The organism is Mesorhizobium sp. M7A.F.Ca.US.011.01.1.1 (assembly GCF_003998295.1).
Classification (GTDB): domain Bacteria; phylum Pseudomonadota; class Alphaproteobacteria; order Rhizobiales; family Rhizobiaceae; genus Mesorhizobium.
In genome coordinates this window covers 218,834-276,504 of record NZ_RZRT01000002.1, presented here as the reverse complement: position 1 = coordinate 276,504, position 57,671 = coordinate 218,834, and the positions used below count along the sequence as shown (strand labels likewise).

General features: G+C 63.7%; 49 protein-coding genes, 1 tRNA gene and 1 pseudogene (2 of these 51 running past the window's edge). 23 read left to right on the top strand and 28 right to left on the bottom strand.

The annotated features are described in order from the left end of the window. On the top strand, window positions 1-2,160 hold the 3' portion of the coding sequence (locus EOA13_RS03880) for a sarcosine oxidase subunit alpha family protein (protein ID WP_127289835.1). 726 nt of this gene lie to the left of the window's left edge; the window shows 2,160 of its 2,886 coding nt (coding positions 727-2,886); its start codon lies off the left edge, out of view; its stop codon occupies window positions 2,158-2,160. Further along, on the top strand, window positions 2,153-2,692 hold the full coding sequence (locus EOA13_RS03875; RefSeq protein WP_127289834.1) for a hypothetical protein: 540 nt from the start codon (window positions 2,153-2,155) through the stop codon (window positions 2,690-2,692). Before EOA13_RS03880 ends, EOA13_RS03875 begins: the two co-directional genes overlap by 8 nt. Window positions 2,693-2,707: 15 nt before the next feature. On the opposite strand, the gene EOA13_RS03870 is transcribed toward EOA13_RS03875, so the two are convergent. The 15 genes and pseudogenes from EOA13_RS03870 to EOA13_RS03800 all read right to left on the bottom strand — a co-directional run bounded on the left by EOA13_RS03870 (window position 2,708) and on the right by EOA13_RS03800 (window position 19,092). Then, the gene (locus EOA13_RS03870; protein ID WP_127289833.1) at window positions 2,708-3,193 is read right to left on the bottom strand and encodes a hypothetical protein; all 486 of its coding nucleotides are present in this window, start codon (window positions 3,191-3,193) and stop codon (window positions 2,708-2,710) included. A 116-nt stretch (window positions 3,194-3,309) separates the two neighbouring features. Continuing rightward, a complete protein-coding gene (msuE, locus tag EOA13_RS03865) occupies window positions 3,310-3,870 on the bottom strand; it encodes an FMN reductase (protein ID WP_023811544.1) in 561 nt (186 codons plus the stop codon). Between the two features lie 72 nt (window positions 3,871-3,942). Next, window positions 3,943-5,190, bottom strand: coding sequence for an SfnB family sulfur acquisition oxidoreductase (locus EOA13_RS03860; RefSeq protein WP_127289832.1), 1,248 nt, complete (start codon window positions 5,188-5,190; stop codon window positions 3,943-3,945). Between the two features lie 24 nt (window positions 5,191-5,214). Next, window positions 5,215-6,021, bottom strand: a complete 807-nt coding sequence (locus tag EOA13_RS03855; protein WP_127289831.1) for an ABC transporter ATP-binding protein — start codon at window positions 6,019-6,021, stop codon at window positions 5,215-5,217. A gap of 78 nt (window positions 6,022-6,099) precedes the next feature. Next, window positions 6,100-7,437: an ABC transporter substrate-binding protein gene (locus EOA13_RS03850; RefSeq protein WP_127289830.1), complete on the bottom strand. Its 1,338-nt coding sequence runs from the start codon at window positions 7,435-7,437 to the stop codon at window positions 6,100-6,102. Between the two features lie 66 nt (window positions 7,438-7,503). Beyond that, on the bottom strand, window positions 7,504-8,544 hold the full coding sequence (locus tag EOA13_RS03845; protein ID WP_127289829.1) for a branched-chain amino acid ABC transporter permease: 1,041 nt from the start codon (window positions 8,542-8,544) through the stop codon (window positions 7,504-7,506). A gap of 3 nt (window positions 8,545-8,547) precedes the next feature. After that, entirely contained in the window at window positions 8,548-9,447 is a 900-nt protein-coding gene (locus EOA13_RS03840; protein ID WP_127289828.1) for a branched-chain amino acid ABC transporter permease, read from the bottom strand. Beyond that, window positions 9,444-10,396: pseudogene (locus EOA13_RS03835) on the bottom strand (ABC transporter ATP-binding protein). Before EOA13_RS03835 ends, EOA13_RS03840 begins: the two are co-directional and overlap by 4 nt. A 114-nt stretch (window positions 10,397-10,510) precedes the next feature. Next, window positions 10,511-11,614, bottom strand: coding sequence for a dimethylsulfone monooxygenase SfnG (gene sfnG, locus EOA13_RS03830; RefSeq protein WP_127289827.1), 1,104 nt, complete (start codon window positions 11,612-11,614; stop codon window positions 10,511-10,513). A gap of 164 nt (window positions 11,615-11,778) precedes the next feature. Further along, window positions 11,779-13,239 (bottom strand): FAD/NAD(P)-binding protein, encoded by a 1,461-nt coding sequence (locus EOA13_RS03825; protein WP_127289826.1) that lies wholly within the window; start codon window positions 13,237-13,239, stop codon window positions 11,779-11,781. Continuing rightward, window positions 13,236-14,408, bottom strand: a complete 1,173-nt coding sequence (ssuD, locus tag EOA13_RS03820) for an FMNH2-dependent alkanesulfonate monooxygenase (protein ID WP_127289825.1) — start codon at window positions 14,406-14,408, stop codon at window positions 13,236-13,238. Before ssuD ends, EOA13_RS03825 begins: the two co-directional genes overlap by 4 nt. Window positions 14,409-14,646: 238 nt before the next feature. Then, entirely contained in the window at window positions 14,647-15,585 is a 939-nt protein-coding gene (locus EOA13_RS03815) for a sugar ABC transporter substrate-binding protein (RefSeq protein WP_023811535.1), read from the bottom strand. Window positions 15,586-15,599: 14 nt separating this feature from the next. Further along, entirely contained in the window at window positions 15,600-16,595 is a 996-nt protein-coding gene (locus EOA13_RS03810; RefSeq protein ID WP_127289824.1) for an ABC transporter permease, read from the bottom strand. Beyond that, a complete protein-coding gene (locus EOA13_RS03805; RefSeq protein ID WP_127289823.1) occupies window positions 16,595-17,593 on the bottom strand; it encodes an ABC transporter permease in 999 nt (332 codons plus the stop codon). The genes EOA13_RS03810 and EOA13_RS03805 overlap by 1 nt, the downstream gene beginning before the upstream one ends. After that, window positions 17,590-19,092, bottom strand: coding sequence for a sugar ABC transporter ATP-binding protein (locus EOA13_RS03800; protein ID WP_127289822.1), 1,503 nt, complete (start codon window positions 19,090-19,092; stop codon window positions 17,590-17,592). Before EOA13_RS03800 ends, EOA13_RS03805 begins: the two co-directional genes overlap by 4 nt. A gap of 334 nt (window positions 19,093-19,426) precedes the next feature. Here EOA13_RS03800 and EOA13_RS03795 point away from each other — a divergent pair, with 334 nt between their 5' ends. From EOA13_RS03795 to EOA13_RS03780, 4 genes are all read left to right on the top strand, one after another. Further along, the gene (locus EOA13_RS03795; RefSeq protein WP_127289821.1) at window positions 19,427-20,101 is read left to right on the top strand and encodes a GntR family transcriptional regulator; all 675 of its coding nucleotides are present in this window, start codon (window positions 19,427-19,429) and stop codon (window positions 20,099-20,101) included. 19 nt (window positions 20,102-20,120) lie between these two features. Beyond that, window positions 20,121-20,450 carry an L-rhamnose mutarotase gene (locus EOA13_RS03790; RefSeq protein WP_127289820.1) on the top strand — a complete coding sequence of 110 codons (330 nt, stop codon included), beginning with the start codon at window positions 20,121-20,123 and terminating at the stop codon, window positions 20,448-20,450. Window positions 20,451-20,683: 233 nt separating this feature from the next. Next, window positions 20,684-22,195, top strand: coding sequence for an altronate dehydratase family protein (locus tag EOA13_RS03785; protein WP_127289819.1), 1,512 nt, complete (start codon window positions 20,684-20,686; stop codon window positions 22,193-22,195). Window positions 22,196-22,263: 68 nt separating this feature from the next. Continuing rightward, window positions 22,264-23,010, top strand: coding sequence for an SDR family NAD(P)-dependent oxidoreductase (locus EOA13_RS03780; RefSeq protein ID WP_127289818.1), 747 nt, complete (start codon window positions 22,264-22,266; stop codon window positions 23,008-23,010). A 14-nt stretch (window positions 23,011-23,024) separates the two neighbouring features. On the opposite strand, the gene EOA13_RS03775 is transcribed toward EOA13_RS03780, so the two are convergent. The 6 genes from EOA13_RS03775 to EOA13_RS03750 form a co-directional block, all read right to left on the bottom strand. Beyond that, on the bottom strand, window positions 23,025-23,930 hold the full coding sequence (locus EOA13_RS03775) for a dihydrodipicolinate synthase family protein (RefSeq protein WP_127289817.1): 906 nt from the start codon (window positions 23,928-23,930) through the stop codon (window positions 23,025-23,027). Between the two features lie 11 nt (window positions 23,931-23,941). Next, a complete protein-coding gene (gene araD, locus EOA13_RS03770; protein WP_127289816.1) occupies window positions 23,942-25,654 on the bottom strand; it encodes an L-arabinonate dehydratase in 1,713 nt (570 codons plus the stop codon). 14 nt (window positions 25,655-25,668) lie between these two features. Continuing rightward, window positions 25,669-26,448, bottom strand: coding sequence for an SDR family oxidoreductase (locus EOA13_RS03765; protein ID WP_127289815.1), 780 nt, complete (start codon window positions 26,446-26,448; stop codon window positions 25,669-25,671). Between the two features lie 15 nt (window positions 26,449-26,463). Beyond that, window positions 26,464-27,414, bottom strand: a complete 951-nt coding sequence (gene araH, locus EOA13_RS03760) for an L-arabinose ABC transporter permease AraH (RefSeq protein ID WP_127289814.1) — start codon at window positions 27,412-27,414, stop codon at window positions 26,464-26,466. A gap of 11 nt (window positions 27,415-27,425) precedes the next feature. Further along, window positions 27,426-28,937: an L-arabinose ABC transporter ATP-binding protein AraG gene (gene araG / locus EOA13_RS03755; protein WP_127289813.1), complete on the bottom strand. Its 1,512-nt coding sequence runs from the start codon at window positions 28,935-28,937 to the stop codon at window positions 27,426-27,428. A gap of 70 nt (window positions 28,938-29,007) precedes the next feature. Then, window positions 29,008-29,997 (bottom strand): arabinose ABC transporter substrate-binding protein, encoded by a 990-nt coding sequence (locus tag EOA13_RS03750; RefSeq protein ID WP_127289812.1) that lies wholly within the window; start codon window positions 29,995-29,997, stop codon window positions 29,008-29,010. Between the two features lie 200 nt (window positions 29,998-30,197). On the opposite strand from EOA13_RS03750, the gene EOA13_RS03745 reads away from it, so the two are divergent. Both EOA13_RS03745 and dgoD read left to right on the top strand, forming a co-directional pair. Next, a complete protein-coding gene (locus EOA13_RS03745; RefSeq protein ID WP_127289810.1) occupies window positions 30,198-30,944 on the top strand; it encodes a FadR/GntR family transcriptional regulator in 747 nt (248 codons plus the stop codon). Between the two features lie 8 nt (window positions 30,945-30,952). Continuing rightward, window positions 30,953-32,101: a galactonate dehydratase gene (gene dgoD / locus EOA13_RS03740; protein WP_127289808.1), complete on the top strand. Its 1,149-nt coding sequence runs from the start codon at window positions 30,953-30,955 to the stop codon at window positions 32,099-32,101. Between the two features lie 185 nt (window positions 32,102-32,286). On the opposite strand, the gene EOA13_RS03735 is transcribed toward dgoD, so the two are convergent. Together EOA13_RS03735 and EOA13_RS03730 are read right to left on the bottom strand one after the other, a co-directional pair. Further along, window positions 32,287-32,362: transfer RNA gene (locus tag EOA13_RS03735), tRNA-Ala, on the bottom strand. 173 nt (window positions 32,363-32,535) lie between these two features. After that, window positions 32,536-32,925, bottom strand: coding sequence for a TIGR02300 family protein (locus tag EOA13_RS03730; protein WP_023811519.1), 390 nt, complete (start codon window positions 32,923-32,925; stop codon window positions 32,536-32,538). A gap of 206 nt (window positions 32,926-33,131) precedes the next feature. On the opposite strand from EOA13_RS03730, the gene aroA reads away from it, so the two are divergent. The 3 genes from aroA (at window position 33,132) to rpsA (ending at window position 37,303) form a co-directional block, all read left to right on the top strand. Further along, window positions 33,132-34,490, top strand: a complete 1,359-nt coding sequence (gene aroA / locus EOA13_RS03725) for a 3-phosphoshikimate 1-carboxyvinyltransferase (RefSeq protein WP_127289806.1) — start codon at window positions 33,132-33,134, stop codon at window positions 34,488-34,490. A 256-nt stretch (window positions 34,491-34,746) separates the two neighbouring features. Further along, the gene (gene cmk, locus EOA13_RS03715; protein WP_127289804.1) at window positions 34,747-35,397 is read left to right on the top strand and encodes a (d)CMP kinase; all 651 of its coding nucleotides are present in this window, start codon (window positions 34,747-34,749) and stop codon (window positions 35,395-35,397) included. A gap of 208 nt (window positions 35,398-35,605) precedes the next feature. Then, window positions 35,606-37,303, top strand: a complete 1,698-nt coding sequence (rpsA, locus tag EOA13_RS03710) for a 30S ribosomal protein S1 (RefSeq protein ID WP_127289802.1) — start codon at window positions 35,606-35,608, stop codon at window positions 37,301-37,303. A gap of 114 nt (window positions 37,304-37,417) precedes the next feature. On the opposite strand, the gene EOA13_RS03705 is transcribed toward rpsA, so the two are convergent. The 3 genes from EOA13_RS03705 to EOA13_RS03695 form a co-directional block, all read right to left on the bottom strand. Beyond that, entirely contained in the window at window positions 37,418-38,125 is a 708-nt protein-coding gene (locus EOA13_RS03705; RefSeq protein WP_127289800.1) for an SDR family NAD(P)-dependent oxidoreductase, read from the bottom strand. Between the two features lie 186 nt (window positions 38,126-38,311). Then, window positions 38,312-39,913 carry a 5-guanidino-2-oxopentanoate decarboxylase gene (locus EOA13_RS03700; protein WP_127289798.1) on the bottom strand — a complete coding sequence of 534 codons (1,602 nt, stop codon included), beginning with the start codon at window positions 39,911-39,913 and terminating at the stop codon, window positions 38,312-38,314. Then, on the bottom strand, window positions 39,910-40,758 hold the full coding sequence (locus tag EOA13_RS03695; protein ID WP_127289796.1) for an arginine deiminase family protein: 849 nt from the start codon (window positions 40,756-40,758) through the stop codon (window positions 39,910-39,912). Before EOA13_RS03695 ends, EOA13_RS03700 begins: the two co-directional genes overlap by 4 nt. Before the next feature lie 244 nt (window positions 40,759-41,002). Here EOA13_RS03695 and EOA13_RS03690 point away from each other — a divergent pair, with 244 nt between their 5' ends. The 8 genes from EOA13_RS03690 (at window position 41,003) to EOA13_RS03655 (ending at window position 47,720) form a co-directional block, all read left to right on the top strand. Next, complete coding sequence (locus EOA13_RS03690) at window positions 41,003-41,818, top strand: ABC transporter ATP-binding protein (RefSeq protein WP_127290112.1); 816 nt, start codon at window positions 41,003-41,005, stop codon at window positions 41,816-41,818. A 54-nt stretch (window positions 41,819-41,872) separates the two neighbouring features. Further along, a complete protein-coding gene (locus EOA13_RS03685) occupies window positions 41,873-42,673 on the top strand; it encodes a transporter substrate-binding domain-containing protein (protein ID WP_023811511.1) in 801 nt (266 codons plus the stop codon). 153 nt (window positions 42,674-42,826) lie between these two features. After that, window positions 42,827-43,540 (top strand): ABC transporter permease subunit, encoded by a 714-nt coding sequence (locus EOA13_RS03680; protein ID WP_206535260.1) that lies wholly within the window; start codon window positions 42,827-42,829, stop codon window positions 43,538-43,540. Next, complete coding sequence (locus EOA13_RS03675; RefSeq protein WP_027039831.1) at window positions 43,540-44,349, top strand: ABC transporter permease; 810 nt, start codon at window positions 43,540-43,542, stop codon at window positions 44,347-44,349. Before EOA13_RS03680 ends, EOA13_RS03675 begins: the two co-directional genes overlap by 1 nt. 123 nt (window positions 44,350-44,472) lie before the next feature. After that, on the top strand, window positions 44,473-45,474 hold the full coding sequence (locus tag EOA13_RS03670; RefSeq protein ID WP_164779966.1) for an Ldh family oxidoreductase: 1,002 nt from the start codon (window positions 44,473-44,475) through the stop codon (window positions 45,472-45,474). Window positions 45,475-45,718: 244 nt separating this feature from the next. After that, window positions 45,719-46,000: a hypothetical protein gene (locus tag EOA13_RS03665; protein ID WP_023811506.1), complete on the top strand. Its 282-nt coding sequence runs from the start codon at window positions 45,719-45,721 to the stop codon at window positions 45,998-46,000. A gap of 196 nt (window positions 46,001-46,196) precedes the next feature. Then, entirely contained in the window at window positions 46,197-46,649 is a 453-nt protein-coding gene (locus tag EOA13_RS03660; RefSeq protein WP_127289792.1) for a DoxX family protein, read from the top strand. A gap of 93 nt (window positions 46,650-46,742) precedes the next feature. Further along, window positions 46,743-47,720, top strand: coding sequence for a complex I NDUFA9 subunit family protein (locus tag EOA13_RS03655; RefSeq protein ID WP_127289790.1), 978 nt, complete (start codon window positions 46,743-46,745; stop codon window positions 47,718-47,720). A 33-nt stretch (window positions 47,721-47,753) separates the two neighbouring features. Here the strand turns inward: EOA13_RS03655 and EOA13_RS03650 are convergent, their stop codons facing one another. Beyond that, window positions 47,754-49,121 (bottom strand): cytochrome P450, encoded by a 1,368-nt coding sequence (locus EOA13_RS03650; protein ID WP_127289788.1) that lies wholly within the window; start codon window positions 49,119-49,121, stop codon window positions 47,754-47,756. 211 nt (window positions 49,122-49,332) lie between these two features. Here EOA13_RS03650 and EOA13_RS03645 point away from each other — a divergent pair, with 211 nt between their 5' ends. From EOA13_RS03645 to EOA13_RS03630, 4 genes are all read left to right on the top strand, one after another. Continuing rightward, window positions 49,333-49,902 carry an NADPH-dependent FMN reductase gene (locus EOA13_RS03645; RefSeq protein ID WP_127289786.1) on the top strand — a complete coding sequence of 190 codons (570 nt, stop codon included), beginning with the start codon at window positions 49,333-49,335 and terminating at the stop codon, window positions 49,900-49,902. Window positions 49,903-49,993: 91 nt separating this feature from the next. Beyond that, on the top strand, window positions 49,994-52,612 hold the full coding sequence (locus tag EOA13_RS03640) for a caspase family protein (RefSeq protein ID WP_127289784.1): 2,619 nt from the start codon (window positions 49,994-49,996) through the stop codon (window positions 52,610-52,612). A gap of 161 nt (window positions 52,613-52,773) precedes the next feature. Further along, a complete protein-coding gene (gene gyrB / locus EOA13_RS03635) occupies window positions 52,774-55,245 on the top strand; it encodes a DNA topoisomerase (ATP-hydrolyzing) subunit B (RefSeq protein ID WP_127273497.1) in 2,472 nt (823 codons plus the stop codon). A 232-nt stretch (window positions 55,246-55,477) separates the two neighbouring features. Further along, window positions 55,478-56,395 (top strand): hypothetical protein, encoded by a 918-nt coding sequence (locus EOA13_RS03630; RefSeq protein WP_127289782.1) that lies wholly within the window; start codon window positions 55,478-55,480, stop codon window positions 56,393-56,395. A gap of 98 nt (window positions 56,396-56,493) precedes the next feature. Here EOA13_RS03630 and EOA13_RS03625 read toward each other — a convergent pair whose 3' ends face one another. Then, window positions 56,494-57,671 carry the 3' portion of a hypothetical protein gene (locus EOA13_RS03625; protein ID WP_127289780.1) on the bottom strand. The gene runs 298 nt beyond the window's last position, so the window shows 1,178 of its 1,476 coding nt (coding positions 299-1,476); its start codon lies beyond the right edge, outside the window — the gene reads right to left on this strand; it ends in the stop codon at window positions 56,494-56,496.

The following is a 57,671-nucleotide window of genomic DNA, read 5'->3' as shown; positions in this document are numbered from 1 at the left end:
TTCGGCATTTACGACCACAATCTGGTCGGGCTGAACCAGCGTCATCTCGACGGCCGGCCGGATACGCTGTGGCGGGTCAGGCCGCGCCAGATCGTGCTGGCGACTGGTGCCATCGAGCGGCCGCTGCCCTTCGCCAACAACGACCTGCCGGGCATCCTATCGGCGGATGCGGCGCTCGCCTATCTCCGGCGCCACGCTGTGCTGGTCGGCCGCCGCATCGTCGTCGCCACCAACAATGACAGCGCCTATGAGGTGGCGGGGGCGCTTGCCGAGGCCGGCGCCGAAGTCAGGCTTGTCGACATCCGGCGCGACGGCACGCCTGCCGCGCCGGCCAATGTCCGGCTGGCCAAAGGGCATTCTCTCATATCCGCCAGCGGCAGGCTGCGCGTCGACGGCGTAACGCTCGACGACGGCACGAGGTTCGATGCCGATTGCGTCCTGATCTCGGGCGGCTGGACGCCGACCATCCATCTCTTCGGCCAAGCCAAGGGCAAGCTCGCCTGGAGCGAGGCCCGCGCGGCCTTTCTGCCGGGCGATCCGGTCGATAACATCGCGGTGGCAGGTGCGGCTGCCGGCGCGGTTTCCTTGTCGGAGGTGTTTGCTGGCGCCAGCACCGCCGTTGCATCGCTCGGCCAGACGAAGGCTCCCCTACCGCGGAGCACCGGGCCGGAGGCGACGGGCGGCATTCTGGCGGCATGGCCAATGCCCGGTTCAAAGGGGCGCATCTGGATCGACTACCAGAACGACGTGACGGTGAAGGACGTCGAGTTGGCGGCACGCGAAAACTTCGTCTCGGTCGAACATCTGAAGCGCTACACGACGCTCGGCATGGCGACCGATCAGGGCAAGACATCCAACCTGCCGGGCCTTGCGCTGATGGCTGGTATCACCGGCCGCACGGTGCCGGAGGTCGGCACCACCACCTATCGTCCGCCATTCACCCCGGTGCCGCTGGCAAGCTTTGCCGGCGCGCGCGTCGGCGAATTGATGGCGCCGGTGCGGCGGCTGCCGCTCGAAAATGTCCACCGCGCCAATGGCGCCGTCTTTCAGGAATATGGCGGCTGGCTGCGCCCGGCCCACTATGGTGGCTACGCAGATGCGGAGCGTTCGATCGCGGACGAGGCACGGCGCGCCCGTCAATCCGTGGCGCTGTTCGATGGTTCGACGCTCGGCAAGATCGAGGTGATCGGGCCGCAGGCGGCGGCATTCGTGGATTTTCTGTACTACAACACCATGTCGACGCTGAAGCCCGGCCGCTGCCGCTACGGCTTCATGCTGTCGGAGAACGGCGTGGTCTTCGACGACGGCGTTCTGGTGCGGCTGGACGAGCATCGCTTCGTCGTCTCGTGCTCGTCCTCGCATGTCGCTGCCGTGCACGCCCGGCTGGAGGAATGGCGTCAGGACCGTTTTGGGCGCGACGCCGTCTACATCCACAACGCTACATCAGACATGGCGACGCTGACCGTCTCGGGGCCAAACTCCCGAAAACTGCTCGAAACGCTGGACCTCGGCCTCTCGCTCGACGATGCCGACCTGCCGCATATGGCGATCGCTCATGGCACCTATGCCGGCGACGATGTCCGCATTGCCCGCGTCAGTTTCACTGGCGACAGGAGCTACGAAATCTCCATCCGGGCCGATCGCGCCGAGTCGTTATGGGCGCAACTGCGCCAGGCCGGCCAGGCCTTCGATGCCGTTGTCATCGGCCTCGAAGCGCTGATGATCCTGCGCGCCGAGAAAGGCTTTATCGTCATCGGCAAGGACACTGACGGCACCACGCTGCCGCATGATCTCGGCGTCGAGGGTCCCCGCGCCAAACGCCAGACCGAGTTCGTCGGCCGCCGCTCGCTGTTCACAGAGGAGGCCTCGCGCGGAAACCGCATGCAGCTTGTCGGGCTGGCGGTGCCGCAAGGCGAAGCGCCGCTGCCTACCGGAGCGCATGGCATCAAACGGATCGACGGCAGATTGCGCAGCCAGGGCTTTGTCACCTCGAGCTACCAAAGCCCGACGCTTGGCCGCCCGGTTGCGCTTGGGCTGATCGAGCGCGGTGCGACGCGGCAGGGCGAGACGATCGACATCCAGCATCTCGGCAAGATCAGCAAGGCGACGATTACCGCCCCTTGCGCCTTCGACCCGGCAGGAGAGCGGCTGCATGCGTGATCTCGCGGAAAAATGGTCTGTTGCACCGGACTGGCAGGGCGCGGTCATCGCCACGCCGGGCCTTGCGGTCAGCGCGATCTGCGGCCTCAACCAGCTTCTGGTCAGTGGCGACCTCGACGCGTGGACACGGGCTTCCAGCATCGGCGGGACTGGCGTGGGTGCTTTTGGTACCGCACAGGGCGACCGCTATGCGGCGCGGCTGGCGCGCGACCGGTTGCTCGTCGTGTCGAAGAGCCCGCTCCCCATCGCCACGGGCTGGCATGCAGACGGGTTCGCGGCGACGGCGATCAGCGCCGGGTTGCAAATATTCGAGGCCGAGGGCACGGCGCTCGATGCTTTCATCGCGCGTGGAACGACGCTCGATCAGAGCCAGCCAAGTGCCAGTGCAGCGCTTTCCTTTGCCGGCATCAGCGCCGTCGTCTATCGCCATGACGGCAAGCTGCGCATCCATGTCGATCGCGGTCTTGCCGCCTATCTCTGGACATGGATGGAAATTGCCGTCGGCAACATCGCCGCCGGATCAGCCGATTAGCCGGCGGCAGTGCGATCAGAGCGTGAACGACCAGAACAGGCAGGCCAGCGTCGCGGCGGCAAAGACGACGAAGAACAGGCTGCGCAACAGCACGTTGCGACGCAGCTCGTTCATGACGAAGTGACAACCGACGATCCCCGCCGCAAACAGGAACCGCCAGTTCAGCAATGCCCACACGGCGCTGCCCTGCCCGAACGCCCATCTGGCGACAAGACTGCCGACGATGGTCGCAAACAGTGCGATCACGGTCCAGAAGAGGGCGTCGGCGGCATGGGTCAGGACGATGCCGGCCGCCCTGATCGGCAGGATCATCATCAGCATTGCGCTGAAGAAATAGACAGCGGCAATCGGGATGAACACGCCGGCGTCGGCGATGCCGTCAAGGCGCCTGACGCCGATGGCACCATAGGGATAGCCGTGCCTGGCGACAGCCAGGCTCAACGCCATGAGCAAGGCGGTCAGCACGGCGACCAGTGCGAAGGATGTGAGGGCTTTGCTCATGACGTTCCTGTCCCAGACGAATCAGACAGGAACGTTTTTAGCGGGCAGTCGTAAATTGCGTAAGCGAGATCAATCATTACGCGAATTTCGATTGCGGCGTAATCCGCCGACGGCGTCTATTCGGCGGCGATCCTGCCTGCCGAGCGGTTGGCCAGCACGAAGCCGACCTCGTCGACCGCCTGCGCGGCACGCTTAAGGATCGCCTCGGAGTGTAGCACGCCGTCGGTGAAATCCTTGTCGGTGGCGTAGACGGCGGTGGGCAGCGCAAAGGCCTCGAAGAAGCCGAACAGCGGCCGCAGCTGATGTTCGACAATCAAGGCGTGGCGCTCGCCACCGCCGGTCGCCGTCAACACGATGGGCTTCCCCCGCAGCGCTGCCGGATCGATCAGGTCGAAGAAGTGCTTGAACAGGCCGGTATAGCTGCCCTTGTAGGTCGGCGAGCCGACGACGAGCACGTCGGCAGCGAGGACTTCGTCCAGGATCGCCCGGGCCTGGCTATCGAGGTCGCGGGCCCATCTTGCCGTGCCGAGCGACGGGCCGAGATCCTCGATATCATAAGTGGTCGCCGACAGGCTGTGGCTGGCGGCGATGTCCCTGGTGACCAGATCGACGAAGGCGCGCGTCTTTGACGGCCGGGTGATGTTGCCGGAAAAGCCGACGACTGTTGGATTTGACATGGCAGTGAACCTCTTGGGGTATAGTGGCCGAAAAATTTTGCTGTGGCGAGCCTCTCGCCCGCCGGTGAGAAATCAGCTCCAGGCGTGCAGCGGCGGGTTTTCGCCGTTGAGGAAATATTTGCCGAGGATGGAATATTTCCAGCGCACCGGATCGTGCAGCGTGTGCGTGCGGGCGTTGCGCCAATGCCGGTCGAGATTGTGTTCGGCCAGAGTCGAGCGGGTTCCCGCAAGTTCGAATAGCTTGTTGGTGGCGGCAATGGCGATCTCGGTCGACAGGATTTTGGCCTCGGCGGTGACGATCTGGGCGTGCGCCACCGCGTCGGCGGTCGGCTCGATCACCGCCCGGTCGATTGCCAGGCCGGCCTTTTCCAGCAGCGCCTGCGCCGCGTGCAGGCGCAGCGTCAGGTCGCCGATGGCCTGGATGGTGTAGGGATCGTCCCAGGCATTGTCGACGCCACTGTCGATCCAGGCTCGGCTCTTGGTCCTGACGAAATTGACCGTCTCGTCGATCGCTGCCTGGGCGATGCCGGTGTCGACCGCCACCTGGATGATCTGGAAGATGGCGCCGTCGGCGGTTGGCCTGTCAAAACCCTTGTAGCCGGGCACCAGATGCGTCTTCGGCACCTTGACGTTGTCGATGATGACGGTGCCGGACAGCGTCGTGCGCTGGCCGAAGCTCGACCAATCGTCGATGACGGTCAGGCCGGGCGCGCCACGGTCGGCGATCGCATACCAGGCACGGCCTTGGTCATCGAGCGCCACGATCGGCACCAGATGAGCGAGCAGCGCGCCGGACGAATAGAATTTGCGGCCATTGACGACGACATGGTCGCCGGCATCGGTGAAGCGGGTTTCGAAATCGGCGGCGCGTTTGGAGCCGAACTCGGAAAAGGCGTTGCCGAACCGCGTGCCCTTCAGCGCTTCGGCAAACAGCAGTTTCTGCTGATCCTTGTCGGAAACGGTCCTGACGGCGGCGACGACGCCGAGATGGTTCTGGGCAATCTGGCCGATCGATGAATCCGCCGCCGAGATGATCTCGATCACCTTCGCCAGGGTCGCATAGGACAATTCCGGCCCGCCGAATGCCTTGGGCACGTTGATCGACCACAGGCCGCTTTGCGAAAAGGCATCGAGTTCGGCAACCGGCCAGATCCGCTCACGGTCACGCCTTGAGGAGTCCTTGACGAATTCGGCGGCGAGCGCGTGGGCGATAGCAATCGCCTCGGCGGCGTCCTTGATGATGTGCGCTGGCGCGGTCGGCCGCGCGACTGGCGGGATGGCGGCGGAAGCCTGGTCGGTCTTGACGGTCGAAACGGTCATTTCACTGCTCCTTCGGATTTCATTTCAGGCAACGGCATGGAGATGGGCTGGTTTGGCGGCGGGCGATGGCTGTTGCCCGGTGGTCGATTGACCGAGATAGAAGGCCCTGATGTCCTCGCGCTGGCGAAGTTCGGCGGCAGCGCCAGAGAGAACGGAGACGCCGTTCTCCAGCACCGTGGCGTGGTCGGCATAACGGAGCGCCACAGCCGAATTCTGCTCGGCAACCAGGATCGACAGGCCGGTCTCGCGGTTCAGCTTTCTGAGCGTCTGGAAGATGTCCTGGACAATGAGCGGGGCGAGACCCATCGACGGTTCGTCGAGGACCAGCAGGCGCGGCCGCGACATCAGCGCCCGGCCGATGGCGGTCATCTGCTGTTCGCCGCCAGAAGTCAGGCCGGACAATGTCCGGCGCTTTTCCCTAAGCCTCGGGAAGTAGCCGTAGATCCGCTCGAGATCTTCGTTGATCTCGGCGCGGCGGCCGCTGCGGCCAATACCGCCGGCAACCAGATTTTCCTCGACGGTGAGGCTCTTGAAGCAGTGCCGGCCTTCCAGCACCTGGACCAGGCCGGCGCGCACGAGATCGCCCGGCTTTCGACGCGAGACATCGCTGCCTTCATAGCGGATGGTGCCTGCATTGACCTGGCCGCGCTCGGCCGGCAGCAGGTTGGAGACGGCCTTTAGCGTGGTGGTCTTGCCGGCGCCATTGGCGCCGAGCAATGCCAGGATCTGGCCACGCCGAAGCTCGAAGCTGACGCCATGCAGCGCCGTGATGGCGTGGTTGTAGGTGGCATGGACCGCGTCCACGGCAAGAATGACGTCATCGTCCGGCATGGGCTCTCATTTCCGTGGTTCGATGAACCGAAACAGGCCGGGCGCTGCGGAAAATTGTCCGCAGCGCCCGACGTTGGCTCAGTTGGTGGTCACCGCGTTGGCATCGTCGGCGGTGCGCAGCTTGATGCCCTTCTCGGCGGCGTAGGCCTCGGCGGACTTCTCGATGATTGGCCGCAGCAGCGCCCAGTCCGGCGCGATCCAGTCGGAGACGACGTTCCACTTCTTGCCGTCCCACTGCTGGAAGGTCACGTAGCCCTCGCCTTCGTGATTGTCCCAGCTGACATTGATCGAGTGGAACAGGTCCTTGGCGCCAAGCGCCTCGACTTTGGCCGGATCAAGCTTGAGGTGTTCGAAGCCCCAGCGGACCTCGTCGCCGGTCAGCGTGCGGTGGCCGAACTTCTCCTGCGCGACGCGGATCGCCTCGACATTGAGGATGCCGTTGACGATGCCGAGATTGTGGTAGACCGAGCCGATACGCGCCTTGTCTTCGAGGTTACCCTTGCCGGCGCCGTAGACCGTCTTCACGATCTCCTGAACCACCGGGTAGGAGTTGCCGGAAGCCTGGGTGGTGATGGCGGTGTAACCCTTGGCGGCGTCGGCGGCCGGGATGACATCCTCTTCAGAATTCGACCAGACATTGCCGACGATGTGATCGACGGGATAGCCGACCTTGACCGCCGTTTTCAGCGCCACCGGGTTCATCACGCCCCAGCCGCGCAGAACGACAAAGTCCGGCTTGGCGCGGCGGATCGTCAGCCACTGCGACTGCTGCTCGTTGCCGGGATGCGGCACCTCGATCTGCTGCACGGTGAAGCCGTATTTCTGCGCCAGCAATTCATAGATCGGGATGGTTTCCTTGCCGTAAGGCGAGCCGTGATAGAGCACGACGATCTTCTTGCCCTTCAGCTTGTCGATGCCGCCTTCCTTGGAGGCGATGTAGTTCACGATGCCTGACGTCTCGCTGTAGGGATTGAGCAGCAGCGGGAAGACGTAGGGGAAAACGCGTCCATCTGTGGAATCGGTGCGGCCGTGGTTGACGGTGATCAGCGGCACCTTGTCGGCGGTGATGCGGTCGATCATGGCATAGGCGATGCCGACCGAGAGCGGGTTCCAGGCGGCGGCGCCGGCATGGCTCTTCTGCCGCTCGTAGCATTCGACGCCGCGCTCGACCTCGTACTGGGTCTCGCATTCGTCCCAGGTCAGCTTGACGCCGTTGACGCCGCCGTCGCGGATGTTGATGAGGTTGAGATAATCGATGAAGCCGCCGAAGAAGCCGGTGCCGCCGGCCGCATAGGGCCCGACCCGGTAGCTCTGCAGCGGGAAATACTGTTCGTCGGCGTGCGCGGCGGGCAAGGCCACCGACACGATCATCGCCGCGGACAGCGCCGCCGCCTTGATTGTGTTCAGGAAATTCATGGTTGAGGTACTCCCGGTATGGGCCGTCTTGGGTTCGGCCTCTGGTTCATTTTCGGATGCGTCAGCTCAAGTCGACTGCCAGGCGGACAGGAGCCGTCTTCGGACCCTGTCCCACAGCGCCACCAGCCCGTCGGGTTCAAGGATCAGAAACAGGATGATGAGCGCGCCCAGCACGATGCGTTGGCTCATGTCGAGCACGCCCGAATCGAAAAGATCGCCAAGCAGGAAGCCGCCGAGGCGCGAAAGAGCGAGCGGGAAGACCACGATGAGCGCGGCGCCGAAAAACGCGCCGCGGATCGAAGCCAGGCCACCGATGATGATGATGAACAGGATCTGGAACGACCGGTCGAGATCGAAGCCATCCGGCTCGACGGTCCGCAGATACGCGAAGGCCCAGATGACGCCTGCGACGCCGATGATGAAGGACGAGATGGCGAAGGCCAGCAGCTTGGTCTTGAGCACCGGGATGCCGATGATGCGGGCGGCGGTTTCATTGTCGCGGATGGCGATGAAGTTGCGCCCGGTCTGCGACGAGACCAGCCGATGGGCGAGGAAGGTCAGAACGGTGACGATGGTCAGCGCGAAGAGATAGCGGCCGATGGCGCCGTCGAGCGCGAAGCCTGAAATCGACAATCTCGGCGCGTCGATGACGCCGGAAGCCGAGTTGTTGGAGAACCAGCTGAATTTGGTCAGTGCCCATTGCACGAAGAACTGCGCGGCAAGCGTCGAGACCGCGAGATAAAAACCCTTCAGACGCAGGCTCGGCAGGCCAAAGACGATGCCTATTGCGGCGGCGACGATGCCGGCCAGGACGATGCTGCCGATCAGCGGCAGGCTCTCGACGCGCAGGTTGAAATTGTAGGCGGCGAAGGCCCCGGCCGCCATGAAGGCAGCACTCCCAAGCGAAACCTGGCCGGCATAGCCGGTGAGGATGTTCAAGCCCACGCCGGCGAGGCTGAGCGCCAGGAACGGCAGCAGGATGGCTTCGAACAGATAGCTTGAGCCGATCAGCGGCACGACGGTATAAGCGAAAGCGAGCAAAAGCACGGGCACGACCCATTTCGGCAGCACCGGCGCGGCGGCGAAATCGCTTGTTATCGCGGTCATCGTTCAGATCCTCTCGACGAGCTTCTGGCCGAACAGGCCGGAAGGGCGGATCAGCAGGAAAACGAGCGCGACGACATAGGCGAACCAGCTCTCGATGCCGCCGCCGAAATAGTCGCCGATATAGACCTCGGCGAGCTTCTCGCTGGCGCCGATCAGAAGCCCGCCGACGATGGCGCCGAGGACGGAATCGAAGCCGCCGAGCACCAGCACTGGCAGCGCCTTCAGCACCACCAGCGACAGCGAGAACTGCACGCCGAGGCGCGCACCCCAGAGCAGTCCCGCCACCAGTGCGACAAGACCGGCAGCAGCCCAGACGGTGGCCCAGATCAGCGGCAGCCTGAGACCGACCGCGAGGGCCGCGAACTGATCATCGGCAACGGCGCGAAAGGAGAGGCCGATGCGGGTGTAGCGGAAGAACAGCGACAGCAGGAGGACCATGCCGGCGGCAACCACCGCGGCAAAAATGTCGAACTGGCTGATCAGCACGCCGCCGATTTCCAGCGGCACGTCCTCGATGCCGAGATCGAGGCCGTGGACCTGCGTGCCCCAGATCAGCTGGGCGGCGCCCTCGATGATGTAGGACAGGCCGAGCGTCGCCATGAACAGCGTGATCGGCGGCTTGTTGGTGAGCGGCCGCAGCACCGTGCGCTCGATGGCGACACCCATCGCCACCATGATGGCGAAGGTGACCACCAGCGCCAGCGCGAACGGAATGCCGCGCTCGACAAGGCTGACGAAGGTGAGTGCCGCGAACAGCAGCATCGCGCCTTGCGCGAAGTTGAGCACGCCCGAGGTCTTGTAGATCAGCACGAAGCCGATCGCGACCAGCGAATACATGACGCCGGAGAGCAGGCCGCCGACGAGCACTTCGATGAAGAACTGGTAGTCGAAGTCGGCGATCATATGCCTGCCCTTCTTTCATTGCGGGAGAGGGCCTCATCGTCCGAGGCAACGCCGAGGTAGGCATCGATGACGCGCTGGTCGTTCCTGACTTCATCGGGCGTGGCGTCGGCGATCTTGCGGCCGTAGTCGAGAACGGCGATGCGATCGGACAGCCCCATGACGACGCCGACATCGTGCTCGATCAACACTACGGTGGTGGCGAAACGATCGCGCGCGGCACGGACGAAAGCCGCCATCTCGCTCTTTTCGCTCGCTGTCATGCCGGCCATCGGCTCGTCGAGCAAAAGCAGGCGCGGCTGGGCGACCAGTGCGCGGGCCAGTTCGACACGCTTCTGCAGCCCGTAAGGCAAGGTGCCGACAAGACGGTCGCGAATGGCGGTGAGATGGAGGAATTCGAGGATCTGTTCCGCGCGGCTGCGTGTTTCGCGCTGCTCGCCGCGCGAGCGGCCGATGCCGAGCACCTGGCCGGCAAAGTTGGAGCGAACCTTGTAGGCGAGGCCGGAAGCGACATTGTCGAGGACGCTGAGACCCTTGAACAGTGCAAGATTCTGGAAAGTCCTGGCGACACCGAGGTGAGCCAGCTGCTGCGTCGGCACCTGGCATAGAAGGTGCTGTCGAGTCGGACGTGGCCGCGATCCGGCCGATAGACGCCGCTGATGACGTTGATCAGCGAGCTTTTGCCGGCGCCGTTCGGGCCGATGATGGCGCGAATTTCGCCTGGGTGAACCGACAGGTCGATATCGGCCAGTGCCACGACGCCGCCGAACGACAGGCCGATGCCCTGGAGCGAAAGCAGCGGAGCGGCGATACCAGCAACGGAGCCGATCGGCTCGCCGTCGTCTTTGGACTGCTGCTGCAGACGCGGGCTTGACGGCAGGCCGCGCGCAAAAACTTCCGGCGCATAGACCGAAGCTTCCATCACTCCGAGGGTATAACTGGGCAACGGCATTCCAATCGTCCTTGATTAGGCGCGCAAAATCTCATTGCCGCTCGACGGATCGAGCGCGCCGGCAACCTTCATGCGTTTGCCGACCGGAACTTGCCCGGCCAGCCTGTGGGGTGGCTACTCCGCCGCCAACGACGCCGCCGCCTCGGCGTTTTCCAGTTCGCGGACCAGCGGGATGACATGCTTGCCGAAATACTCGACCTCTTCCTGAAAGTGCAGGAAGCCGAGCAGGATGAGATCGGCGCCGGCGCGCTTCAGGTCGACGATGCGTTGAGCGACCTGCCTGGGGGTGCCGATCAGGTTCGAGCGGAAGCCGTCATTGTACTGGACCAGATCGTCGAAGGAGGATTTCGCCCAATTGCCCTCGCCTTCCGGCGAAGCCTTGCCGGCATTTTTCACCTCATGGCCAAAGGCGTTGACCGCCTCGGGGTTGGCCTTGGCAATGATTTCGGCGAGCACCGCCCTGGCCTCGTCCTCTGTCTCGCGGACGACCGCGAAGGCGTTGACGCCAACCTTGACGGAATGGTTGTTGGCCTTCGCCTTGGCCCTGAGGTCGTCGACCTGCTTGGCGATCTCGGCCGGGGTGTTGCCGTTGGTGAAGTACCAGTCCGAGACGCGCGATGCCATGTCGCGCGCGGCGCGCGACGAGCCGCCCTGGAAAATTTCGGGCAGCGGCTGCGGCGGTTTCGGCTTCAGCGAATATTCGTTGAAGCGGTAGAAATCGCCACGGAAGGTGAAGCTGTCCTCGGTCCATATTCCGCGCAGCGCACGAATGAATTCCTCCGAGCGGCGATAGCGCTCGTCATGATCGAGCCAATGCTCGCCGATGGCATGGAACTCGCCACGGAACCAGCCGGAGACGAGGTTGATTGCGACACGGCCATTGGTGAGATAGCTGATGGTGGCGATCTGCTTGGCCGCCAGCGCCGGGTTCCACGGTCCGGGCAGGATCGCCGCGATGACCTTGAGCGTGGTGGTCGCCGCCAATAGATCATGGCTGAACGCCACCGATTCATGCTGCTCGTCGGCGCCGTAGCCGGCGGTGAAACGTATCTGGCTGAGCGCGTAATCGAAGCCGGACTTCTCGGCGATCTGCGCCAGCTTGCGGTTGTACTCGGCCGAATGGTTGGTGCGCTGCTCGATGTTGGAGATCACCAGGCCGCCCGAAACATTCGGCACCCAGTAGGCAAACTTGACCGCGTCGGTCTCTGCGTGTGCCATGAACTGTCTCCCATTCAGGCCATCTCGTTGATCGATCCGACCGCAGCCGGTTTCGTCGATATTTATTATGTTTATAGAATCTATATACAAAGAAGGATTTTCCGTTTTTGAGGCCCTCTTGGGACGGAAATACCAATTTTGCTCGGCCAGCCCGTTTGCTGGTGTCAGCTCATGACCGAACCCTGCGCGGCACTGGCGCCGATAGCCTCGGCTGACGGCAGCGTTCCCAGCAGCTTGGCAATTTCAACCGCGACCGCCTGGCCATGGCGGGCGACTTCCGGCAGACCCATGAGCTCGCCGAAAGTGCCTCGCGCCAGCGGGCCGGCGACCAGGAGTGTCGCGACCGCCTCACCGTCCCGGCCGATCGCGCGGCTGTCGCGACCTGTCTCGATGCCAAGCCCATATTGGTCCGTCCTGATGAAGCCGGCTTCAGCCAGCGAGCTCAGCGCCGGGTTCAGCTGCAGCGCCTGCCCATGAGCCGGACCGGTGGTGTTGATGACGGCAGCGAAGCGCGCCGCCTCGATCCGGGTCTGCCCGCGCCGTTGAAAGCTGACAGCCAGGCTGCCGTCCTCATCGTTCGACGCGATAAGCCTGGCGGCAATGGTGTCGACTGTACCGGCGGCATGGCGCCGGTCGAGCACGGCGGCGACCTGCGGGGCGATCCTGAAACGATGCACGTCCCAGAACACGCGCAGCTGGCGGACCAGCCTTGCCCGCTCCGGCGGGGCAAGTGCGGCCCACAGCACCGGCCCCTGCAGGCGCAACTGGTCGAAGACCGATTGCCAGTTGACATTGGCCGCTCTTGCCGCTGCCAGCGTCGCGCGAATGGTCCTGAGCAGGCCGAGCGCCGTCGTCGCCGGCGCGGATGCAAAATCGCCAAAAGGCTCGCCCCTGACATCGGGGTGTCCGCGCGAGCGTAAGCCGCGGCGCGACAGCGTGAGGATGCGGCCACGATGGCCACGACGGTCAAGTTCGGCGACCATGTCGGCCGAGGTCAGCCCGGAGCCGACGATCAGCACCGAGGCGTCCGGCCCGATCCCGGCAAGCGCCGCGGCTGCGTATGGGTCGGCGATGAAACCCGGCGCTTCCGTCAGGTGGATCAACGCGGCTGGAATTGCAGGCTGCGGATGCGTTGCTGCTAGAACGACGATGTCGGAGGCGACCGGTCCGGCAGAGGTGTGCACGGTCCAGCCCGCGCCACTGGCATCGCGTGTCACGCGTGTGGCGGAACCTTCAACATGATGGACAGGGCCGGAATTGAGATGCGGCGCCAGATGCTCGGCAACATAGCGACCGAACACGCGCCGGCGCGGAAAAGCGTCGCCGTTCATCCAGATCGCATCCGGGTCGTGTTCGAGTTCTCCGCTGCCAGTCAACCAGCGTGCAAAATGCTGCGGGTCGTCGGGAGCCATGCTCATCCTGACCGCGGGAACATTGACCCGATGAGAGGGTTCCTCGCTGGAATAGGCAAGGCCACCGCCAATCAAGGGTCGCGGCTCGATCACGGAAATGGAAATGCGCTCCGGTCCAGGCATTTGCGCCAGGTGCCACGCCACCGCCGCACCGGAAAAGCCGCCGCCAATAATGGCGACGCGCAACCGCGAGGACGCAGGAAGCAAGTTCACGAGGCGCTGGCGAGCGACTTCGGCCGGTGGTCGCCGGCGATGGTTTCGCCGAACGGACCGGTGTTTACGGACGAGCCGGCTGCCTTGACCGGATGGTCGGTCGGCAGTTTCGGCAGCACCAGCTCGCCGAAGCGATAGGCTTCTTCGAGATGTGGATAGCCGGAAAGGATGAAGGTATCGATGCCGAGGCGCCGGTACTCGTCGATGCGCTCGGCGATCGTGTCGGGATCGCCGACAAGTGCGGTACCTGCGCCGCCGCGCACCAGGCCGACGCCGGCCCAGAGGTTGGGGGCGATCTCGAGCTTGGCGCGATTGCCGCCATGCAATGCGCTCATCCGCGCCTGGCCGACCGAATCCATGCGAGCGAACACCTTTTGCGCCGACGCGATCGTCGCATCGTCGAGCCGGCTGATTAGCCGGTCGGCGGCGGCCCAGGCCTCCTCGGTGGTTTCGCGGGCGATGACATGCAGCCTAATGCCGAAGGAGAGCTTGCGGCCGGCTTTGTCAGCCAGTTCACGCATGCCGTCCAGCTTGCGCTCTACATCGGCTGGCGGCTCTCCCCAGGTCAAATATTTGTCGATCTCCTGCGCCGCCACCACGGACCCAGCGTCGGACGAGCCGCCGAAATAGAGCGGGGGGTAGGGCGTCTGCACCGGCGGAAACAGCAGCCTTCCATCCTCGATGCGGAAATGCTTGCCCTCATGCCCGACCGTCTCGCCGCTCAGCACCCGCTTGTAGATCCGAAGGAATTCCTGCGTCACCTCGTAACGTTCGGCATGCGACAGGAAAATGCCGTCACCCTTGTTCTCCAGCGGATCGCCGCCGGTGACGACGTTGATCAGTAGGCGGCCATTGGAGATGCGATCCAGCGTCGCAGTCATGCGCGCGGCCAGCGTCGGCGACTGCAAACCGGGCCGCACGGCGACAAGGAAATGCAAGCGTTCGGTCATCGGCACAAGAGCCGATGCGATCACCCAGGAATCTTCGCAAGAGCGGCCGGTCGGCAACAGCACGCCATAGTAGCCGAGCGTGTCGGCCGCCTTCGCCACTTGCGTCAGATACGGCAGATCGACCGATCTGCCGCCCTCGGCTGTGCCGAGATAGCGGCTGTCGCCATGCGTCGGCAGAAACCAGAGCACCTTGATGCGGTCTGGCACGATCCGGCTCATGGCCTTTCTCCCGCTGCCTGGCGAAGGCGGCCGGATATGCCTGCTTTGGTGAGTAGCTGATGCGAAAGAGTGGGCATGGCGTGGTCCTGTCCGGGTGGAAACCAGATCGCCAGTGCAGATTGCTTATTACACAAACTCTGTAGAGTTAGTTTATTCCAATTCTGTCGCCGCTATTAGAATTTCTCTCTCTGGCAAGGAAAGGAGGCCGGCCCGAATACACCGGGCCGGCCTCCTCGTATCAGAACGCTGGTTCGACCGCGTTGACGTTGTCCTTGGTGACGACGGTCAGCGGGATGGGCAGCCGGTCCTTGACCTCCTTGCCGTCGATGATCTCGGCCATCGTGTTGATCGCCAGGCGGCCATCCTCGACGGGCGACTGGACGATGGTCGAGTACATCTCATTGGTGCGGATCGATTCGAACGCATCCTTCTGGCCATTGATGCCGACGATCGGCGGTGCGGCCTTGGAGGGGTTGGCCTCCTTCCATGCGTCGATGAAGCCGCGGGCCATCGTGTCGTCATTGGCGTAGACGCCGCTGATCTGGTCGCCGAAGCGTGTGATCAGATCGCGGCTGACCACCAGCGCCTTTTGCTGGTCGAAGTCGGCGTTGACCGTGTCGAGCACCTTGATGTCGGCATTGGTTTCCTTCAGACGGTCGGTGAAGCCGCTGACGCGTCCGATCGTGGTACCGTTGCCGGCCTGGCCGGCGATGATGACGACGGAGCCCTTGCCGCCCAGCGCCTTGCTCAGCGAGTCCGCCGCCAGCTTGCCTTCCTCGTAGACGTCAGGCCCGGTGAACGACTTGATAAACGGCTTGGCATCGTCGCTCATCGGCGAATTGATGAGGATCGCCGGAATGTTCGCCTGCTGTGCGCGCGCCAGCCCCGGTATGTATGCCTGCGGGTCGAGCGGCCACAGGATGATGCCGTCGACCTTGCGCGCAACGCAGGTGTTGAGCTGCTCGGTGCCTTTCTGGACGTCGAAATCCTGGCTGAGGCTCAGGATCTCGATGCCGAGTTCCGCGGCGCGCGCCTGAAGCGCCTTGTTGGCCGGCGTCGCGTAGGCATGCGAATCCGCTGCCGTCACGTAGCAGACCGTCTTGGCGCTGGCCCAGCCCGTCGATGCCAGCACAGCCGCCATGGCGGCGACGTGAAGCATGCTTTTCTTGCCAATCATGTGTTTCCTCCCAATCATGTGGTTCCTCCTTGAGTGATTGGATTGTCGCGAACGAGCGCCGGGCGCGTGCCCGGAGCCCTCCCCTTGGTGGTAACGGCCCGATCGAGCACGACGAGCAGGATCAGGATAAGCCCGGACACGACCTGCTGGACGTATGCGGGAACGGACTGGAACTCCATCGCGATGGTCAGCGAGCCGATCGTCAGCATGCCGCCGAGCGTGCCGAGCGCGGATCCTCTGCCGCCTTCGAGACGAGTCCCGCCGACCACGACCGCGGCAATGACGGCGACCGTCAGTTCCGAGCCGAAGACAGGCGAGCCGGTGTTGGTGACGAGGCTCTGGAGAACCCCCGCCAGGCCGGCAAGCGTGCCGGCAAAGACAAAGCCGAGAAAGACGATACGGTCCGAGGCGATACCGCTTTCCTTGGCAGCCGCCGGGTTGGACCCCACCGCAAAGACGTTGCGCCCAGGTATGGTGCGCGTCAGCCAGAAATGCAGCAGCACGATCAGGGCGATGAACAGCGCGCTGCGGAGGGTGAAGACATCGAGATAGATCTTGGCCAGCGCCAGGGAGAGCATGATGTCGGTTCCGGTCACCGGCTGGCTGTTGGTGATCCAGTGCGCGAGCGAGCGGAAGATCAGCATCGTCGCGAGCGTCAGCACGAGCGAATTCACCTTCAGGCCGACGACCAGCATGCCGTTGACGGCGCCTGCCAGGGTACCGACCAGGATGCCGACGATCGCCGCAGGGAGGATGCCGATCTCTCGCTGCAGGATGACCGATACGATGCCGGCCAGGGCAAACACCGCGCCACCGGAGAGGTCGATCTGGCCCGATATCAAAAGCACCGTCAGGCCGATCGCGATTAGGCCGATTGTCGCCGCCCGATCGAGGCCGAGGCCGAGGGTCGATGCCGAGAGGTAGCCGGGGACCACCAGCGCGGAAATGACCAGCGTCAGACCGAGAATGACGATGACGCGATACTGCGAGACAAGCGAAAGAAAACGCATCACGACACGCCCCACTTGCGCAGCGCCGCATCCATGCCGACGGCGCCGACGATCAGGATGCCGAGCACGAAACCCTGGATCGGCGTGCGCACACCGTCGAGCACCATGACGTTGGTCAGCAGTTGCACGAAGATGAGGCCGGCGATGGCCCGTGGCACCGATCCGAAGCCGCCGACGATCGACACGCCGCCGACCACCACCGCCGTGATGGCACTGAATTCGTAGCCGCCGCCGATGAGCGGTCGCGCGCTCTGCAGCGTCAGCCCGAGCAGGCCGCCGCTGATGCCGGAAGCGAGTGCCGTGATCACGAAAGCGCCGGACTTCACGGCCTGCACCGGAACGGCACTCGCCTCGGCGGCGCTGTAATTGCCGCCGGTGGCGAGCGTCCATCTGCCCCAGAAGGAGCGGGACAGGACGAAATGGCCGACAAGAGCAATGACCAGGAAGATCAGCACCACGACCGGAATGCCGAACAGCCGGCCCTTGGCGAATTCGGCGGAGGCGGGATTGCTGCCATAGACGATGACCCCGCCGACAGCCGCCTGGACGATGCCCAGTCCGATCGTGCCAATGCCGAGCGTGGCAATGATTGGATTGATGCCGACATATCCGACCAGGACCCCGTTGAGCAGGCCTATGAGGCCCGCGAGACCAACCGCCAGCACGAAGGCCGGCAGCGGTCCGATCATCGGCTGCAGCCCGAGCGACAGGATGGCGCCGCAGGCGATGGTGGCCGGCACCGACAGGTCGGCCAGGCCGCCGACCACGAGCACGAAGGTCATGCCGACGACGACGATGCCGACGATGGACATCGAGGTCAGGACGTTGAGCAAATTGCCTGATGTGAAGAAGGCGGGGCTGATGAAGGAGCCGTAGAGCATCACGGCGAGGATAGCGAAGGCCAGCCCCGCCTTCGACAGGACATCGACAAGCCTGCTGCTACGCGTAAAGCGGTCGTTGCGGTTCACGCCGCCGATCTCCGTGGCAGCTTCGGTCACGCCGTCTCCTCCCCCGTGGCTAGCGCCATGATGCGCTCCTCGCTCAATTCGCTGCGCAGGAGAGGCTCGGAGGCATAGCCATCGCGCATCACCACCACGCGGTCGCAGACGCCGAGGATTTCGGGCAGCTCCGACGAGATCATCACGACCGCCATGCCGCCGGCGACGAGTTGGCCGATGATGTGGTGGATCTCGGCCTTGGCGCCGACGTCGACGCCCCGCGTCGGCTCGTCGAGGATCAAGGCCGAAGGTTTGGCGGCAAGCCATTTGGCGATGACCGCCTTCTGCTGGTTACCGCCCGACAGAAGGCTGATGCGCCGTTCGCCGTCGGGCGGTGAAATCGAAAACTGCTTGACCGAGTCCGCGGCAAGCGAGTGATCGGCGCTGCGGCTGATGCGACCGAAACGGCTCAGGCGGCGCAGTATGGGCAGGCTGATGTTTTCCCGGATCGACATTCCAGGCACGACGCCGTCGCCCTTGCGATCTTCCGGAACATAGGCAATGCCTGCCCTGACCGCCTGGGATGGCGAGTTGATCGAGACCTCGCGTCCGTTGACGCTGACCGAGCCCTCGACAAGCCGCGACAGGCCGAAGATTGCGCGGGCGACCTCGGTGCGGCCAGCGCCCACCAGCCCCGTCAAGCCCAGTATCTCGCCGGCGCGTACATCGAAGCTGACATTGCGGAAGCGCGTGCCGTCGCTGATGCGTTCGACGCGCAGCACCGACTTGCCGATTTCGGCCGGGCTTTTCGGGAAGACATTGCTGACTTCGCGACCGACCATCAGCCTGATCATGTGAGCGGCATTTATGCCTTCGATCGGACGCGTCTCGATCATTGAGCCGTCGCGCAGCACAGTCACCTCGTCGGCGATTTCGAGCACCTCCTTCAGTCGGTGGCTGATGTAGATGATGGCGATGCCGTCATCGCGCATCTTGCGCAGGATCCGGAACAACGCCGCCGTCTCATGCTCGCTGAGGCTGGATGTCGGTTCGTCCAGGACGATGATCCTGGGCTGCGCCGCGTAGGCCTTGGCGATCTCGACGAGTTGCTGCTGGCTGATCGACAGGTTGCCGAGCCGTTCACGCGGGTTGATGGCCGCTCCGAGCTCATCGAGAACGGCGGCTGCAGCCCGGATCATCTCGCCCTTGCGCAGAAAGGTCCACTTGCCCGGCATGCGGCCGAGATAGACGTTTTCGGCGACGCTCAGGTCGGGGACCAGATTGATTTCCTGGTGCACCATGCGGATGCCCAGCGCCTGGGCGTCGGCGGGCCGGCGCATGCGCACTTCGGCGCCGCCGACCCTGATTGTGCCGCTGGTGGGTGCGTAGGACCCGTTGAGCACTTTCATGAGCGTCGATTTGCCGGCGCCGTTCTCACCCACGACCGCATGAACGGTGCCGAATTTCACGGCGAAATTGACGCTGGACAGAGCCTTCACGCCCGGGAACGTCTTGCTGATGCCTCGCATGTCCAAGGCGCAATCGGCGGCGACAGTCATATCTGGCTAGGTTCCTCCTGGCGGCTGGCCGATCGTCCTCGGTATCGGCCATCGATATGTTAGTATAATAGTCGCTTCAAACGCAATTCGACCCTCTTCGAACTGGCTTGAAACGTCCGCGCTTTTGAACACGCGGCTCAGTCCAGGCTCTCGGTTGCGGATTGAATTTCTCGCCGCGGACGATGACTATTGCACTAATATAACAGTTCTGGCAAGCTGGATTCCGGCGGTCGTTGTGGACATCGTGTCACCGACACCCGACGCATTGGATGCGTTCCAATTGACATTCTAGTATTATCTAGCCATTTCTGGTGAACGAAGACACGGATTTGCAATGGACCTGGATCCTTCGACGCTCAATCGGGCTCTCCCGCTCCGCGATCAGATCTACCACAAGATCCGCAACCTGATCGTCGTCGGGCAGCTGAAGCCGGGAGAGGTCATCAACGAAGTCGCCATCGCGGAGGCCCTGGGGGTGTCTCGCACCCCCGTTCGCGAAGCGGTCAAGCGCATCAGCGACGAGGGCCTGGTCAAGATCCTGGCACAGACCGGCACCTATGTCGCTCCGATCAGCCGGGCCGACCTGGAAGAAGCCTATGTCATCCGGCGGGCACTGGAGATGGAAAGCGCCCGACGCGCAGCCGCCAAGTTCACACCAGCAGCCAGCGAATTGCTGGAAGACAACATGGCAGCGCACCGGCTTGCCATATCCCGCGGCAGATATGCCACCGCGATACAGCTCGACGATGTCTTCCACCGCACCATAGCCGAGATCTGCGGCCTGCCGATGATCTGGAGAGCCGTCGACATCTCGAAGGCACAGATGGATCGCGGACGCTATCTCGCCATTCCAAGACCGGGTTATGGCGAACAGACGATCGAGCAGCACGAGGCCATTTTCGACGCGCTGAAGCGCCACGACGCCGAGGGGGCGGCAAGGGCCATGGAACATCATCTCGAGACGTCGTTCCGCAACACGCTCGAAGTCGCCGCCGACCTTCTCGACTGAAACACCGCGAGCCACCGGCATGCGAAGAATGGGACTTTGTATCGGCGTGAAAGCCGAGGCGATCGCGGACTACAAGCGCGTCCACGCCGCCGTCTGGCCGGAAGTGCTCGACGTCATCAGCCGCGCCAACATCCGCAATTATTCGATCTTTCTGCGCGAACCGGAGAACCTTCTGTTCGCCTGCTGGGAGTACCACGGCAGCGACTTCGCCAGGGATGCGGCGCGAATGGGCGAGTCGCCGGCGATGCGCAAATGGTGGGAGCTGTGCGACCCCATGCAGACGCCACTGCCGACGCGCGCCGACGGCGAATGGTGGGCGGCCATGGAAGAGGTCTTCCATCTCGATTGACCGTGTCCCGGGCGTGCGGCGGTCCGTTGTTTCATCCAGCCGTTTGCCGCCCTCAAACTGCGCCGCAAGGCGCACTCATTGCACGCTCACCTGACCGATCCGCCACTACGCCCCTGCAGTCCAAGCCTTTCGCAACCGCACCTTGACCGCTGGCATTCTGTTATATTAGTATTCTAAATCACTTTTGCCTCTCGACGCTCCTTGTCGGGGAGAGCTTTTTCAGAGTTTGGGTCATGGCACGGTTCATCAAGCTGTCAGATATCGACAACATTCTTCTGGCGGTCGATCCGTTGAAAATCGGCGACAAAGCCGGGGACGTGGCGGCGAAGGCGCGCATACCGCGCGGGCACAAGATGGCCTTCCGCGACATCGGCTCGGACGAGCCGATCGTGAAATACGGCCAGACCATTGGTTTTGCGCGGGGATCCATCGTGGCCGGCGACTGGGTTCACGAGCACAATGTGTATCTGCGCAATTTCGAACGCGACTACGTCTTCGGCACCAATACCAGGCAAACCGAGATCGTTGCCGAGGCCGAGCGCGCTACTTTCATGGGTTACCGCCGGCCGAGCGGCAAGGTGGGCACGCGCAACTTCATCGCCGTCCTGACCTCGGTGAACTGCTCTGCCAGCGTCGCCCGGTTCATCGTTGACGAGGTCAACCGGTCCGGCATCCTGCGCGACTATCCCAATGTCGACGGCATCATCGCCCTCGTCCACGGCACCGGCTGCGGCATCGACACCAAGGGTCCCGCCTACGACCTCTTGAAACGAACGCAATGGGGCTTTGCCACGAACCCCAATGTCGGCGGCGTGCTGATGGTCGGGCTCGGCTGCGAAGCGTTCCAGATCCCGCGCTGGATGCAGTCGTACAACATCGAGGAGAGCACGCTTTTCCGCACAATGACCATCCAGGAAACCGGCGGCACGCGAAAGACGGTCGAGGCCGGCGTGAAGGCGATCGTCGACATGCTGCCTACGGTGAACGCCGCCGAGAGGACGCCGCAGCCAGCCTCCGGACTGGTGCTTGCGCTGCAATGCGGCGGATCGGACGGTTACTCCGGCATCAGCGCCAATCCGGCGCTGGGTGCTGCGGTGGACCTGCTTGTCGGGCAAGGTGGCACGGCCGTGCTCTCGGAGACGCCCGAGATCTATGGCGCCGAACATCTCCTCGCCTTGCGCGCCGAGAGCCGCGCGGTGGGTGAAAAGCTGATCGAGCGCATCCGCTGGTGGGAGGATTATACCGCCAGGCACGACATGGAGATGAACAACAACCCTTCGCCCGGCAACAAGCTGGGTGGGCTGACGACCATCCTGGAGAAATCGCTCGGCGCCTCCGCCAAGGGCGGCACCACCAATCTGCGCGCGGTGCTGGAATATGCCGAGCCGATCAACGAGCGCGGCCTCGTCTTCATGGATACGCCTGGCTACGATCCGGTCTCGGCCACCGGGCAGGTCGCCGGCGGCGCCAACATATTGTGCTTCACCACCGGCCGTGGTTCGGCCTTCGGCTGCAAGCCGACGCCCTCGATCAAGCTCGCCTCCAACAGCTTCATCTTCGAGCAGATGCGCGAGGACATGGACATCAATTGCGGAGACATACTGGACGGCGTCTCGCTGGCCGAGAAGGGCGAGGAGATCTTCGCCGAGATCCTGCGCGTCGCTTCCGGCGGGCGCACCAGGTCGGAAGCGCTCGGCTATGGCGACAACGAGTTCGTGCCATGGAGCCTTGGCGCGACCATGTAGCGATATCGCCCGCCTGTACAGGCCGGCCTTTATCCCGGAAGTAGCTCAAACGGAAAGAACCGCTCGACATGAACAGGATTGATCTTGACGGCCAGCACGCTGTGGTCACCGGCGGCGCCCAAGGCCTCGGCTTTGCGATGGCCAGACGCTTCGTCGCCTCCGGCGCGACGGTAACCTTGTGGGATCTCGATGAGGCTCGCCTCGAAACCGCCAAGAAGGAACTCGGCAACGCCGCCACGACAGAGATCGTGGACGTCGCCGATTGGGTGTCGGTGGACGCGGCGCGCGCCAGGACCGAAGAGCTGGCCGGCAAGATTTCCATTCTGGTCAATTCCGCCGGAATCGCCGGCCCGGCCGTCCCGCTCGACGTCTACGACATCGAGACGTGGAAGAAGGTCATCGACGTCAACGTAAACGGTACGTTCTACGTCAACCGTGCCGTGGTTCCCGGCATGAAGGAGCGCAATTACGGGCGCATCGTCAACATCGCCTCGGTCGCCGGCAAGGAAGGCAATCCCAACGCCTCAGCCTATTCGGCCTCGAAGGCGGCGGTCATTGGCCTGACCAAGTCGCTCGGCAAGGAGCTGGCGCAGTACGACATCGCGGTGAACTGCATCTCGCCGGCCACGGCACAGACCCGCATCCTCGAACAGCTGACGCCGGAGCACATCGAATATATGCGCTCGCGCATTCCGCGCGGCCGCCTGTTGGAGGTCGATGAGGCCGCTGCCATGGTCGCCTGGCTCGTCTCCAAGGAGAACAGTTTTACAACCGCCTCCACGTTCGACCTGTCGGGTGGGCGGACGACCTATTGAAAGGCAGTTGACGTTCAGCCAGGCAACCGACCGAGACCAATCGCAAAGCGCTCCACCATCGCGAGGCCAGGCTCGCTGGGCCGCATCGCCGGAGCCCGGTCGTGTATCGGGATGCCTGCGCGGGCGCCGAACAGCCGCTTGCCATAGCAGATCAAGTTTTCGATGCCTTGCATGACGAAGACCGCTGCCGGCAACATTCTTGCATATTCAGCCTCGGCCGTGGCTTCGCCTCCGGCGCGGAACGCATGATAGGCGCGCACGGCATAGTCGGCGCAATCCGGCGCCAGGATCATGCCGCGGCAACCGATGCGGAAATTGTCGATCAGTTCCAGGCCGCCACGCCCGTTGAAAACCGGTATCCGGCCATCGGTGCGCTCGATCAGCCCGGCGATGTCGGTAACCGGACCCTCGCCCTTGATCAGCCTAACGTTGGGATACAGCGTGACGAGGTCGCGGATTTCGTCTGATGAAAGGCCGCGCCCGAAAAACGCCGGCGCGTTCTGGATCGCCACCGGCAGATCGGTCGCCTCGGCAACGCGGCCGAAGAACTTGATGTATTCCGGCGCACCATAGGACCCAACCGGCGGCGGCTGCAGGATCACCCAATCCGCTCCCACGCTTTCAGCATGGCGAACCTGTGCGACCTGCTCGGCCACCGAAGCGCCGAAGATGGTGAAAGCGAGTGGCACTTTTCCGTCGGTGTCTTCCGCCGTCCAGTCCATGATCGTCCGGCGCTCGGCCTCGGACAGCTTGGCGACTTCCGTCGCCAAGCCAAGCGCGGCCATGCCGTGCACGCCGGTCGCCAGGCAGATCTCGACCTGCCGACGCATGGCCGCGCGGTCCAGCTGTTCGTTCACGTCAAAGAGCGCGTAGAGAATGGCGTGAATGCCGTGGAAATCGTCAGGCTGGAAATTGGGCATGCAGGTCGGCCTCAATGGCTTTCGCGAGGGATAGCATGGCCACGGCATCCGACGAGAAAGTCGAGATCGGCGCCGCGATCCGCCTGCAGAACATGGTCGACATAGAGACCCTGATAGCCGCCGCGCATCGCTGGGACGGGCGGTAGCCAGGACTCACAACGCCGCGCCAGTTCCTGTTCCGACACGTCGAGATGCAGCTTTCTTGCTTCGACATCGAGTTCGATGAAGTCGCCGCTCCTGACCAGCGCCAGCGGACCGCCGACGGCGGCTTCCGGTGCAGCGTGCAGAACGACGGTGCCGAAGGCGGTACCGGACATGCGGGCATCGGAGATGCGGATCATGTCGCGGACGCCTTGCTTCAGCAGCTTCCGAGGCAGAGCCATGTTGCCGACCTCGGCCATCCCCGGATAGCCCTTGGGGCCGCAATTCTTCAGCACCATGATCGACGTCTCGTCGATGTCGAGCAAGGGATCGTCAACGCGCGCCTTGTAGTCGTCGATGTCCTCGAAGACGACGGCGCGGCCACGATGCTTCATCAGCGCCGGCGAGGCGGCGGACGGCTTGATGATCGCACCGTCGGGCGCCAGATTGCCGCGCAGCACCGCAATGCCGCCCTGCGGCGTGAGCGCTTTGTCGCGCGGGCGGATCACCTCCGGATTGTAGTTTTGGGCATCACTGATGTTGTCGCGCACAGTCTTGCCGGTGACGGTCAGCGCGTCGAGATCGAGCAGATCGGCTATCTCCTTCATGACGGCCGGAATGCCGCCGGCGTAGCAGAAATCCTCCATCAGGAAGCGGCCGGACGGCATCAGGTCGAGGATGGTCGGCACGTCGCGGCCATATCTGTCCCAATCGTCCAACGTCAGTTCGGTGCCGACGCGGCCGGCAATGGCGATGAGATGCACGACCGCATTGGTCGAGCCGCCGATCGCGCCGTTGACGCGGATGGCGTTGGCGAAAGCCGCCTTCTTGAGGATCGCCGACGGGCGCAGATCCTCGTTGACCATCTCGACGATGCGCCGCCCCGTCATGCGGGCGATGCGGCTGCGGCGCGCGTCGACCGCCGGATAGGCGGCGTTGCCCGGCAGTGCCAGGCCGAGCACTTCGACCATCGAGGCCATGGTCGAGGCCGTGCCCATGGTCATGCAATGTCCGGGCGAGCGCGACATGGCGCTCTCGGCATTGGCGAAGTCCTGCTCGCTCATCACGCCGGCGCGGACATCCTCCGAGAATTTCCAGACATCGGTGCCGGAGCCGATCTCGCGGCCCTGGAAGCGGCCATTGAGCATCGGTCCGCCGGAGATGACGATCGACGGCAGGTCGCAGGATGCCGCACCCATGACCAGTGACGGCGTGGTCTTGTCGCAGCCGGCCATCAGCACCACGCCATCCATCGGATTGCCGCGGATTGCTTCTTCGACATCCATCGAGGCGAGGTTGCGAAACAGCATCGCCGTCGGCCGCAGATTGGATTCGCCGCAGGAGAAGACCGGGAATTCCAGCGGCAATCCGCCGGCTTCCAGGACGCCCGCCTTGATGTGCTCGATCAGGCCACGGAAATGGACGTGGCAAGGCGTGAATTCGGAGAAGGTGTTGCAGATGCCGATCACCGGGCGGCCGTCGAAGGCATCGTCGGGCAGGCCGTTGTTCTTCATCCAGCTGCGGTGGATGAAGGCATCCTTGCCCAGCCCGCCAAACCAGTGCTGCGATCGTCTCTTGGTCATGGTCTTTCCGGCGTTCAGGCGGGATGCTGCAGCTGGCTCAGCCCGCCATCGACGACGAGCGTCGCCGCGTTCATGAACGGGCACTCGTCGGAAATCATGAACACCGCGGCAAGCGCGATCTCGTGCGCCGTGGCGATGCGGCCGCCGGGATGCAGCGCCATGGTGTTGGCGCGTGCTGCGGCCGGATCGGCAAAGCTGTTCCAGTAGTCGATCGCCTTCTGCGTCTCGACATAGCCCGGCGCCAGCGCGTTCACGCGCACGCCTTGCGCCGCATATTCGAGCGCCAGCGATTTGGTCAGGCCGAGCAGCGCGTGCTTGGCGACGGGATAGGGGAAGGTGTGCGGAATGATGGTGAAGCTGTGCGTCGAGGCGATGTTGAGGATGGCGCCGCCGCCGCTTGCAATCATGCCCGGCAGCACAGCCTTGCTGCAATTCCAGGCGCCCTTGACGTTGACGTCGAAATTGCGGTTCCACTCTTCCTCGGTCGCCTCGAGCGGCGTCGAGAACACATTGACCCCGGCATTGTTGATCAGCGCGTTGATGTGGCCGATTTCGTCGGTCGCTTGGCCGACGGCAGTGGCAATCGCGGCTCCGTCGCTGATGTCGGCTGCCGCATGCCCGACATGGCCGTGCGGCGCGGCAAGGCCGGCGACGGCCTTGTCCAGCAGTGCGCCGTCGCGGTCGACGAGGAACAGTCTTGCACCTTCGGCAAGGCAGGCCTCGGCGATGGCCAGCCCGATGCCTTGCGCGGCGCCGGTCAGGAAGATGCGTTTGCCGGAAAGGCGCTCAGCCATTTTTGTCGCTCCAGCTTAGCGCCGGCCCAGTGCCGACGAGCGCAGATTGTCGAGCAGCACAGCCAGCAGCAGGATCACGCCACGTACGATGTACTGGTAGAAGGCCGGGATGTTGAGCAGGTTCATGGCGTTTTCGGCGATGCCCATGATCAGCACGCCGACGATGACGCCCGACATGGTGGCGCGGCCGCCGGCGAGCGAGACGCCGCCGAGCACGCAGGCCGAAATGACCGAGAGTTCCAGCCCGACCGCCGCGTTGGGCTGGCCCGAGGTGATGCGCGACGCCAGCAGGATGCCGGCGATACCGCAGACGACGCCCTGCAGCGCAAAGATCCAGATGCGTGTCCAGTCGACGTTTACACCGGCCAGACGCGAGGCCTCAGGATTGCCGCCGATGGCCAGCGTGTTCTTGCCGAAGACGGTGCGGTTGAGCACGAAACCGAAAATGCAAAACAGGATGGCAAGCACCCAGACCGGCGTCGGTATGCCGAGCAGTTTCGAGAGCGCCAGCTGATAGAAATCCGAGCTGTTGATGCCGACGGCGCGGCCGTCGGACGCGATCAGCGCAAAGCCGCGCACGATCTGCATGGTGGCCAGCGTCGTGATCAGCGCGTTGATGCGAAATTTGGCGATGACAACGCCGTTGATGAAGCCGACGAAAGCGCCGCAGGCGATTGCCGCCAGCAGGCCAAGCAGGATCGAGCCGGTGTAGTTCGATGCCATGACGGCGACCATGCCGGCAAAGGCGACGATGGAGCCGACCGACAGGTCGAAGTCGCGCGCGGCAAGGCAGAACATCATGGTGCAGGCGACGATGCCGACGGTGACCACGGACTGCAGCAGGCCGAGCATGTTGCGGTCGGTGAGGAAGTTCGGCACCAGAGCCGACACCAGCGCGAAGGCGACGACAAAGATAACGACGAGGCCCTGTTCGCCGAGCAGGATTTTTTTCAACTGGTCGGTCATGCCAAAAGTCCTCAGGATGCGATCGCGTCGGGGGTTTTCTGATCGGGGAGAGCGGCAGCCAGGATCGCCCTTTCGGCGAACTGGTCGCGGGTGAGTTCAGCGCTGACGCGGCCGCCGCACATCACCAGGATGCGGTCGCAGATGCCCATCACCTCCGGCAGTTCGGACGAGACGACGACGATCGCCATGCCGTCCTCGGCAAGTTGGTAGAGCAGCTCATATATCTCAGATTTGGCACCGACATCGATGCCGCGCGTCGGCTCGTCGACGATGAGGACCCGAACGCCCTGTTCGGACAGCCAGCGGCCAAGGATGACCTTCTGCTGGTTGCCGCCGGAGAGGTTGATGATGTCCTGCTTGCGCGAGGGCGTGCGCACCTTGAGCTTCTTGATGAAGGTTTCGGCGGTGGCGATTTCGCTGGCGCGGTTGAGCACGCCGAAGCGCGTGTGATGGCGCCGCGACGATATGTTGATGTTCTCCTCGACCGAGCGGCCCTGGATAATGCCGTCATGCTTGCGATCCTCCGAGCACAGCACGATGCCGGCCCGGATCGTGCCACGCGGATCGGCGGCACGGACCAGCTTGCCGTCGACGGTGATGCTGCCGCCCGAGCGCGGATCGGCGCCATAGACCAGCCGCATCAGTTCCGAGCGCCCGGCGCCGATCAGGCCGAAGAAGCCGACGATCTCGCCTGCCCTCGCCTCGAAACTGGCCGGCGTCTTCAGTTTGGGGCCGCTGAGAGCGTCGACCTTCAGGCGGACATCGCCCGTTTTTCGTGCGCGAAAACCCCAGATATCCGAAATCTCGCGGCCGACCATCTCGGCGACGACCTGGTCGCGGGTGACGCCTTTCAGCGACGCATGGTGCGCCGCGAGCTTGCCGTCGCGCAGCACGGTCAGGCTGTCGCAGAGCCGGAACACTTCGTCGAGCCTGTGCGAGACATAGATGATGACCTTGCCTTCGCCGCGCAGGCGGTCGATCAGGGCAAACAGGATTTCGCTTTCGCGCGAGGAAAGCGACGAGGTCGGTTCGTCCAGCGCGATAACGCGTGCGTCGAGCATGACTGCCTTGGCGATCTCGACCATCTGGCGTTCGCCGATGGACAGCGTCTTGACCTTGCGGCGCATGTCGATGTCGATACCCGCCGATTTCAGCTTGGCGCCGACGTCGTCCAGCATCCGGCGGCCGGCGATGATGCCGGCGTTGGCGGGGAAACGACCGAGGCTGAGGTTTTCGGCAACGGTGAGTTCAGGAACGAGTTGCAGTTCCTGATGAATGACAATGACGCCATTGTCGAAGGCATCCCGGGTCGAGGTATAGGCCTGAACCCTGCCGTCGATGCGGATCTCGCCCTCATCGGCATGCTGGTCGCCGGACAGGATCTTGATCAGGGTGGATTTGCCGGCGCCGTTCTCGCCCATCAGGCCATGCACGGCGCCTTTGTCGACACCGAACGAGACGTCCGACAGCGCCTTGACGCCCGGATAGGTCTTGGTGACGTGCGAGAAGTCGAGAAAGGACACGGGCAGCGATCCTCTTATGGAATGGCAAACAGGCGGCGGGATGAGCCGCCGCCTGTTTGTACAGGGAGGATTATTCGATGCCGAGGCCCTGGCGGACCTTCTGGTAGTCGTCGCGCTTGGCGAGTGCACCCGAGGTCAGGATCAGCTTCTCCGGTTCCTTGTTGTTGGCAACCCAGTCATACATGTTGAGCGCCGTCTCGTAGCCATGACGCTTCGGCGAGATGATCACGGTGCCGACGAAGCCGGTGGCCGTCGGCTTCTTAAACTCGTTGATCGCCGAATCCGCGCCGCCAATGCCAACACCGATCATGGCATCCGCCGGAATGCCAACGCTTTCGGCTGCACGCACGGCGCCGAGCACCGCCTCGTCGTTGAGGCCGAAGGAGACCCACTTCTTGATGTCGGCATGGGCGTTGAGCACGACAGTCGCCGCATTGAGGGCAGCTTCCGTGTCGGTCTTGGCCTGCGGGGCGTCGAAGATGTTCTCGGCCCTGAAGCCGTTTGCCTTCAGCACTGAGATGGCGCCTTCGACGCGGTCAACGGCGGTCGGCAGTTGGTCATACGAGACGCGGATCGCGCCGACCTCGTCGGCCTTCCAGCCGCGCGCCTTCATTTCGTCGACGATCGCCTGGCCGACGGCTTCGCCGATCTTGGTGGCCGAAATGCCCATATGCGGCACGTCTTCCAGCGCCTTGCCGTCGGCGCCGACCAGACGGTCGTCGACAGTCATCAGCTTGAGATTGTTGGCGGCGGCCTTGGCGACGATGCCGGGGCCAAGCTTCACGTCCGGTGTGCAGACGATGAAGCCCTGGGCGCCCTGGGCGCCGAGATTGTCGATCGCCGACATCAGCTTCTCACCGTCCTCGGCGCCGATCTTGACCAGGGTAAAGCCCTTCTCCTTGGCGGCCTGGTCGGCGAACTTCCATTCGTCCTGGAACCACGGCTCCTCGGGCTGCTTGACGATGAAACCGATCTTGGTGTCCTGAGCATATGCAGCGATGGTCGTGACGGACAGCACGGCAAGCGCGCCCGCGACGAGCGCGGTCTTCAAAAGTCGCATGATTACCTCCCAGCGATAGACCGGGCGCTCAGCCCGGACGCCGGAGTCTCTAATCGCTTTTATCATACTCGTCAATTGATCTGGTATGATAATTAATGTACATGCTCTGACCAGTGATCGCTGGCGCAATTGATCCGCATCCGTTAAGGCCGGACCGGTTGTGCGAAACCAGCGGTTCGCCGCCTTGGAGGAGGGCTGAGGTGACCGGGACTTTGAAGAAACCGCAAGGTGACACAGCCACTCGCCGCCCGCGCGTCATGCCCGATGTGACCAAGGCAATGGCCTCAGACATCTTTTCCGGGCGCTACCCGGCCGGATCCTCCTTGCCGACCGAAAACGAGCTCGGCGTCGAATACGGCGTCAGCCGCACGGTCATCCGTGAGGCCCTTAAAGTGTTGGCGGCAAAGGGGCTGGTGCTGTCGCGGCCACGCATCGGCACGATCGTCTGCAACGAGGACGACTGGAACATCATCGACCCACAGGTGCTGGCCTGGCACGCGCCGCACGCGCTGGACGACAAGCTCTTCGACGCCATTCTTGAAACGCGCCGGGCCATCGAGCCGCTGGTTGCCGAACTGGCTGCCACGCGCGCGACGCTGCAGGAGATCGCCGATCTGGAGGCCGCCTGGCGCGGCATGGCCGGCGCCGGCGAGGATCTCGCCGCCTTCTCGCGCAGCGACATCGCTTTCCACCAGATCGTCTATGCCGCGAGCCACAACCCGATCTTTCGCCAGATCGGCAATCTCATCGACACCGGGCTGAAATTCTCGCTCGAGGCGACGGCGGTGATTTCGCTCGACCGGCGCATGGAGGCCGTGGCGGCGCACCGCGAGGTGGTCGAGGCGCTGCGCATGCGCGACGCCGAGGCGGCGCGTGGGGCCGCAAACAAGATCCTCGACCTTGCGGCGCGCGACCTCGTCAGCGCCAAGAAACTCAAGAGCAACTGAGACTGCGCATGAAAATCATCTCGCTCACCACCTACATCGTTCCGCCGCGCTGGCTGTTCCTGAAGATCGAGACCGATGCCGGCGTCACCGGCTGGGGCGAGCCGGTCGTCGAGGGCCGGGCTCTGACCGTCGAGGCAGCGGTCAAGGAGCTTGGCGATTACCTCATCGGCAAGGATCCCCGCCTGATCGAGGACCACTGGACGGTGATGCACCGCGGCGGCTTCTACCGTGGCGGGCCGATCCTGATGAGCGCCATTGCGGGCATCGACCAGGCACTGTGGGATATCAAGGGCAAGGCGCTCGGCGTTCCCGTGCATGAACTGCTCGGCGGCAAGCTGCGCGACACGATCAAGGTCTATTCCTGGATCGGAGGGGACCGGCCGGCCGAAGTGGCCGCTGGTGCGAAGGAAATGGTTGCACGCGGTTTCCTGGCGTTGAAGATGAACGGCACCGAGGAACTGCAGATCGTCGACAGCCATGACAAGATCGACGCCGCTGTCGAACGCGTCGCCATGGTGCGCGAGGCCGTTGGACCCAACATCGGCATCGCCGTCGATTTTCATGGCCGCGTCCACCGGCCGATGGCGCGTGCCCTGGTCAAGGAACTGGAGCCTTACAGGCTGATGTTCATCGAGGAGCCGGTGCTCAGCGAAAACCGCGAGGCGCTGAAGGAGATCGCCGCGCTTGGCTCGACACCGATCGCGCTCGGCGAGCGGCTCTACAGCCGCTGGGACTTCAAATCCGTGTTCGAGGAAGGCGTCGTCGACATCATCCAGCCCGATTTGTCGCATGCCGGCGGCATCACCGAATGCCGCAAGATCGCGGCGATGGCGGAAGCCTATGACGTGGCGGTGGCGCCGCACTGCCCGCTCGGGCCGATCGCGCTTGCCGCATGCCTGCAGCTCGACGCGGTCAGCTACAACTGCTTCATCCAGGAGCAGAGCCTCGGCATCCACTACAACGCCTCCAACGACCTGCTCGACTATGCCGCCAACAAGGATGTCTTCCGCTACGAGGATGGCTATGTCGCCATCCCCGACGGCCCGGGCCTGGGTGTCGAGATCGACGAGGAGTATGTCAAGGAACGCGCCAAGGAAGGCCACCGCTGGCGCAACCCTGTCTGGCGCCACAAGGACGGCTCCTTCGCCGAGTGGTGATCGGGCTGGTCTCTAAGCGCTCCATGAACAGTGAAGACTTTGTCCGGCGAGCAGTTGCTCTCGAGAAATGGCTGGTTCGTTCGGTTTGATGGGGGCGCTTTCAGCGGCGTTGCCTGAACTGACCATCAAACGCAGATGATCGCAGTGCGGCACATTCATCGGCTGCGAATTGCAGAGGGACTGTTTGGTGGAGCCAATCGGGATCGAACCGACGACCTCTTGAATGCCATTCAAGCGCTCTCCCAACTGAGCTATGGCCCCACTTCCGGCAGTCAACCGGCGCCGTTTCCGGCGAAGAGATCCGGCGCGGGTTGGAGACCGCGCCGTTAGTGCAGGCGGCTTCTAACCCCGCCCTTCTCAGATATCAAGCCTTCGAGAGCCGCTTTTTCTTCGCAGGCCGCGAAAGCCTGCAAACGCCCGCTTTCAAGGCCCGATCAGACCTCGTCGTCGTCGTCGCCGACGCCGATCATGTCGGCAACGTCGTCATCTTCTTCCTCTTCGTCGGCGAGGAAGGTGTCATCCTCGTCGTCGCCGAGGTCGACGTCATCCTCGTCGTCGCCGAGATCCGGCAGGTCGTCGCCCTTGGCGTCCTCGTCGGCCTCTTCAAGCGAGACGACCTCAACGCCCTCTTCTTCCTCGGCGTCCACTTCCTTCTCGGCCACTTCCTCTTCCTCCTCGAGAGCGGCAATCTTGCCTTCCTCGAAATAGGAACGCGGATAGGTCTTGCCGGTGTAGGGCGAGACGATCGGGTCCTTGTTCAGGTCGTAGAATTTTCGGCCCGTCTCCGGGTCGATACGTTTTGTGCCAAGTTCGGTTTTTGCCACGGCAAGCCTCGTCAATAAAAGAGTGGTCCCCTTAACCACAGTTTGCAGCGCTGTCAAAGCGAAAAGCCGGCGTCACAAAACCATACGTTGAAAGGCGTCGCGTCAGTGACGACCATGGGGGATGACCATTTCGGCCCGCCGTGATACGAGACCGCCGCAACAAATGAAAAGCGCCGGCCCGCCGGCATTCCGTCCAGGGAAATTCCATGTCTCACGCCGCCGCGCCCAAGCCGGCCACCGCCCGCCGATCGTCAGCCCTTTCCGGCATCGCGCGCGTGCCGGGCGACAAGTCGATCTCGCACCGCTCCTTCATGTTCGGCGGCCTCGCCTCGGGCGAGACCCGCATCACCGGCCTGCTCGAAGGCGAGGACGTGATGCGCACAGGTGCTGCCATGAAGGCTATGGGCGCACATATCGAGAAGAACGGCGACGAGTGGGTGATCCGCGGCACAGGCAATGGCGCATTGCTGCAGCCGGAAGGCCCGCTCGATTTCGGCAATGCCGGCACCGGCTCGCGGCTCACCATGGGCCTCGTCGGCACCTATGACATGGAAACGACCTTCATCGGCGATGCCTCGCTGTCGGGCCGGCCGATGGGCCGCGTGCTGGAACCCTTGCGCCAGATGGGCGTGCAGGTGCTGAAGGCGACGCCGGGTGACCGCATGCCGATCACGCTGCATGGACCAAAGCATGCCGCGCCGATCACCTATCGTGTGCCGATGGCCTCGGCGCAGGTGAAATCGGCGGTGCTGCTCGCCGGGCTGAACACGCCCGGCATCACCACGGTGATCGAGCCGGTGATGACACGCGACCACACCGAAAAGATGCTGAAGGGTTTTGGCGCCAACCTGTCGGTCGAGACCGACGAGCGCGGCGTGCGCCACATCTTCATCGAAGGTCAGGGCAAGCTCACCGGCCAGACGATCGCCGTGCCGGGCGACCCGTCCTCGGCCGGGTTCCCGCTGGTGGCCGCACTGATCGTGCCGGGATCGGACATTACAATCGAAAACGTATTGATGAACCCGACCCGCACCGGCCTGCTTTTGACGCTGCAGGACATGGGCGGCAAGATCGACATCCTCAACCCGCGCAATGCCGGCGGCGAAGACGTCGCCGATCTGCGCGTGCGTTACTCCGAACTGAAGGGCGTCGCCGTGCCGCCCGAGCGGGCGCCATCGATGATCGACGAGTACCCGGTGCTCGCGGTCGCTGCCAGCTTCGCCGAGGGCGAAACGCTGATGCAGGGGCTGGAGGAGCTGCGCGTGAAAGAGTCCGACCGGCTGTCGGCCGTCGCCAACGGGCTGAAGCTCAACGGCGTCGATTGCACCGAGGGCGAGGCCTCGCTCGCCGTGCGCGGAAAACCGGGCGGCAAGGGGCTGGGTGGCCATCCGAACGGCCAGGACACGACCGTGCAGACCCATCTCGACCACCGCATCGCCATGAGTTTCTTGGTCATGGGGCTGGCGGCGGAAAAGCCGGTGACCATTGACGACGCCGCGATGATCGCGACGAGCTTTCCGGAGTTCATGGGCCTGATGAAGGCGCTGGGCGCGGAGATCGGGTGACGGTCGTGGCAACCAATAGCCTTGGCACGTTGGCGGGACAACACCCCCCTCTGTCCTGCCGGACATCTCCCCCGCAAGGGGGGAGATCAGCCGTTATCTCGGTTTTCGCCAATCGCCGACTGTATAAAATTCCGCGGAGCGTCAAAGCTGCCAATCTCCCCCCTTGCGGGGGAGATGTCCGGCAGGACAGAGGGGGGTGTGAAGGATCGCGGCGCCCGTCTTCTTCATCGCACCTGTCAATCGCGGCGGCCCGCCAATGACTCACACCTTCACCATCGCTATCGACGGCCCGGCCGGCGCCGGCAAGGGCACACTCGCCCGCCGGCTGGCCGACCACTATCGACTGAACCTGCTCGACACCGGCCTCACCTATCGTGCCGTTGCCTATGCGCTGATCCAGCACGCGCTGCCGCTCGACAATGTCTCGGCGGCCGAAACCGCTGCCCGCCAGGTCGATCTGGCGAAGCTCGACCGCGCGGTGCTGTCGGCGCATGCGGTCGGCGAGGCGGCCTCCAAGGTCGCGGTGTATCCGACGGTGCGGCGCATCCTCGTCGAAAAGCAGCGCGACTTCGCCAGAACGCCGCCGGGCGCCGTGCTCGACGGGCGCGACATCGGCACCGTTGTCTGCCCCGACGCCGACATCAAACTCTATGTGACGGCCAGCGCGGAGGTGCGGGCACAGCGCCGGCTGGCGGAGATCGAAAGCATCGGCGGCACCGCGGATTTCACCGAGATCCTCGCCGATATCGTGCGCCGCGACGAGCGCGACATGGGTCGAGCGGACTCACCGTTGAAGCCGGCGGCCGACGCGCACTTGCTTGATACCAGCGAAATGGCTATAGAAGCCGCGTTTCTCGCAGCCATGGCGATCATCGACGACGTGCTGGCCAAAAGAGACAAGGCCTGATCCGGGTTTTCCCTCGCATTTCCGTTGTCGGAGGCGAAGAAAATACCCATATCGGGCACGAACCAGCCTGCCAGCATTCTTCATGCGCCGGAATTGCCGCTTAAAGAGCGGCCCAGGGTTTTTGTAGCCCGGAACGCCGGCAGGCCAACGCAACGCTAACCCACGGCGCCCGTCCCGCTTCTAGATGCGGGGCACTCCAGGAGAAACAATGTCAGCTGCAAATCCCACTCGCGACGATTTCGCGAGCCTGCTCGAAGAATCTTTTACCGCCGGCCATTCCGGCGAAGGTCAGGTCGTCAAGGGCATCATCACCGCCATTGAAAAAGACATGGCTATCATCGACGTCGGCCTCAAGGTCGAAGGCCGCGTGCCGCTGAAGGAATTCGGCGTCAAGGGCAAGGACACCACCCTCAAGGTTGGTGACACCGTCGAAGTCTATGTCGAGCGCATCGAAAACGCGCTTGGCGAAGCGATGCTTTCACGTGAAAAGGCCCGCCGCGAAGAGAGCTGGGTCCGTCTCGAAGAGAAGTTCACCAAGGGTGAGCGCGTCGAAGGCGTCATCTTCAACCAGGTCAAGGGCGGCTTCACGGTCGACCTCGACGGCGCCGTGGCCTTCCTGCCGCGCAGCCAGGTCGATATCCGCCCGATCCGCGACGTCTCCCCGCTGATGCACAACCCGCAGCCCTTCGAGATCCTCAAGATGGATCGCCGCCGCGGCAACATCGTGGTGTCGCGCCGTACCGTGCTTGAGGAGAGCCGCGCCGAACAGCGTTCGGAAATCGTGCAGAACCTCGAAGAAGGCCAGGTTGTCGAAGGCGTCGTCAAGAACATCACCGATTATGGTGCGTTCGTCGACCTCGGCGGCATCGACGGCCTGCTGCATGTCACCGACATGGCATGGCGCCGCGTCAACCATCCGACCGAAATCCTCAACATCGGTCAGACGGTCAAGGTGCAGATCATCCGCATCAACCAGGAAACCCACCGCATCTCGCTCGGCATGAAGCAGCTCGAGAGCGATCCGTGGTCCGAGATCGGCACCAAGTTCCCGATCGGCAAGAAGATCAAGGGTACCGTCACCAACATCACCGACTACGGCGCGTTCGTCGAGCTGGAGCCGGGCATCGAGGGTCTCATCCACGTTTCGGAAATGTCGTGGACGAAGAAGAACGTGCATCCCGGCAAGATCCTGTCGACGACCCAGGAAGTCGACGTGGTGGTGCTCGAGGTCGATCCGGCCAAGCGCCGCATCTCGCTCGGCCTCAAGCAGACGCTTGAGAATCCGTGGCAGGCTTTTGCCTCTAGCCATCCGGTCGGCAGCCAGGTCGAGGGCGAGGTCAAGAACAAGACCGAGTTCGGCCTGTTCATCGGCCTCGAAGGCGACGTGGACGGCATGGTGCACCTCTCCGATCTCGACTGGACCCGTCCGGGCGAGCAGGTCATCGAAGAGTACAATCGCGGCGACATGGTCAAGGCGCAGGTGCTCGACGTCGACATCGACAAGGAGCGCATCTCGCTCGGCATCAAGCAGCTGGCCAAGGATACGGTCGGCGAAGCGACGACTTCAGGCGAACTGCGCAAGAACGCGGTCGTCACCTGTGAAGTCATCGGCGTCAAGGATGGCGGTCTGGAAGTGCGGCTGGTCGACAGCGGCATCGAAACCTTCATCAAGCGCTCCGATCTGAGCCGTGACCGCGACGAGCAGCGCCCCGAGCGCTTCACCGTCGGCCAGAAGGTCGATGCCCGCGTCATCGCCTTCGACAAGAAGACCCGCAAGCTGCAGGTCTCGATCAAGGCGCTGGAAATCGCCGAAGAGAAGGAAGCCGTCGCTCAGTACGGCTCGACCGACTCCGGCGCTTCGCTGGGCGACATCCTGGGTGCCGCGCTGAAGAAGCAGGGCAGCTAAGTCCTTCGCACCGCGAAGTCCTTCGCGAAGCGAAGTTCTTCACAGGCTCGAAAACAAAACCCCGCCGGATCGCTCTGGCGGGGTTTTTCTTTGACCGAGGTAAAGGTTGGAAGGTTACGCCCTGCCGTAAAGCGGCACCAGCGTACCACTCATCGCCTGATTGGCCGGCGAGGCGAGATAGGCGATGGCTTCGGCGGCAGCTTCGAGGCTGACCCATCTGGTGACATCGGCATCCGGCATATCGGCGCGGTTTGCCGGCGTATCGAGTGTCGACGGCGCCACGGCATTGACCAGGATACCCTTGTGCTTCAGCTCTTCGGCCATCGCCACCGTCATGGCTGCCACCGCCGCCTTGCTGGCGGCGTAAGCGACCATGCCGGCGCCGCGCCGCGGGTCGAGCCCGGCGCGCGCCGTGACGTTGACGATACGGCCCGCGGTATCCGATGCGAGCATAGAGCGTACCGCGGCGCGGCAGCACAGGAAGGCGGTGCGCGCATTGGTGTCCATCATCTCGGCAAAGGAGGCCGACTCGATCTTTTCCACAGGTGCCGAGGTGAAGCCGCCGGCCAGGTGGATCGAGCCCCAAAGGCCTGGAACCTGGCTGTAGAACGCTTCGACCTTGGCAGGGTCCGAGAGATCGACGTTGTGCACCAGTTGGACACGGTCATGCGTGGTAAAGGGGAAATGCGTAGGGGCGGCAGCGTGAGCGTTGGGCACATGGCAGATCGCGCCGTCACTCAGCAGTTTGCCGACAACCGCACCGCCGAGCGCACCGGTCCCACCGGTCACGACGATATGCTTGCCTTCAAGTGTTTCCGTCATCTTGGACGCTCCTGTCATTTTTTTATCGTTAGGTCGTTTCTGTGCCGCCGACGCGAAGCGTCGCGCCTTTTGCGTCATCACTCAATTGACATCTCGACATGGCAGTTGTCGCGTCTTTGCATGCGTCCGCCCACCGGTCGGCCGTGGTTCATGCCCGGCGAGACGGGTACCACGCGCCACCGATGTTCAGTCAACCGTGACTTCGATGACGCGCGGCAGTCCGGTGGCCCGGGCGCGTTTCAGCGCGTCCGGCAGAGCGTCGATGTCGGCAAGCCGTTCGGCGCCGATGCCATAGGCCTCGGCCAGCTTGCAGAAATCCGGCGGCGCCGGCGACACACCGACCGGCTCGACCCCGACATCGAGCATCGAGGTTTCGATCTCGCGATAGCCGCGATTGTTCCAGACGACGAAGATGACCGGCGCCCGGGCATCGAGCGCCGCGCCCAGCTCCGGCAGCGTGAACTGGAAGCCGCCGTCGCCTGTCAGGCAGACGACCGGCGCCTCGGGCAGGGCGAGGGCGGCGCCAATCGCCGCCGGCGGGCCATAGCCGAGCGCACCGAAGCCGGTGGCGGCATTGAACCAGCCACCAGGCCGATCATGGTCGTAATAGAGGTTGGCGGCATAGATCGGCTGTGTCGAATCGCCGACGATGAGCGCGCCCGGCAACGCGTCACGGATCATCTCGACGGCGCGTACCTGTGCCTGCAGTGTTGGGTTGAGTTCGGCAAAGGCGGCTTCCCGCGCGGCGGCGGCGCGCGACGAACCGCCCTCACTCGCCGGGAGATGGCTGATCTCCAGGAGCAGCGCATCGAGCGCTTCTGCGCAATCGGCCTGGATCGAAACGGTCGCCGGGCGGCGGGAAAGCTGGTCCGCGCCGATATCGATGCGGATCAGGTTGGCGGGCAGGACGAAGCCGCCATCGCTGTAGCCGTCATAGTCGGTCGGGCCGAATTCGGTGCCGGCGGCAATGACCAGGTCGGCATCGGCCATCAGCGCCCGCACCGCCTTCAGGCTGGGACTGGCCGGGACGCAGAGCGGATGACCATGCAGCAGGCCGCGCGCATTGGTGGTCTGCACGACCGGTGCTCCCAGCCGCTCGGCCAGACGCCGCAGTGGCGCTCCGGCGCGTTTGGCGCCGCCGCCGACCAGGATCAACGGACGGCGCGCGGCCGTGATGAGTTTGGCGGCGCTGGCAATTGCAACACCTTCTGGCGCGGGTGCCGTCACATTGCTCAGCATGGCAACTATGCCATCCGCCGACTTGACCATGACGTCGGTCGGGATCTCGATATGCACCGGGCCGGGCCGCGCCGATGAAAACAGGGCGAAGGCCTGCGCCAGAGCAGCGGGCAATTCGCCGGCCTCGGTGACGCGCTGCGAAAACAGCGCCACCTTCTCCATCATGCCGCGCTGATCCGGCAGTTCGTGCAGATGGCCCAGCCCCTTGCCCAGCGTCGGCGTGGCGTTGACGCCTGAGATGACCAGCATCGGTACCGAATCGGCGCGTGCCTGCCCCATGGCGGTGATGGTGTTGGTCAGCCCCGGTCCGGTGATGACGAAGGCGACGCCCGGCCTGCCGCTGGCGCGTGCGTAGCCGTCGGCCATGAAGCCGGCGCCTTGTTCGTGGCGCGGCGTGACGTGGCGGATCTTCGAGCGCGCCAGCCCGCGGTAGATTTCGACCGTATGCACGCCCGGAATGCCGAACACCGTGTCGACGCCATGCGCTTCAAGCAGCGAAATCAACGCCTCGCCGACAGTCGTCCCAGTGGTGGTCCCAGTGGCGGTCATTGGCGCAGCACCGGGCGCGTCAGGCAGGTCGGACCGCCCTCGCAGGCGATGCAGAGCGCATCCGCATCGAAGGTGGCGACCGTGCAGCCAGCCGCTTCCATGGCGGCCGCCGTCCTGGGAAAGCCGGCAACGGCAATGATCTGGCGCGGCGCGGTCGGCAGCACATTGAGACTGAGCCCGCTGGAGGCGAAGAACTCGTCGGCATCGCCCTCCACCAGCTTGATGCCGCGCGCCCGCAGCATCTGGTAGAAGGCGGCCGGCAGCAAGGGCGCATAGACCAGCGCCAGATCGTCGGCGAGCGGGCTGATCACCGACATCAGATGCAGGCAGGCTTCCTCGCCGTGCCAGAGCGGCAGGTCGAAACCGAAGACCGAAATGCCCTTGGGCGAGAGCAGGTTCGAAAGCTGCTGGATGCCGTCCTGATTGGTGCGTACGCCACGACCGACGGCCAGCGTCGTTGCATCGACCCAGACGCAGTCGCCGCCTTCCACCTGCCCCGGATCGTCGATCCGACCGAGAATGGGTATCCCCATGCGCTTGTAAGCTGTCTCGTGCAGACCGGGTTCGGCCCGGCGCAGCGCCTTGCCCATCGAAAGGATAATCGCGCCATGATCGGTCATCAGCGACGGATCATGGGTGAAGACGGAATCGGCCAGCCCGTCATCGGCGTCCGTCAGCCATTCGATCTCGGCGCCGGAAGCCGCGACCATGCTGGTCAACTGCTCATGCTGGGCCGCGGCCTTCTGCGGATCGAACCCCGGACCATAGTGCCATTCCTGTGCCCTGGCATGACGCATGGCGCTCGTGGCGGACCGCATCAACACGCGTTTCAGGGGTCCGGCCATGGACTGCGACCCGTATGATTTGCCCACTAAATTCTCCCTGAACGTCGGTTGACGCCACTAACCACTACAGCAAGCTGTGATCAATAGTCCAAAAACCATGGTTGACGGAGGCAAGCGGAACGGTCCATCCTGAGCATGGGAACTCTGTCCAGTGACGGGTAATGGGTAAAAGATACCAGCAGCGACGAGCTCGAACGCTCCGCGGAGCGTGGAAGGAATGACGGCCATAAGCGCCGCATCCGGGATGACAGCGCAAAGCGCCGCACCCGCATTGAAACATACGGCGCAGGACGGCGCCGCCGAAGCCATCCATGTCGAGAACCTGCACAAGAGATTCGGTGAGCTGCATGTGCTGAAGGGCGTCTCGCTGTCGGCGCGCGACGGCGAGGTCATCGCCATAATCGGCGGCTCGGGCTCGGGCAAATCGACCCTGCTGCGCTGCATCAACTGCCTGGAAAACCCGACCAGCGGCATCATTCGCGTCAATGGCGAGGAGATCAAGCTCAAGGCCGACAGCCATGGGCACACGGTTCCGGCCGACCGCAAGCAGATCGAACGCATCCGCTCCAAGCTTGGCATGGTGTTCCAGAACTTCAACCTTTGGAGCCACATGACGCTGATCGAAAACGTCATCGAGGTTCCCGTACATGTGCTTGGCATCAAGCGCGATGTGGCGATCGACGAGGCCGAAAAGCTGCTCGCCCGCGTCGGTCTGGCCGAAAAGCGCGATGTCTATCCGGCCTATCTGTCGGGCGGCCAGCAGCAGCGCGCGGCGATCGCCCGGGCGCTGGCCATCAATCCGCGCGTCATGCTGTTTGACGAACCGACCTCGGCGCTCGATCCCGAGCTGGTCGGTGAGGTGCTGAAGGTGATCGGCGACCTGGCGCGCGAGGGCCGCACGATGGTGCTGGTCACCCACGAGATGAAGTTCGCCCGCGAGGTCGCGACCCATGTCGTCTACCTCTACAATGGATTGGTCGAGGAAGAGGGCCCGCCCGAGCAGATCTTCGGCGCGCCGAAATCCGAAAGGCTGAAGCAGTTCATCCGCAACATCGGCTAGGACAGGCCGGGACGGAAGAAAACCGGGAACCAACAACAAACTGGGAGTCGTGACATGAAGACTGTTCTGAAAACATTCGCCGCAGCGCTGCTGCTCGGCGTCGCCGCCATGGGCGTGGCCAAGGCCGATCCGGTCAAGATCGGCGTCGCCGCCGAGCCTTATCCGCCCTTCACCTCGCCCGATGCTTCGGGCAAGTGGGTTGGTTGGGAGATCGACTTCATCGACGCCGTCTGCGCCGAGGAGAAGCTCGATTGCGTCATTACCCCGGTCGCCTGGGACGGCATCATCCCGGCACTGACGACCAAGAAGATCGACCTCATCGTCTCCTCGATGTCGATCACCGCCGAACGCGCGAAGACGATCGATTTCTCGGACAAGTACTATAACACGCCGACCGCGATCATCGGCCCCAAGGACCAGAAATTCGGCTCCGCCCCGGACGACCTCAAGGGCAAGATCGTCGGCGTGCAGGTTTCGACGGTGCACGCTGTCTACGCCAAGAAGCATTTTGGCAGCACAGCCTCCGAGATCAAGGAATACCAGACCCAGGACGAAGCCAACAACGATCTTGCCGCCGGCCGCCTCGATGCGGTTCAGGCCGATTCTATCGCGCTTGGCGAGTTCCTGAAATCCGACCAGGGCAAGGCCTGCTGCGACTTGAAGGGGATGGTCGCTCCGGACGACGAAGTGCTCGGACCGGGCGTCGGCGCCGGCGTGCGCAAGGAAGACACCGAACTGAAGGGCAAAATCAACGCCGGCATCAAGGCGATCCGCGCCAACGGCAAATATGACGAGATCTCGAAGAAATACTTCGATTTCGACATTTACGGCGGTGGCGGCGCACAGTCGAACTGACGATCCTCGTATGAGCAGGGGGCATGGCGCCAGCGCCATGCCCCCTGCTCGATCTTTCCCAGGCATGTTTGCCGCCGACGCAGCCGTCGGCGGTTGGCCAGCACTTCGGGGGCGACGCTGATCGACGCACTTCTTTCGGCCTCCGCGGCCGGCATCACCGAGCTTCTCTCGCCCTACCCGCCAGGCTGGGGCGGGGCTCTTTTGGTTGGGCTGCTCCATTCGATCGAGATCGCGCTGGGCGCCACCTGCCTCGGTCTTCTGATCGGCACCGGCGGCGCCTATGGCAAGCTCTATGGCGGCCCGGTGGTGCGCGATCTGCTGGCGGTCTACACCACCATCGTGCGCGCCGTGCCCGAACTGGTGCTGATTCTGCTGCTTTATTATGCCGGGACCGACCTGATCAACCAGGCGCTGACGGCAATGGGTTATCAGCGTGTCGACATCAGCGGCCTTGCCGCGGGCATCGCCGTGCTCGGCTTTGTCCAGGGCGCCTACTCGACCGAAGTGATACGGGGCGCGATCCTGGCCATTCCGCAGGGCCAGATCGAAGCCGCGCGCGCCTATGGAATGTCTCCCGGCCTGCTGCTGCGGCGGATCACCCTCCCGGCAATGCTGCCCTTCGCCATACCGGGCCTCGCCAATCTCTGGCTGATCGCCACCAAGGACACAGCACTTCTGGCGGTCGTCGGTTTCTACGAACTGGCGCTGGCGACGCGGCAAGCGGCGGGCGTCACCAAAGCCTATTTCACCTTCTTTTTCGCGGCGGGCGTGCTCTATTTGCTGCTGTCGCTGGTCTCCAATCTCATCATCGGCCGGGTCGAGACCTGGTCGCGGCGCGGCATGCCTTCGCTCAAGGAGGCGCGCTGATGGCCAACGAGGCCGCCATCATCAATGTCGTCGCGCGAACGTCGCTGTGGCTGCAGCCGCACCGCATCGTGCTGATCCTGATCGCACTCGGCCTGGTTCTGTCGGCCGCCTTTTTCATGCGCTGGGACTGGCTGCCGCAATATTATGAAATGGGCTTGATCGGCATCTGGCGGTCGCTGTGGATCCTGGCCGTCACCTGCGTCCTGGGCTTCCTGCTGGCCGTGCCGTTAGGGTTGGCGCAAGCCGCCGGCTCATTCTGGTTCGCCGCGCCTGCCAAGGTGTTCTGCACGGTGATCCGGGGCACGCCGCTGCTGATCCAACTCTGGCTGCTCTATTACGGCCTGGGTTCGCTGTTCCCGCAATATCCGTGGATCCGCGAATCCTGGATGTGGCCATATCTGCGGCAAGCCTGGCCCTATGGCGTGCTGGCACTGACCTTGTCGTTCGCCGGCTATGAGGGCGAGGTGATGCGCGGCGCCTTTGCCGGCGTGCCCAAGGGGCAACTGGAGGCTGCCCGCGCCTTCGGCATGAGCCGCTGGAAGGCGTTCCGGCGCATCTGGCTGCCACAAGCCATCTACCGGGCGCTGCCGACGTTGACCGGCGAGACCGTGCTGCAATTGAAGTCGACGCCGCTGGTGGCGACGATCAGCGTCATCGACATCTTCGCCGTTTCGTCCAAGGTGCGGCAGGACACCTATCTCACCTATGAACCCTTGCTGCTGCTGGCGCTGATCTACATGACGATCACCGGCATTCTGGTGTTTGCGTTCAGCAGGATCGAGGCGCGGATCCCCAACAAGATTGGTTAGAGGGGAGTAGGGGAGTAGGGGAGTATCCGGCTACTATCCACATTCACATTTCCATCCCCATTCGCTATTCACTGCTCACTGTCCCGTACTCCCCTATTCCCTTACTCCCCTAGGACGGCCATGATGCAACTCAGTCTCGACCAGGCAAAAGGACTGTGCCGGATGGCGGCACTTGGCGCCGGCGCCAATGAGGAAGCGGCACAATCGCTCGCTGCTTCGATCATATCAGCCGAGGCCGAAGGGCTTTCCTCGGTCGGTCTGTCGCATTTCATCGACTATCTCGAGGCGCTGGAAGCCGGACGCATCGACGGCAATGCCGACCCGGTGATCACCCGGCCGGCGCTTGCGGTCTACCTCTCCGACGCGCGCGGCGGGCTGGCGCATACCGGCTTCGACCGCACCATCGACGACCTCGCCAAGGCGGCAAAGCTGTTCGGCGTCGCCATCTTCTCGCAGAAAAACGCTTATACATGCGGCGCGCTCGGCTACTTCACCGGAAGGCTGGCAGCACTCGGGCTGGTCTCGTTCGCAGCCACCAACGGCCCGGCCGTGCTTGCCGGCTCGGGCTCGGTCAAGCCGGTCTATTGCACCAACCCGATGTCGTTTGCCGCACCCGCCGCCGACGGCGCGCCGCTGGTCATCGACCAGTCGTCGAGCGCCACCGCTTTCGTCAACATCCGCAAAGCGGCCGAGGAGGGCAAGACAATCCCCGAAGGCTGGGCGCTGGACGCCAGCGGCAACCCGACCACTGACCCGGCTGCCGCCATGAAAGGCGCCATGCTTGCCTTCGGCGGCCAGCGCGGCGCCAACATCGCGTTGATGGTCGAGGTGCTGGCGGCGGGCCTGTCGGGCGCCAACTGGTCGCTCGACGCGCCATGGTTCAGCGGCGGACCGGACAGTCCCGGCACCGGCCTGTTCGTGCTTGCCATCGAGCCCAAGCTTCTCGACCCGGATTTCGAGCAGCGGATGAAGGACCAGCTCGACCGGCTGCGGCGGCGCTTCGGCGTGCATGTGCCCGGTCGTGCCCGCGCAGAGGCCGCCGAGAAGGCGCAAGCGCGGGGCATCACCGCATCCAAGGCGGTGGTGCAGCGCATTTCCGAATTCGCGGCGCGCTATTCTTCCTGAATAATCCATTAGTTATCAGACAGATATCTGGAATCTGCCCGCCTGAGACGCGGGGCGGTGCGATTTTCTTTGCGCGCCGCTGAACCTTTCCGCGCCTTGCTGCGACACAGCTTTGTCCAGGGCAAGGCGAGCTTGCCCGATCCACACCCGGGGGAAGCAGCAAACCGAAATCGAAAGCCTGCATCACGCGAAGGCCGGTCCTTCGCGCCTCGGAAAACTCAACCCAAATCAAAAGGAAATTGTCATGACCAACACCAAGATCACCATGCTGACCGCCGTCCTTCTGCTCGGCTCGTTCATGGGTGCCACACAGGCAGCCACCCTGAAGGCCGCGCCGGCCAAGCCGTCCAGCCCGGGTGTCATCACTGCCCCGAGCGGCGGGGCCACCGAAGATCACTACTGCAAGAACGGCCATGCAAAATTCGCCAATTGCAGCGCCGATTTCGTCGCCGCCTGCAAGAAGGTTGGTGGCACCATGTCGGATGTTCAGGGCTGGGGTGGGCGTACTTGCTTCACGCCCTCCTGATACCGTCTCAGGTCAGGCCGCTCCGTCGGCCCCTGACTTCGCATGGACGTCGCCCGGAAAACCCCGCTTCTGCGGGGTTTTCTGCGTTTTGATCGCGCAATGGTAAAACATTCGTAGTTTGGTCAACTTTTGTTTATTTGACTTCGTCCGACCTGATCGGCCGTTTGCGCTGATCAAGCAAAACAGAGGAGCTACAATGTCGGCAAGCACGGACAATCCCCGCAACGCCCTTATCATTCCGGCCCTTGGCAGGTTTTACGCGGCTCTGCACGATGGTGCCGAAACCGTTCTTCGCGTCGTCGCCGGTGGGTTTCTCGCCATCCACGGTTCGCAGAAGATCACCAATCCCTTCGGCGCCGCCGAGATGGTCGAGGGTCTCGGCTTCTATCCGGGCGCGTTGTGGTCGTTGCTTCTGGCCTGCACTGAATTCTTCGGTGGCATCTTCATCGCCATCGGGTTTTTGACGCGGCCGGCCGCCTTTGCCGGCCTGTTCGTGCTGCTGGTCACGGTCTGGTTCCACTGGGTCACCATGGGCCAAGGTTATTCGGGCGCGGAAAAGTCGCTGCTGTGGGCGGCGATCCTGCTCTTCTTCGTCATTCGCGGCGGCAACCGCCATTCGGTCGACGCCCGTATCGGCAAAGCGTTCTGACAGGCTGATAGCGACGACGCGTCGCCCTTTGCCTTTGGCACGAAACGGATTATGAAACGGCTTCAGCCAAGCTTGCGAGCGCCGGAGCCAGCCATGACCGAAATCCTGCAGACCCCAAAGCTCGTCGTCGTCTTTGGCGGGTCAGGCTTTGTCGGGCGCCATGTCGTGCGCGCGTTGGCCAAGCGCGGCTATCGCATCCGGGTCGCCTGCCGGCGGCCCGATCTCGCCGGCCATCTGCAGCCGCTCGGCAATGTCGGCCAGATCCAGCCGGTGCAGGCCAATGTGCGCGTGCGCTGGTCGGTAGACCGCGCCGTGCAAGGCGCCGACCATGTCGTCAATCTGGTCGCCATCCTGCATGAGAGCGGCCGGCAGAAATTCTCCGCCGTGCATGAGTTCGGCGCCCGCGCAGTGGCCGAGGCCGCGCGCTCGGTCGGCGCCGGCCTGACCCACATTTCTGCGCTTGGCGCCGATCTGGACTCCGAATCAGACTACGCGCGAACCAAGGCGCTTGGCGAAAAGGCTGTGCTGGAGACGATCAAAGACGCCGTGATCTTCCGGCCGTCTATCAATTTCGGCCCTGAGGACAGCTTCTTCAACCGCTTCGCCAACATGGCGCGCTATTCGCCGGTGCTGCCGCTGATCGGCGGCGGCCAGACCAAGTTCCAGCCGGTCTATGTCGGCGACGTGGCCGAAGCGGTGGCGCGCTCGGTCGACGGCAAGGTGGATGGCGGCCAGATCTATGAACTCGGCGGACCGAAAGTGCTCACCTTCAAGCAGTGCATGGAAGAGCTGCTCGACGTGATCGAGCGCAAGCGGCTGCTGGTGCCGGTTCCGTGGTGGGTGGCCAACATCCAGGCCTCGATCCTCGGCCTGTTGCCCAATCCGCTGCTGACCAAGGACCAGGTGATGCAGTTGCGCGAGCACAACATCGTTTCGGACGCCGCCAACAAGACCAACAGGACGCTTGCAGGGCTCGGCATCCAGCCGCAATCGATCGCGACGATCCTGCCCAGCTATCTCTGGCGCTACCGCGCCGCCGGCCAGTTCCAGCAGCGCAAGCCTGCAGCTTGATTTATCACAACCGTCTGAAGCTGTGTCTCAGGCCTATCGCGGCGTGACCCGCATTGGCAGGCCGCCTTGCGGCTGCGTGGTGAGTTTCTGCACCGGCCAGGGCTTGGTTTCGGCGGTGGTGTCGAAGCGGAAGCGCGACAGCATGATCGCCAGCGCGATGATCGCCTCCTGCATGGCGAAGCTGGCGCCGATGCAGACGCGCGGGCCTGCGCCAAACGGCAGATACTGGAAGCGGTCGATCTTTTCGCGATTTCCGGGGTGGAAGCGCTCCGGCAGGAAGGCATCCGGCCGGTCCCACAGTTTCCTGTGGCGATGCACGACCCATGGCATCACCAGCACGGCGGCATGCTCTGGAATATAAAGATCCTTCCACATTTCCGGTTCGATCGGCTCGCGGTTGATCGACGGCGCCGGCGGATAGAGCCGGAGCGCCTCGTCGAAGGCGGCGCGGGTGAACGGCATGGCATCGAGCCACTTCGTCGGATCGGGCTCGCGCGCCAGCACCTGGTCGATCTCCTGCTCGACCCGGTTGCGCTCCCACGGTGATTCCGCCAGACAATACAGCGTCCAGCCCAAAGCCCGTGCGGTCGTCTCATGGCCGGCGCCGATGAAGGTGATGATGTTGTCCTCGACCTCGGCCCGCGTCAGTCCGTCGGGCCCCTCGGCCTTGAGCAACAGCGTCAGGAAATCCTGCGGCACGGCATCTGGATCGCGCTTGAATTTCCCTTCGCGCATCTTGACCGTGTTGGTGACGATCTTGCGGAAATAGGCCATGGTCTTGCGGCCACGAATGCGGGTCAGCCTCGGCAGCCAGTCGGGCGCGCGCAACAGATCGAGCGGGTCGACGCGTCCCATGGTCTCGAACAGGCGGTCGATCTCGTTGGCGAAACTGCCGGGCTCTCCAGCGATCTCGCCGGAAAACAGCGTCTCGGCCAGGATGTCGTAAGTGAGCAGCGTCATGTCATGGGCGATGTCTGACGTGCCGCCGTTTTCGTAACGGGTGACGAAGTCCTGCGTGCGCCTCAGCATCGGCTGGGCGAAGCCGAAAATGTGGCGCGGCGTGAACACCGGCGCCATCGCCTTGCGCGACCGCTTCCAGACCTCACCCTCGGCGGTGAGCAGCCCGTCGCGCAGGATCGGCCGCAGGATCTTCTGGCGCACCGTCGCCATCTTGTAGTTCCTGGCGTTGTCGACCAGCACGTGGCGGATCAGGCCGGGATCATTGGCGACGATCAGATGTCCGCCAACGCCATTGGCCGAGATCCAAGGCTCGTTGTAGGTGTGTTCACCCCACAATTCGAGCGGGTTGCGGTAGACGATGCGGATCATCTCCAGCGTCGAGGGCGGCGTCGTGCGCGGCTTCGGCGCCGGGGGAATGAAGGGGGCGGGCTGGATGTCCATGGGCTGCTCCGCTGATACCCCAATGTAGTGGCTGGCAAGGCGGGCGTCCATGTGACCGAGCGGCAGGCGCAAATATGCGGCCCGCGGCGTCACGGCAGGCGATCCGTTCAGCCGATTGTGACCGCCTCCTGGCGGTGCCGCCTTGTCCGCGGCCGTGCTCTGCCATAGGTCAGGGTCACCAACAGATACCGCCAACGAAAAGGGGGCCGCCTTGAAGCACCAGTTGAACATCATCATCGGCAGCACGCGACCTGGCCGCGCCGGACCGGTTTTTGCCGAGTGGCTGGAGACGTTCGCGCGCGAGCATGGAAAATTCGAGCCGGTACTGACCGACATCGACACGTTCAAGCTTCCGGTGCTGGACGAACCGCACCATCCAAGACTCGGCAATTACCAGAACGACCATACCAAGGCCTGGTCGAAAGCGATCGATGCCGCCGATGCCTTCGTCTTCGTGGCGCCGGAATACAATTATTTCGTGGCGCCGGCGATCGTCAACGCGATCGACTATCTCTCGCGCGAATGGAAGTACAAGCCTGCCGCCATTTTCAGCTATGGCGGCGTGTCCGGCGGCCTGCGTGCGGCGCAAGCGCTGAAGCCGCTGCTGACCTCGGTGGGCGTCATGCCGATCTCGGAAGGCGTCGCGCTGCCGATGTACCAGAAACTGCTCGACGAAAATGGCGCTTTCAACGCCGGCGAACAGGTGCAGGGCGGAGCCAAAACCATGCTCGACGAGCTGTTGCGCTGGAGCCAGGCTTTGAAGCCGATGCGGGCTGCCTGAAGACGCTGGTCTTCCGCAAAAAGCCCGGCTTGCTCATGCCATAAAGAGGTGGAATGTTCGCGCAAATGGACAAGCCGGGGGGCGGTTCGACTTGCGCTTGCTTTTTGCCTTGCTGCTGATGCTCACGAGCACCGCCGCCGCGGCGGCTGAGCGACGCGTGGCACTGGTTATCGCCGCTGACGACTACCGCCTGATCCGGCCGCTTGCCAATCCGGTCCATGACGGCGAGGCGATGGGCGCGGCGCTGAAGAAGCTCGGCTTCGAGGTCGTCCTCGAAACCAATCGCGATTTGCGGCGAATGCGCCGCGCGCTCGACGATTTTCGCCAGGATGCCAAAGGCGCCGACGTGGCGCTGGTCTATTTCTCCGGCCACGGCGTGGAAATCTCGGGCGATAACCGGCTGCTGCCGGTCGATGCCGACCCCTCTTCGCTCGATGCGCTGGAGAAGACCAGCTTGCCTCTGGAGGAGGTGCGCAAGACCGTGGCCGCCACCGCCAAGGTCGGCCTGATCATGCTCGACGCCTGCCGGAGCGATCCTTTTTCGGGAAGCAGCGGTGAAGGGCGCGGCGCGACGTCGCTGGCAAAGGATGTCGCGGGAAAAGTCCGGCCGGGTCTCGGCCGGACTGGCCGCGCCGAAAACATCCTGTTCGCTTTCTCGGCAGCACCCGGCGAGACGGCGGCCGACGGAACCGGCCAGAACTCGCCATTCACCATGGCGCTGACCAAATATCTCGGCACCAGCGGGCTCGAAATCCGCTCGGTGCTGACGCTGGTGCAGCAGGAGGTCTACGATTTGTCGCGAGGCAAACAGCTGCCTTACGTCGAGAGCGGCCTGCCGAAGCTGTTCTTTGCCGCGGCCGCCAAGGAACAATTGCCGGAGCGCGAGCGCCTGCTGCTTGCCATGGCCGACGTAACGCCGGAAATGCGCGGTGAGGTCGAGCAGGTTGCCAGCGATGCCGACATGCCGCTGGCGCCTCTCTACGGCGTGCTGATCAGCTCCGACGCCAGCCACCTTTCGGCGGACAGCCTGAATGCCAGGCTGCGAGAGGCAGCCGACGCTTTCGTCAAAGTGCGCGGCGAAATGAGGACGCTGGCCTCCGATGATCCGCAGGTGACGGAATTGCGCCGGCAGGCCGAGGAGCAGCTTTCGCTCGGCGCCTTCGATGGGGCTCGCGCCATCCTCGCAAAGGCCGCCGACATCGACAATGTTTCGCGCAACGCCTTGAAGGCCAATTTCGTCGGCCGCACGCTGTCCGAGGCGGCGACGCGTTTCCTGTCCGGCGGTGCGGCGCGCGCCGACCTCGACTACGCCACGGCCATCAAGGATTATGAATCGGTCCTGGCCCTTTACGGCGAAGCCGGGCAGACCGATCTGACCCTGGACCACGCCGACCGCCAGATCCGCACGCTGGACGAACTCGGCAAGCTCTACACCCTTGTCGGCAACACCGATGCGGCAGGCCGCGCCTTTGCAGCGCTGGTATCCAATCTCGAGCTGCGTTCGGCCCGGGAAACCGACCCGAGCGTCAAGCGCGATTTTGCCGTCAGCCACATCAAGCTCGGCAACATCAGGCTGGCGCAAGGAGACGTGCCGGAAGCGCTGGAAAGCTATCGGACCGCCAGAACCATGCTCAAGGATTTGACCGCTGCCGAACCCGATCGGCTGTCATGGTTCGGTGACTTCGCCATGGCCGACGACAAAATCGGCAATGTGCTTGTGACGCAAGGCGATCTGGCTGGGGCCTCGCAAATCTACCAGGAGGGCCTGTCGGTCAAGAAGCAGCTTGCCGACAACGAACCGGAGCGCGCCGAACTGCAGCGCGACCTGACCATCAGCTATGACGAGATCGGTGCACTGGCGCGTACCGCCGGCCAGTTGGACAACGCCCAGGTGGCCTACGAGGAGAGCCTGAAGATCCGATTGGCATTGGCCGAAAGGAAGCCGCAGGATGCCGAACGGCAACGCGATGTCTCCGTCAGCCATGATACGATCGGCGACCTCAAGCGCGAGCGCGGCGATGCGGCGGGCGCACTCGCGTCCTATAAAGCGGGCCATGCGATCGTCGAGCGGCTGGTGGGCCGCGACCCCGACAACAGTGAGCTGAAGCGCGACTTGTCTGTCGGCAACGCAAAAATCGGCAATGCGCTGGGCGACCAGGAGGACTGGCCGGCAGCCCTCGCCGCCTACAGGCAAGCCCTCTCGATAGCCCGCATGCTGGCGGCCAGTGACCCCGCCAACACCGACTGGCAACGCGACCTTTCGGTCAGCCTGGAGAAGGTCGCCGGCATTCTGGCGATACAGGGCGACCGCGCTGGAGCGCTCAACGCCTATACAGACAGTTTCGCTATCGCCGACCGGCTGGCCAAGCTCGACCCTGCCAATGCCGACTGGCAACGCGACCTGTCGATCACTCTGTCCGAGATCGGTATGCTCAAGGCCAAGCAGCGCGACGTCAAAGGCGCGCGGCAGGCTTTCCAGGACAGTCTCGACATCCGCCAGCAGCTCGCCCAGTCCGACCCAAACAACGCCACCTGGCAGCGCGACCTGGTGGTGGCCATGATCGACTACGCTCAGGTCGCCAAGAACCCCAAGGCCGTGCTTTCGCAGGCGCTGGACATGACGCTGGAGCTCGACCGCAGCGGGCGGCTGGCGCCGCGATATAAGTTCATGATCAAGTTTCTCAGGGACCGGCTGGCCAAAGTGAAATAGGGCCTGACGGGAGGCTGTCATGGACAGCCGGCTCATTCCCCGTGAAATGCCTGCAAACCTTGGAAAAACCGCCTTTTGCGCCTATATCTAGTGCATATCAGAGGCGCGATTCGGAGCGGGTTTTTCGCGCCGTGCAAGCGGCATCCAGACAACAGGTTTTCATGAGCGATCAGATCGACAACAACAACGGCGCTGAAGCCGAATACGGCGCCGATTCCATCAAGGTTTTGAAGGGGTTGGATGCTGTCCGCAAACGCCCCGGAATGTATATCGGCGATACCGACGACGGTTCGGGCCTGCATCACATGGTCTATGAAGTGGTCGACAACGCCATCGACGAGGCGCTGGCCGGTCACGCCGATCTCGTCACCGTGACGCTCAACCCCGATGGTTCGGTCACCGTGATCGACAATGGCCGCGGAATTCCGACCGATATCCACACCGGAGAAGGCATTTCGGCGGCCGAAGTGATCATGACGCAGCTGCATGCCGGCGGCAAGTTCGACCAGAATTCCTACAAGGTCTCGGGCGGCCTGCATGGCGTCGGCGTCTCGGTGGTCAACGCGCTGTCGGCGTGGCTGAAGCTGAAAATCCGCCGCAACGGCCAGATCTTCGAGATGAGTTTCACGCATGGCAATGCCGACGCGCCGCTGAAGGCCACCGGCAGCTATGAGCAGGACAAGCAGCCGGGCACCTATGAGGGCCGCAGCGGCAGCCAGATCACCTTCTTCCCGTCGGCCGAGACCTTCACCATGGTCGAGTTCGACTTCGGCACGCTGGAACACCGGCTGCGCGAGCTTGCCTTCCTCAATTCCGGCGTGCGCATCATTTTGACCGATGCCCGCCACGCCGATGTCGTGCGCCATGAACTGCACTATGACGGAGGCCTCGAAGAATTCGTCAAATATCTCGATCGGGTCAAGAAACCGTTGATCGACAAGCCGATCGCCATCCGGGCGGAGCGCGACGGGATCACCGTCGAAGTGGCGATGTGGTGGAACGACAGCTACCACGAGAACGTGCTGGCCTTCACCAACAACATCCCGCAGCGCGATGGCGGCACGCATCTGGCCGGCTTTCGCGGCGCGCTGACGCGCCAGATCACCGGCTATGGCGAATCCTCTGGGCTGACCAAGAAGGAAAAGGTCTCGCTGATCGGCGACGATTGCCGGGAAGGCCTGACGGCGGTGCTTTCAGTCAAGGTTCCAGATCCGAAATTCTCCTCGCAGACCAAGGACAAGCTGGTCTCGTCGGAAGTCCGTCCTGTCGTCGAAGGCCTGGTCAACGAAGCGCTCGGCACCTGGCTTGAAGAACATCCGAGCGAAGGCAAGGTGGTCGTCGACAAGGTGATCCAGGCCGCGGCGGCGCGTGAAGCGGCGCGCAAGGCGCGCGATATCACCCGCAAGAGCTCGCTCGGCGTCACTTCCCTGCCCGGCAAATTGGCCGACTGCCAGGAACGCGACCCGGCGAAGTCCGAAATCTTCATCGTCGAGGGTGACTCCGCCGGCGGCTCGGCCAAGGGTGGGCGTTCGCGCCAGAACCAGGCGATCCTGCCGTTGCGCGGCAAGATCCTCAATGTCGAGCGGGCGCGCTTCGACCGCATGCTCGGCTCCGACATGATCGGCACGTTGATCACGGCGCTCGGAACCTCGATCGGCAAGGACGAGTTCAACGCCGACAAGCTGCGCTACCACAAGATCATCCTGATGACCGACGCCGACGTCGACGGCGCCCATATCAGAACCTTGCTGCTGACCTTCTTCTTCCGGCAGATGCCGGAGCTGATCGAGCGCGGCCATCTCTACATCGCCCAGCCGCCGCTCTACAAGGTGACGCGCGGCAAGAGCTCGCAATACATCAAGGACGAGAGCGCGTTCGAGGAGTTCCTGATCGGCTCGGGACTGGAAGAAGCATCGCTTACCCTCGGCTCGGGCGAGGTTCGCATCGGACAGGACCTGCGCGGAGCCATCGACGACGCGCTGGCGGTGCGCCAGCTGATCAACGGCCTGCACACGCGCTACAACAGAGGCGTCGTCGAGCAGGCGGCGATCGCCGGCGGGCTCAACCCGGACGTGTTCACCGATCTCGGCCGCGCCAACGACATGGCGGAGCGGATTGCAAAACGCCTCGACATCATCGCCGAGGACACCGAGCGCGGCTGGACCGGCCGCATGTCGACCTCGAATGAAGGCGTCGGCGGCTATGTGTTCGAGCGCACGGTGCGCAGCGTCAAGGAATACGCGCATCTCGACCTGGCCCTGATCAATTCGGCCGACGCACGCCAGCTCGACCGCTACGCACAGCGCCTCAGCGAGGTCTACGGGTCGCCGCCGGTGCTGCGCCGCAAGGATGTCTCCGAAACCATCTCGGGGCCGCTGGCGATGCTCAACGCGGTCTTTGCGACCGGCCGCAAGGGCCTGACGATGCAGCGTTACAAGGGTCTCGGCGAGATGAACGCCGAACAGCTGTGGGAAACCACGCTCGATCCGAACGTGCGCTCGCTGCTGCAGGTCAAGGTCAATGACGCGACCGATGCGGATTCGCTGTTTTCGCGGCTGATGGGCGATGAGGTCGAACCCAGGCGCGAGTTCATCCAGGACAACGCGCTGTCGGTCGCCAATCTGGATATCTGATCTGGACATTAAATCCGAATTGGCGCGCTGCGGCGCGCCAATGTTCCGCTGGCGGCAAGAAAATCATTTTACAACGCGCCGGAACGGAAGTTCCCTTGGAACATTGTGACAACATCGATTCACAATATTCTAACAGGAGGCCTCCATGGGACGTGGCATTTTGCTCTGGTTGCTCGGCATTCCGATTCCGATCATCATTCTGATCATGCTGTTCGTACGATAGGGGGCTTCCATGCAGTCCACCCTGTCGGCGGTCGATGTTTCCGCCTCAACCGAGTCCTCCTCCACCGCCGTCAGCTGGGGACCGATCATCGCCGGAGCCTTCGCGGCCTCGACATTGACCCTCATCCTCATGCTGCTCGGTTCGGGGCTGGGATTGACCATGGTGTCGCCATGGTCGGGATCGGGCGCATCTGTCACCACTTTCGCGGCGTCCACCGCGATCTGGCTTGTCATCGTGCAATGGCTGTCCTCCGGCGTCGGCGGCTATCTTGCCGGACGCCTGCGCACCAAATGGGTCGGCATCCACACCGATGAAGTCTATTTCCGGGACACCGCCCACGGCTTTCTTGCCTGGGCGCTGGCCACGTTGCTCGTCGTCGGCGTGCTTGGCTCCGCGCTTTCCGCAGCGATCGGTTCAGGCGTGCAGGCGGTGTCCACCGTGGCGTCTGGCGCTGCCATGGGCGCATCGGCGGGGGCTTCGGCCAATGCCGGCAGCACATCGGCCGACAATGCGACCTCCTACCTGGTGGATTCGCTGTTCCGTCCGGCCGATCCGGGCAGGCTGGCTGCCGCCAATCCGGACAGCGATGCGGCTGCGGTCGGTCAGGCTTCGCGCATCCTGATCGCCGGTGCAGCGGCAGGCGAGGTTTCCGCGGACGACAAAACGTATCTGTCGCAGCTGGTCGCCGTCCGCACAGGGCTCTCGGAAGCAGACGCCAGGAACCGGGTGGATGCCGTCCTTGCCAAGGCTCAGGACGCCAAGGTCAAGGCGCAGCAGGCCGCCGACACCGCCAGGAAGGCCAGTGCGACGTTTGCCCTGCTTGGTGCGCTCTCGCTGGCCATCGGCGCCTTTATCGCCAGTGCCGCCGCGGCCCTCGGAGGCAGGCAGCGTGACGATGAAGAAGCGGTTTTTATCGCCAACCGCTGAACTGCACTTGCAACAAAGCCACTCCGGCCCGCCCGGAGTGGCTTTGCTTTGAAATTGTCGCACAGCGTTGCCTCGACCCCGTTCGCTGAAATCCGTTCCTATTTTCGGGGAGGAATCGTCGGTGCTTCGGCTTGGCTCGGCTCCAGTTTGCGACCGAGGTCGACCGCGTCGCGCAGCACGGCAAGATGCGAGCGCGGCCGATCGCCGACCTCGACACCGGTCGCCGTCAACGACCAGTACAGCGTGTGGGTGAAGACACGGCCGAGGCAACCGCGTAGCTCGACCTGGATGTTCTCCACGCCCGGGCCGAAATTCTCCGCCATCGGCCCGGAGATCGGATCCCCCGTCAGCCAACCGTTGCCGCGGTCGAAGATATTGGTCCAGCGCGTCGCAGCAAACACCGCGCCATGATGCACCGCGCGCTGCGGCTTGCCCGAAGAACGGTTGCGCCCTTCCTGATAAAGCAATGTGCCACCGGCCGCCGCTCCCTCGGCGACCGGCGGACATGCCGAGAACAGACGCTCGGCGATGCCGCGTCTGAATTCGGCGAGATTGTGCGTCACCAGAAATTCGCTGTGGGTCAGCGGGCTGCCAAGCGTGACGAAATCGCTGATCTTCCAAGGCCGATGGTTGTCGTCCTTGGTGCGCAGTTGGCGATAGAGCTCCCACTGATGGCGCCTGAAGCCGGCAAGATCGTCCAGGCTGCCGGGCCATGCCGAGCCGTCGGCGACGAGCGTCGCCTTGTCGATGGCGTGGATCGCCTTCAGTTTCGCCTTGTCGCGGATGGCCTCCAGTTTTCGGGGCCTGAAATCGGCCCACAAGATCTGCAGCAGGTCATAGGCGATCATCGACCCGAGGCTGTGTGAGACCAGCACGATGCGATCGTAGGTATCGTCCATCATCAGACGCTTCAGCAGCTTCAGACCACGGCTGCGGATCAGAGCCCGCTTCTCGACGGTTGCAGCTTCAGCGCGCACATAGGCCGCTACATCGCCGAAATAGGGAAGGCCAAAACGATCCACTGACCAGATGACGAACGAGGCCAGGATGGTGACGAGCGCGCCGACGGTCCACGAAATTTGCTGCTGCCAAACCGACGTCGCAAGCGCGAGAGCCGCGACCAGAACGATGATGACGGCCAGAAGCGTGACCAGATAGAGCTTTCGGGCGTCGGGCGGTATGTCGGCGGGCTTGCGCCACAGCAGGTTTGTCACCCAGGCGGCAAGCCGGCCCCGCGTCGTGCCCTGCGTGATGTCGGCCCAGTAAAGCTCGTAGA

Excerpts from the sequence above, each read along its gene's own strand:
- EOA13_RS03875 (WP_127289834.1), top strand. The coding sequence starts at position 2,153 with ATGCGTGATCTCGCGGAAAAATGGTCTGTTGCACCGGACTGGCAGGGC.
- EOA13_RS03870 (WP_127289833.1), bottom strand. The coding sequence starts at position 3,193 with ATGAGCAAAGCCCTCACATCCTTCGCACTGGTCGCCGTGCTGACCGCC.
- msuE (WP_023811544.1), bottom strand. The coding sequence starts at position 3,870 with ATGTCAAATCCAACAGTCGTCGGCTTTTCCGGCAACATCACCCGGCCG.
- EOA13_RS03860 (WP_127289832.1), bottom strand. The coding sequence starts at position 5,190 with ATGACCGTTTCGACCGTCAAGACCGACCAGGCTTCCGCCGCCATCCCG.
- EOA13_RS03855 (WP_127289831.1), bottom strand. The coding sequence starts at position 6,021 with ATGCCGGACGATGACGTCATTCTTGCCGTGGACGCGGTCCATGCCACC.
- EOA13_RS03850 (WP_127289830.1), bottom strand. The coding sequence starts at position 7,437 with ATGAATTTCCTGAACACAATCAAGGCGGCGGCGCTGTCCGCGGCGATG.
- EOA13_RS03845 (WP_127289829.1), bottom strand. The coding sequence starts at position 8,544 with ATGACCGCGATAACAAGCGATTTCGCCGCCGCGCCGGTGCTGCCGAAA.
- EOA13_RS03840 (WP_127289828.1), bottom strand. The coding sequence starts at position 9,447 with ATGATCGCCGACTTCGACTACCAGTTCTTCATCGAAGTGCTCGTCGGC.
- sfnG (WP_127289827.1), bottom strand. The coding sequence starts at position 11,614 with ATGGCACACGCAGAGACCGACGCGGTCAAGTTTGCCTACTGGGTGCCG.
- ssuD (WP_127289825.1), bottom strand. The coding sequence starts at position 14,408 with ATGAGCCGGATCGTGCCAGACCGCATCAAGGTGCTCTGGTTTCTGCCG.
- EOA13_RS03815 (WP_023811535.1), bottom strand. The coding sequence starts at position 15,585 with ATGATTGGCAAGAAAAGCATGCTTCACGTCGCCGCCATGGCGGCTGTG.
- EOA13_RS03810 (WP_127289824.1), bottom strand. The coding sequence starts at position 16,595 with ATGCGTTTTCTTTCGCTTGTCTCGCAGTATCGCGTCATCGTCATTCTC.
- EOA13_RS03800 (WP_127289822.1), bottom strand. The coding sequence starts at position 19,092 with ATGACTGTCGCCGCCGATTGCGCCTTGGACATGCGAGGCATCAGCAAG.
- EOA13_RS03795 (WP_127289821.1), top strand. The coding sequence starts at position 19,427 with ATGGACCTGGATCCTTCGACGCTCAATCGGGCTCTCCCGCTCCGCGAT.
- EOA13_RS03790 (WP_127289820.1), top strand. The coding sequence starts at position 20,121 with ATGCGAAGAATGGGACTTTGTATCGGCGTGAAAGCCGAGGCGATCGCG.
- EOA13_RS03785 (WP_127289819.1), top strand. The coding sequence starts at position 20,684 with ATGGCACGGTTCATCAAGCTGTCAGATATCGACAACATTCTTCTGGCG.
- EOA13_RS03780 (WP_127289818.1), top strand. The coding sequence starts at position 22,264 with ATGAACAGGATTGATCTTGACGGCCAGCACGCTGTGGTCACCGGCGGC.
- EOA13_RS03775 (WP_127289817.1), bottom strand. The coding sequence starts at position 23,930 with ATGCCCAATTTCCAGCCTGACGATTTCCACGGCATTCACGCCATTCTC.
- araD (WP_127289816.1), bottom strand. The coding sequence starts at position 25,654 with ATGACCAAGAGACGATCGCAGCACTGGTTTGGCGGGCTGGGCAAGGAT.
- EOA13_RS03765 (WP_127289815.1), bottom strand. The coding sequence starts at position 26,448 with ATGGCTGAGCGCCTTTCCGGCAAACGCATCTTCCTGACCGGCGCCGCG.
- araH (WP_127289814.1), bottom strand. The coding sequence starts at position 27,414 with ATGACCGACCAGTTGAAAAAAATCCTGCTCGGCGAACAGGGCCTCGTC.
- EOA13_RS03750 (WP_127289812.1), bottom strand. The coding sequence starts at position 29,997 with ATGCGACTTTTGAAGACCGCGCTCGTCGCGGGCGCGCTTGCCGTGCTG.
- dgoD (WP_127289808.1), top strand. The coding sequence starts at position 30,953 with ATGAAAATCATCTCGCTCACCACCTACATCGTTCCGCCGCGCTGGCTG.
- aroA (WP_127289806.1), top strand. The coding sequence starts at position 33,132 with ATGTCTCACGCCGCCGCGCCCAAGCCGGCCACCGCCCGCCGATCGTCA.
- cmk (WP_127289804.1), top strand. The coding sequence starts at position 34,747 with ATGACTCACACCTTCACCATCGCTATCGACGGCCCGGCCGGCGCCGGC.
- rpsA (WP_127289802.1), top strand. The coding sequence starts at position 35,606 with ATGTCAGCTGCAAATCCCACTCGCGACGATTTCGCGAGCCTGCTCGAA.
- EOA13_RS03705 (WP_127289800.1), bottom strand. The coding sequence starts at position 38,125 with ATGACGGAAACACTTGAAGGCAAGCATATCGTCGTGACCGGTGGGACC.
- EOA13_RS03700 (WP_127289798.1), bottom strand. The coding sequence starts at position 39,913 with ATGACCGCCACTGGGACCACCACTGGGACGACTGTCGGCGAGGCGTTG.
- EOA13_RS03695 (WP_127289796.1), bottom strand. The coding sequence starts at position 40,758 with ATGGCCGGACCCCTGAAACGCGTGTTGATGCGGTCCGCCACGAGCGCC.
- EOA13_RS03690 (WP_127290112.1), top strand. The coding sequence starts at position 41,003 with ATGACAGCGCAAAGCGCCGCACCCGCATTGAAACATACGGCGCAGGAC.
- EOA13_RS03685 (WP_023811511.1), top strand. The coding sequence starts at position 41,873 with ATGAAGACTGTTCTGAAAACATTCGCCGCAGCGCTGCTGCTCGGCGTC.
- EOA13_RS03675 (WP_027039831.1), top strand. The coding sequence starts at position 43,540 with ATGGCCAACGAGGCCGCCATCATCAATGTCGTCGCGCGAACGTCGCTG.
- EOA13_RS03670 (WP_164779966.1), top strand. The coding sequence starts at position 44,473 with ATGCAACTCAGTCTCGACCAGGCAAAAGGACTGTGCCGGATGGCGGCA.
- EOA13_RS03665 (WP_023811506.1), top strand. The coding sequence starts at position 45,719 with ATGACCAACACCAAGATCACCATGCTGACCGCCGTCCTTCTGCTCGGC.
- EOA13_RS03660 (WP_127289792.1), top strand. The coding sequence starts at position 46,197 with ATGTCGGCAAGCACGGACAATCCCCGCAACGCCCTTATCATTCCGGCC.
- EOA13_RS03655 (WP_127289790.1), top strand. The coding sequence starts at position 46,743 with ATGACCGAAATCCTGCAGACCCCAAAGCTCGTCGTCGTCTTTGGCGGG.
- EOA13_RS03650 (WP_127289788.1), bottom strand. The coding sequence starts at position 49,121 with ATGGACATCCAGCCCGCCCCCTTCATTCCCCCGGCGCCGAAGCCGCGC.
- gyrB (WP_127273497.1), top strand. The coding sequence starts at position 52,774 with ATGAGCGATCAGATCGACAACAACAACGGCGCTGAAGCCGAATACGGC.
- EOA13_RS03630 (WP_127289782.1), top strand. The coding sequence starts at position 55,478 with ATGCAGTCCACCCTGTCGGCGGTCGATGTTTCCGCCTCAACCGAGTCC.